The sequence below is a fragment of the Pseudomonas ekonensis genome, assembly GCF_019145435.1.
Classification (GTDB): domain Bacteria; phylum Pseudomonadota; class Gammaproteobacteria; order Pseudomonadales; family Pseudomonadaceae; genus Aquipseudomonas; species Aquipseudomonas ekonensis.
In genome coordinates, this window is the sequence record NZ_JAHSTS010000002.1 from 2,000,687 (window position 1) to 2,058,357 (window position 57,671).

Annotated in this window: 36 protein-coding genes and 3 pseudogenes (2 of these 39 running past the window's edge); 14 read left to right on the forward strand and 25 right to left on the reverse strand. The window is 65.4% G+C overall.

What is annotated here, in order from left to right; genetic code table 11:
* The 3 genes from hldE to msbA form a co-directional block, all read right to left on the reverse strand.
* Positions 1-635 carry the 5' end (the start) of a bifunctional D-glycero-beta-D-manno-heptose-7-phosphate kinase/D-glycero-beta-D-manno-heptose 1-phosphate adenylyltransferase HldE gene (gene hldE / locus KVG96_RS22135; protein WP_217893933.1) on the reverse strand. Its footprint begins 790 nt before the window's first position, so only the first 635 of its 1,425 coding nucleotides appear in the window; its start codon is at positions 633-635; its stop codon lies beyond the left edge, outside the window.
* 138 nt (positions 636-773) lie between these two features.
* The gene (locus KVG96_RS22140) at positions 774-1,478 is read right to left on the reverse strand and encodes a sulfotransferase family 2 domain-containing protein (protein WP_217893934.1); all 705 of its coding nucleotides are present in this window, start codon (positions 1,476-1,478) and stop codon (positions 774-776) included.
* A 168-nt stretch (positions 1,479-1,646) separates the two neighbouring features.
* On the reverse strand, positions 1,647-3,449 hold the full coding sequence (gene msbA, locus KVG96_RS22145) for a lipid A export permease/ATP-binding protein MsbA (RefSeq protein ID WP_217893935.1): 1,803 nt from the start codon (positions 3,447-3,449) through the stop codon (positions 1,647-1,649).
* 154 nt (positions 3,450-3,603) lie between these two features.
* Between msbA and KVG96_RS22150 the strand changes: the two genes are divergently transcribed.
* The gene (locus KVG96_RS22150; RefSeq protein ID WP_217893936.1) at positions 3,604-5,466 is read left to right on the forward strand and encodes a bifunctional O-antigen ligase/aminoglycoside phosphotransferase family protein; all 1,863 of its coding nucleotides are present in this window, start codon (positions 3,604-3,606) and stop codon (positions 5,464-5,466) included.
* Positions 5,466-6,683 carry an acyltransferase family protein gene (locus tag KVG96_RS22155; protein WP_217893937.1) on the forward strand — a complete coding sequence of 406 codons (1,218 nt, stop codon included), beginning with the start codon at positions 5,466-5,468 and terminating at the stop codon, positions 6,681-6,683. The genes KVG96_RS22150 and KVG96_RS22155 overlap by 1 nt, the downstream gene beginning before the upstream one ends.
* Before the next feature lie 27 nt (positions 6,684-6,710).
* Here KVG96_RS22155 and KVG96_RS22160 read toward each other — a convergent pair whose 3' ends face one another.
* From KVG96_RS22160 to glnE, 14 genes are all read right to left on the reverse strand, one after another.
* Positions 6,711-7,595 (reverse strand): glycosyltransferase, encoded by an 885-nt coding sequence (locus KVG96_RS22160; protein WP_085585289.1) that lies wholly within the window; start codon positions 7,593-7,595, stop codon positions 6,711-6,713.
* Positions 7,592-8,746, reverse strand: coding sequence for a glycosyltransferase (locus KVG96_RS22165; RefSeq protein WP_217893938.1), 1,155 nt, complete (start codon positions 8,744-8,746; stop codon positions 7,592-7,594). Before KVG96_RS22165 ends, KVG96_RS22160 begins: the two co-directional genes overlap by 4 nt.
* Complete coding sequence (locus tag KVG96_RS22170; protein WP_217893939.1) at positions 8,743-10,179, reverse strand: PIG-L deacetylase family protein; 1,437 nt, start codon at positions 10,177-10,179, stop codon at positions 8,743-8,745. Before KVG96_RS22170 ends, KVG96_RS22165 begins: the two co-directional genes overlap by 4 nt.
* Before the next feature lie 8 nt (positions 10,180-10,187).
* Positions 10,188-11,084, reverse strand: coding sequence for an antimicrobial resistance protein Mig-14 (locus KVG96_RS22175; protein ID WP_217893940.1), 897 nt, complete (start codon positions 11,082-11,084; stop codon positions 10,188-10,190).
* Positions 11,084-12,214, reverse strand: coding sequence for a glycosyltransferase (locus KVG96_RS22180; RefSeq protein WP_217893941.1), 1,131 nt, complete (start codon positions 12,212-12,214; stop codon positions 11,084-11,086). The genes KVG96_RS22175 and KVG96_RS22180 overlap by 1 nt, the downstream gene beginning before the upstream one ends.
* Positions 12,198-13,955 carry a carbamoyltransferase family protein gene (locus KVG96_RS22185; RefSeq protein WP_085585299.1) on the reverse strand — a complete coding sequence of 586 codons (1,758 nt, stop codon included), beginning with the start codon at positions 13,953-13,955 and terminating at the stop codon, positions 12,198-12,200. The genes KVG96_RS22180 and KVG96_RS22185 overlap by 17 nt, the downstream gene beginning before the upstream one ends.
* A gap of 280 nt (positions 13,956-14,235) precedes the next feature.
* The gene (locus KVG96_RS22190; RefSeq protein WP_217893942.1) at positions 14,236-15,687 is read right to left on the reverse strand and encodes a lipopolysaccharide kinase InaA family protein; all 1,452 of its coding nucleotides are present in this window, start codon (positions 15,685-15,687) and stop codon (positions 14,236-14,238) included.
* Entirely contained in the window at positions 15,687-16,439 is a 753-nt protein-coding gene (locus KVG96_RS22195) for a lipopolysaccharide kinase InaA family protein (RefSeq protein ID WP_217893943.1), read from the reverse strand. The genes KVG96_RS22190 and KVG96_RS22195 overlap by 1 nt, the downstream gene beginning before the upstream one ends.
* Complete coding sequence (locus KVG96_RS22200) at positions 16,436-17,170, reverse strand: lipopolysaccharide kinase InaA family protein (RefSeq protein ID WP_085585307.1); 735 nt, start codon at positions 17,168-17,170, stop codon at positions 16,436-16,438. Before KVG96_RS22200 ends, KVG96_RS22195 begins: the two co-directional genes overlap by 4 nt.
* Positions 17,170-17,976, reverse strand: coding sequence for a lipopolysaccharide core heptose(I) kinase RfaP (gene rfaP / locus KVG96_RS22205; RefSeq protein WP_217893944.1), 807 nt, complete (start codon positions 17,974-17,976; stop codon positions 17,170-17,172). Before rfaP ends, KVG96_RS22200 begins: the two co-directional genes overlap by 1 nt.
* Positions 17,977-19,098, reverse strand: a complete 1,122-nt coding sequence (locus KVG96_RS22210) for a glycosyltransferase family 4 protein (protein WP_217893945.1) — start codon at positions 19,096-19,098, stop codon at positions 17,977-17,979.
* Positions 19,098-20,159, reverse strand: a complete 1,062-nt coding sequence (gene waaC / locus KVG96_RS22215; protein ID WP_217893946.1) for a lipopolysaccharide heptosyltransferase I — start codon at positions 20,157-20,159, stop codon at positions 19,098-19,100. Before waaC ends, KVG96_RS22210 begins: the two co-directional genes overlap by 1 nt.
* Before the next feature lies 1 nt (position 20,160).
* Positions 20,161-21,195 carry a lipopolysaccharide heptosyltransferase II gene (gene waaF, locus KVG96_RS22220; RefSeq protein WP_217893947.1) on the reverse strand — a complete coding sequence of 345 codons (1,035 nt, stop codon included), beginning with the start codon at positions 21,193-21,195 and terminating at the stop codon, positions 20,161-20,163.
* 181 nt (positions 21,196-21,376) lie between these two features.
* Positions 21,377-24,316: a bifunctional [glutamate--ammonia ligase]-adenylyl-L-tyrosine phosphorylase/[glutamate--ammonia-ligase] adenylyltransferase gene (glnE, locus tag KVG96_RS22225; RefSeq protein ID WP_217893948.1), complete on the reverse strand. Its 2,940-nt coding sequence runs from the start codon at positions 24,314-24,316 to the stop codon at positions 21,377-21,379.
* 383 nt (positions 24,317-24,699) lie between these two features.
* Here glnE and aceE point away from each other — a divergent pair, with 383 nt between their 5' ends.
* From aceE to msrA, 5 genes are all read left to right on the forward strand, one after another.
* On the forward strand, positions 24,700-27,345 hold the full coding sequence (gene aceE, locus KVG96_RS22230) for a pyruvate dehydrogenase (acetyl-transferring), homodimeric type (RefSeq protein WP_217893949.1): 2,646 nt from the start codon (positions 24,700-24,702) through the stop codon (positions 27,343-27,345).
* Positions 27,346-27,356: 11 nt separating this feature from the next.
* Positions 27,357-29,318 (forward strand): dihydrolipoyllysine-residue acetyltransferase, encoded by a 1,962-nt coding sequence (gene aceF / locus KVG96_RS22235; protein WP_217893950.1) that lies wholly within the window; start codon positions 27,357-27,359, stop codon positions 29,316-29,318.
* A gap of 278 nt (positions 29,319-29,596) precedes the next feature.
* Positions 29,597-30,994 carry an alkaline phosphatase D family protein gene (locus KVG96_RS22240; RefSeq protein WP_217894265.1) on the forward strand — a complete coding sequence of 466 codons (1,398 nt, stop codon included), beginning with the start codon at positions 29,597-29,599 and terminating at the stop codon, positions 30,992-30,994.
* Positions 30,995-31,230: 236 nt separating this feature from the next.
* Positions 31,231-33,927: a putative bifunctional diguanylate cyclase/phosphodiesterase gene (locus KVG96_RS22245; RefSeq protein ID WP_217893951.1), complete on the forward strand. Its 2,697-nt coding sequence runs from the start codon at positions 31,231-31,233 to the stop codon at positions 33,925-33,927.
* A 119-nt stretch (positions 33,928-34,046) separates the two neighbouring features.
* Positions 34,047-34,712: a peptide-methionine (S)-S-oxide reductase MsrA gene (gene msrA, locus KVG96_RS22250; RefSeq protein ID WP_217893952.1), complete on the forward strand. Its 666-nt coding sequence runs from the start codon at positions 34,047-34,049 to the stop codon at positions 34,710-34,712.
* Between the two features lie 75 nt (positions 34,713-34,787).
* Here msrA and KVG96_RS22255 read toward each other — a convergent pair whose 3' ends face one another.
* The 4 genes from KVG96_RS22255 to putP all read right to left on the reverse strand — a co-directional run bounded on the left by KVG96_RS22255 (position 34,788) and on the right by putP (position 40,274).
* Positions 34,788-35,624, reverse strand: a complete 837-nt coding sequence (locus KVG96_RS22255; RefSeq protein ID WP_217893953.1) for a 23S rRNA (adenine(2030)-N(6))-methyltransferase RlmJ — start codon at positions 35,622-35,624, stop codon at positions 34,788-34,790.
* Positions 35,625-35,723: 99 nt separating this feature from the next.
* A complete protein-coding gene (locus KVG96_RS22260; protein ID WP_217893954.1) occupies positions 35,724-36,425 on the reverse strand; it encodes a DUF4123 domain-containing protein in 702 nt (233 codons plus the stop codon).
* A complete protein-coding gene (locus KVG96_RS22265) occupies positions 36,415-38,430 on the reverse strand; it encodes a type VI secretion system Vgr family protein (RefSeq protein ID WP_217893955.1) in 2,016 nt (671 codons plus the stop codon). The genes KVG96_RS22260 and KVG96_RS22265 overlap by 11 nt, the downstream gene beginning before the upstream one ends.
* Before the next feature lie 359 nt (positions 38,431-38,789).
* A complete protein-coding gene (gene putP / locus KVG96_RS22270; RefSeq protein ID WP_217893956.1) occupies positions 38,790-40,274 on the reverse strand; it encodes a sodium/proline symporter PutP in 1,485 nt (494 codons plus the stop codon).
* A gap of 458 nt (positions 40,275-40,732) precedes the next feature.
* Between putP and putA the strand changes: the two genes are divergently transcribed.
* Both putA and KVG96_RS22280 read left to right on the forward strand, forming a co-directional pair.
* On the forward strand, positions 40,733-44,686 hold the full coding sequence (gene putA, locus KVG96_RS22275) for a trifunctional transcriptional regulator/proline dehydrogenase/L-glutamate gamma-semialdehyde dehydrogenase (RefSeq protein ID WP_217893957.1): 3,954 nt from the start codon (positions 40,733-40,735) through the stop codon (positions 44,684-44,686).
* A 178-nt stretch (positions 44,687-44,864) separates the two neighbouring features.
* Complete coding sequence (locus KVG96_RS22280) at positions 44,865-46,667, forward strand: acyl-CoA dehydrogenase (RefSeq protein ID WP_217893958.1); 1,803 nt, start codon at positions 44,865-44,867, stop codon at positions 46,665-46,667.
* Between the two features lie 153 nt (positions 46,668-46,820).
* On the opposite strand, the gene KVG96_RS27870 is transcribed toward KVG96_RS22280, so the two are convergent.
* The 4 genes and pseudogenes from KVG96_RS27870 to KVG96_RS22295 form a co-directional block, all read right to left on the reverse strand.
* A complete protein-coding gene (locus KVG96_RS27870) occupies positions 46,821-47,666 on the reverse strand; it encodes a methyl-accepting chemotaxis protein (RefSeq protein ID WP_437180524.1) in 846 nt (281 codons plus the stop codon).
* A 21-nt stretch (positions 47,667-47,687) separates the two neighbouring features.
* A pseudogene (locus KVG96_RS27875) lies at positions 47,688-48,758 on the reverse strand (HAMP domain-containing protein); the annotation flags it as partial.
* A gap of 99 nt (positions 48,759-48,857) precedes the next feature.
* Positions 48,858-49,154, reverse strand: a complete 297-nt coding sequence (locus tag KVG96_RS22290) for a cell division protein ZapA (protein ID WP_217893960.1) — start codon at positions 49,152-49,154, stop codon at positions 48,858-48,860.
* Entirely contained in the window at positions 49,151-49,381 is a 231-nt protein-coding gene (locus tag KVG96_RS22295) for a hypothetical protein (RefSeq protein ID WP_217893961.1), read from the reverse strand. Before KVG96_RS22295 ends, KVG96_RS22290 begins: the two co-directional genes overlap by 4 nt.
* Positions 49,382-49,721: 340 nt before the next feature.
* Here KVG96_RS22295 and KVG96_RS27880 point away from each other — a divergent pair.
* From KVG96_RS27880 to selO, 5 genes and pseudogenes are all read left to right on the forward strand, one after another.
* A pseudogene (locus tag KVG96_RS27880) lies at positions 49,722-50,378 on the forward strand (MCP four helix bundle domain-containing protein); the annotation flags it as partial.
* A 303-nt stretch (positions 50,379-50,681) separates the two neighbouring features.
* Positions 50,682-51,281, forward strand: a pseudogene (locus KVG96_RS27885) (methyl-accepting chemotaxis protein); the annotation flags it as partial.
* A gap of 178 nt (positions 51,282-51,459) precedes the next feature.
* On the forward strand, positions 51,460-53,202 hold the full coding sequence (locus KVG96_RS22305) for a potassium/proton antiporter (protein WP_085585348.1): 1,743 nt from the start codon (positions 51,460-51,462) through the stop codon (positions 53,200-53,202).
* A 34-nt stretch (positions 53,203-53,236) separates the two neighbouring features.
* Complete coding sequence (gene mscK / locus KVG96_RS22310; RefSeq protein WP_217893963.1) at positions 53,237-56,590, forward strand: mechanosensitive channel MscK; 3,354 nt, start codon at positions 53,237-53,239, stop codon at positions 56,588-56,590.
* Between the two features lie 48 nt (positions 56,591-56,638).
* Positions 56,639-57,671 carry the 5' portion of a protein adenylyltransferase SelO gene (selO, locus tag KVG96_RS22315; RefSeq protein ID WP_217893964.1) on the forward strand. The gene runs 431 nt beyond the window's last position, so only the first 1,033 of its 1,464 coding nucleotides appear in the window; it begins with the start codon at positions 56,639-56,641; its stop codon lies beyond the right edge, outside the window.

A 57,671-nucleotide genomic window follows, 5' to 3' on the forward strand; every position in this document is an offset into this window, starting at 1 on the left:
ACCAGTTCGTGCTCGTCGACGCACTTGCCGACGATGGTCTCGAACTCGCTGAGGTTCGGGGTGATCAGGCTGGCGCCGCGGTAGATCGAAAAGTCCTTGCCCTTCGGGTCCGCCAGCACCGGGATGCCCTTGGCGCGGGCGGCCTGGATCAGCGCCTGGTGGTTCTTCAGCGCGCCCTTGCCGTAGTCGGACAGCACCAGCACCTTGATGCCTTCGAGCAGGTCGTCGACCTGTGCGCCCAAGGCCAGGGCGTCGGTGGCGAACGGTTCTTCGAAATCGATGCGCAGCAACTGCTGGTGCCGGCTCATGACCCGCAGCTTGACGATGGTCGGCTGGTGCGCGATGCGCTGGAACAGGGCCCGCACGCCCGCGCCCTTGAGGCTGTTGCTCAGGCTGTCGGCGGCCTCGTCGTCGCCGGTCACGCCGACCAGCGACGCCGGCGCACCCAGCGCGGCGATGTTGAGGGCAACGTTGGCGGCGCCGCCCGGACGGTCTTCGATTTGCTCGACCTTGACGACCGGAACCGGCGCCTCAGGGGAAATCCGTGAGGTTCCGCCATGCCAGTAACGGTCGAGCATGACATCGCCGACCACCAAGACAGGGGCTTGATCGAATCGCGGCATGGACAACTTCATGGAGCAACCCACATACAAAATGAACAGGGGCGCGATATTAGCACAGGGTTGGCGAAGGCTTGTGCAGCGGCTGCAACAGGATGAAACAGCTGACTTTTTTGCTCGTTTTTTGATCAACCGGCCGGCGCACGCCACCGTTCATTCATAACCGAGCAAGTCGTAGTCGCGCTGGTACACCCGGCGCACCAGCCGACGGGTGCGCACCGAACAGAACTCCCGCGCCGGCATCGGCTGACGCTGGCGGGAGCCGTTGACGTGAGGCAGCCGCCCGTCGATCCCCAAATGTTCGCAGACCAGGTGGAAATCCCGCTCCAGATGTTCCTGGTAGCCGATGAAGTCCAGCGCCAGGTGCCCCAGCGAATCGACGAGAAAGTCGGTTTGCGCGGCGAAATGCAATTGCCGCGGGATCGTTTCGGCGTGCAGCCAGCGGGCGATGAAGTCATCGAAATCGCGGTAGCGCCTGACCAGCCGCTGGGCCCCTTGGTCACGGCTGCCCAGCTCATTGCCCCGCAGAAAGGCATAGGCCGAGTAGGCGCGCTCCAGCGGATCGCGCACAAAGGCGAACTTGTACGCCGCCGCGTAGCGTTCGGGGAATTGCTCTTCATACCAGTACAACGGCAGATGGCCGGGGCGCCAGCCTTCGAACAGCGCCGTGCAGATGCTGCTGCCGGCGCATTTGGGCACATGGATGAACAGGCAGGCACGCTGCTCGAACGCCTTGGGAAAGGCCCGTTGGGCCGACATCGACTTGTTCACCACTTGCCGGTCGACCACCGGCAAGCGCCCCAGCAGAAAGGCGCGCTGGGGTTTGGGCAGCAGTTTCCAGAGATAACGTTGCAGCATGACGGGATCCGCGCGAAGGGGATGGCCCTTCGGTTCAGGTTCTGGGTTCGTTCAGGAACCTTAACAAGCGCGGTGCCGGGATTTATTCCGGTTTGGTCAAGAAGCGTAAAGGAGCGGATACAAACCGCCCCTGTGGCGATGGGATTGCTCCCTCGCCACAGGAAGGGGTCAGGCGATGTCTTCGGCCGGGGCGTCCAGGCCCATGGCGTTGAGGCGGGCGTAGTAGCCGTTCTGCGCCAGCAGCGACTCGTGGGTGCCGCGCTCGACGATCCGGCCCTGGTCCATCACCAGGATCAGGTCGGCTTTCTCGATGGTCGACAGGCGGTGGGCGATCACCAGCGTGGTGCGGCCCTTCATCACCTGATCCAGCGCCGCCTGGATGTGCCGCTCGGATTCGGTGTCGAGCGCCGAGGTGGCCTCATCGAGGATCAGCAGCGGCGCGTTCTTGAGCAAGGCACGGGCGATCGCCAGGCGCTGGCGCTGGCCGCCGGAGAGCAGCACGCCGTTCTCGCCGACCTGGGTGTCCAGGCCCTGGGGCAGTTGCGTGATGAAGTCCATGGCGTAGGCGTCGCGGGCCGCTTTCTCGATGTCCTCGCGCGGCGCGCCGGCCAGGTCGCCGTAGGCGATGTTGTTGACCACGGTGTCGCTGAACAGGGTCACGTGCTGGGTCACCTGGGCGATGTGCCGGCGCAGGTTCAGCAGCTTGTACTGCTCCACTTCCACGCCGTCGATCAGGATTTCGCCCTTGTCGTGGTGGTAGAAGCGCGGAATCAGGTTGGCCAGCGTCGACTTGCCGCTGCCCGAACGGCCCACCAGCGCCACCATCTGCCCCGGCTCCGCCGAGAAGCTGATGTCGTCGAGCACCTGACGTTCGGTGCCCGGGTAGGTGAAGCTCAGGTTGCGCACCTCGAGACGGCCGCTGACCGAATCGCGCGTGACCGTGCCGGTATCGACTTCCGGCTCGACGTCCAGCTGTTCGAAGATGCTTTCGGCGCCCGCCACACCCTTCTGGATGGTCGAGCTGACTTCGGACAGCTGGCGGATCGGCTTGGGCAGCAGGCCGGCCAGGGTGATGTAGGCCACCATGTCGCCGGCCGAGGCGTCGCCGCGCAGGAACAGCACCAGGAACATCAGGATCGCCATGGCGGTGTAGATGACCAGTTGCAGCAGCGGCGTGTAGATCGCGCCGGTGCGGGTCATGCGCAGTTGCTTGTCGGTGTTGCCCTGGCTCGCGTCGAAGAAGCGCTTCTCTTCATAGGCTTCGCCGCCGAAGCTGCGCACCACGCGGTAGCCCTGGATGGTTTCCGAGGCGACGTGGGTCACGTCGCCCATGGCCAGCTGGATCTTCTTGCTCTGCTTGCGGAATTTCTTGCTCGCGGTGCGCACCATCAAGGCGATGAGCGGCAGGATCGCGACCATCACCAGCGTCAGCCTCCAGTTCATGAACAGCAGCGAGGCGAACAGGAAGACGACGGTCATGCCCTCACGGATTACGACCTTGATCGCATCTGTCGCCGCCCCCGTGACCATCGTCACGTTGAAGGTGATGCGCGAAATCAGGTGGCCGGAGTTATGCTTGTCGAAATAGCGGTTGGGCAGCACCAGCAGATTGTTGAACAGCTGCACCCGCAGGTCATGCACCAGGCCTAGGGAGACCTTGGCCAGGAAGTAGTTGCCCAGGTAGGAGCCCAGCCCCTGCCACGCGGCGATCAGGATGATCAGCAGCGGCACCGCCTGCAGCAGCTGCAGGTCGCGCAGGTAAGGCACGCTGGGGAACAGCGCCGCCTCGGGGTTGGACAGGCCGTCGACGAAGTACTTGAGGATGTAGCCGAGCATCGGCTGGGTCGAGGCGAAGATCAGGAAACCGACGATGCTGATCAGGAACAGACTGATGTACGGCCTGACGTAACCGAGCAGGCGGAAGTAGATTTTCAAGCTCGATGGGCTTGCGGCGGGACTGGAGTCGGTCATATCACGCAGAAGTCGATAAAAAGGACGCTGACTTTAGCACAGCTTCTTCAGGTCTCTGGCAATCGGCGAAAGGCTGGTATTGTTAGGCGTCTGGTTCAGCGTCAAATAGCCATCATCCGAATGGCCGTACCTTTTCAGGATTTAAACTCACAGCATGCAACTTCGCGGCTTCAACAGCACCTCTAACCGGGTCTTCGATTTCATTTGCCTGTGGATTCTTCCCCTCGGCTATCTCCTGCTCCTGTGCGCGCTGTTCTTCCTGCCGGGACGCAGCCTGCACCACAAGCTGTTCTACGGCCTGTTCAGCATTCCGACGCTGATCGCCCTCTGCCTGCGCCCCAGGGAAACCCGGGAACTGCTGCGCGAGCCGCTGATCGTCGCCCTGCTGCTGTTCGTCGGATGGGCGCTGCTCAGCCTGTGCTGGGGCCCTGCCGATGAGCCGGTCGGCGGCATGTTCAAGCCGCCGCTGCACACCGTGCTGCTGTTTGCCGGCTGCTACCTGCTGGTGCGTTACCGCAGCGAGTTGCTGCAGCCGCTGCTGTTCACCGCCGCGCTGATCGCGCTGGCGGCCACGGTGGTCTTCCTGTTCCTGTTCGCCCGCGCCTACGAACCCGGCATGCGCCTGGTCGGCGGCGGGGCGTTCGACAACCCGCTGCTGAGCTCGCACCTGTTCGGTTTCTTCAGCGCCTACTGGCTGGGCATGACCATGATCGCCAAGCGCCGGCAGTTCCTGTGGCTCAGCGTGCCGGCCATGGCGGTGATGTTCATGGCGGTGATCGCGACCGGCTCCAGGACCCCGCTGGTGGCCCTCACGCTGGCGGCGCTGTGGCTGTGCTTCATCTGCTGGAACCGGCGCTCGCTGTTCCTGCTCGGCGCCATGGCCGTCGGCGGCCTCGGGGTGTCCTGGCTGTTCGGCCAGATGCTGATCGAGCGCGGCGACTCCTACCGCCTGGAGATCTGGCAGATGGCCCTGCACAAGATCGCCGAACACCCGTGGATCGGCCACGGCTACAACGCCAGCCTGGCCATCGATCCGGGGGTCGGCTACGACTTCGCCGAGCCTCACAGCTTCACCTTGGGCGTGCTTTATTACGTCGGCGTCCTGGGCCTGCTGCCCTGGCTGTTTTTCCAGGCCTGGGGGCTGTACAGCAGCTGGCGCCAGCGTGTGCAGCCGCTGCTGATCCTCGCCTCGGCCCTGCTGGTGTTCGGCATCGGCGCCGGCCTGACGGAAGGCGGCGGCATCATTTCCCGACCGAAGGAGCACTGGTTCCTGCTGTGGATTCCTCTGGCGCTGATCGCCGCCCTGTCCATCAACCAACGGGCCCGGCGCCTGCTGGCGATGCCGGTGGAGCCGCTGTCGGCGACCGGGCTGCAGCAGATGGCCAGCGATGCCCAGGTGATCGAAGAGGACGGCCTGGGCCCGAAGGTCCTGCGCCTTGGCGACGGCAGTTTCCTGAAGCTGTTCCGCCCGCGCCGCTGGTACACCTCCGGCAGCTTCAACCCCTATTCGGAGCGCTTTGCCGTCAACAGCGAACAGTTGCGCGCGATGGGCATCCCGACCCCGCAAGTGCTCGGCCTCTATCGCCTGGACGACGGCAGCAGCGCCGTGCACTACTCGCCGCTGCCGGGCCACACCCTGCGCCAGGTGCTGCAGGGCATCACTGCCCCGGCGGTGCGTCAGGCACTGGTGGAGCGCTTCGGCCGGTTCATGGCGCAGTTGCATGAGCAGGGTGTGTACTTCCGCTCGCTGCACCTGGGCAACGTGCTGGTGCTGGAGGACGGCGAATTCGGCCTGATCGACCTGGCCGACCTGCGCATCTACCCGTCCGCGCTCAGTCTGTCGATGCGCCAGCGCAACCTGCGCCACATGCAACGCTACACCGTCGACAAGCGCTGGCTGTTCGAAGACCACCTCGACGCGCTGCTTCAGGGCTACGCCATGACCGCGTCGCAATCCGCTGTGGATAACCTGCACAGGCAAGTGCTGGCCAGCAATGCGCCGGCCCGGGTTCACTGATGAACGAAACCAATCCCCTCATCGCGTTGGCCGCCTATGCGCTGGCCATCGCCAGCGCCGCCCTGCTGCTGCGGGCGGTCCCGACCATCACCCGGCACCTGCAGCACGCCGGAGAGAGCCGTTTCGCCAGCATCGACGGGCTGCGCGGCTACCTGGCGTTCGGCGTGTTCGTGCACCACTCGATCATCACCTGGATCTTCCTGCGCACCGGGGTGATCGACTTTCCGCCGAACAACCTCTACGCCATGCTCGGCCAGGGCAGCGTCGCCCTGTTCTTCATGATCACCGGGTTCCTGTTCTGGGACCGGCTGCTGACCCACGGCCACCGGCACGACTGGCTGGCGTTCGGGATCTCGCGGGTGTTCCGGCTGTATCCGCTGTACCTGCCCCTGATGCTGCTGGTGTTCGTCACGGTGTTCCACCTGCAGGGCTGGGAACTGAAGGAGCCGGGCAGTCAACTGGCCCGGCAAGTGCTGGCCTGGCTGACGTTCGACCGGCCCGACATCAACCGCTACCCGCAGACCGGCATGCTGATCTCCAACGTGACGTGGACGCTGGCCTATGAAGTGTTCTTCTACCTGGCGCTGCCGCTGGCCGGCATGGTGTTCATCTACCGCGGCAGCTGGCGGCAGGTCTTGCTGTGCCTGGTCGGCATCTACGCGCTGTACCAGGCGGTGGGCTGGGAACACTCGCTGAAGAAGCATTTCCTGGCCAGTTTCCTCGGCGGGATCGCGGCGGCCTACTGGATCCGCCGGCCGCAGCTGGTCGCCTGGAGCCGCACACGCACGGCCGGCATCGTCGCCCTGCTGGCCCTGGCGATCGCCTTCACAGCGTTCAACCGGGCGTTCAAGGCGCCGCCGCTGCTTCTGCTGGGATTGTTCTTCGTGATCGTGGCGTCGGGCAATTCACTGTTCGGCGCGCTCAAGCCGCGCAGCATCCGCTGGATGGGCGAAATCAGCTACAGCACCTACCTGCTGCACGGTTTCGTGCTCTGGGCCATGGTGCAGCGCCTGCCGCTGTGGCTGCAGGTCGATGCACGGGACGCCTGGGTCTACCTGCCGCTGCTGGCGGTGTGCACCTGCCTGCTGATCCTCATCAGCAGCCTGACCTTCCTGTACATCGAGCGGCCGGGGATAGCCCTCGGCAAGACGCTGCTGAACCGGCTGCGCCAGCGCAAGGAAAGCCAGAAACGCCTGGCCCAGAAAGTCGCCCGCTGAAGCCGGGCGCCCTTCCCGGGGGCGGGCTCAGTCCTTTTCCAGCGGCGAAAACAGCAAGCGGCCCAGGCCGCGCCAGGTTTTCTTGTTCCAGGCCTTGAACGGGATCTGCGCCAGCAGTTCCCGCGCCAGCTTGCGGTCGCGGTTGGCGGTCTTGAGGAACATCGAATTGAGCGACTTGAAGCGCACCTCGTCGTACAGCGGATGGTCGCTGAACAGCGCGTAGGTGCGCAGGATGTTGTCGATCATGAACCGGTGGTTCTTGTAGGAGTTGGTGGCGTGCTTGCGGTAGCGCGCCATCACCACGTTCAGGCCGTCGATGAAGTAGCCGGCGCGGGTGACCTTCAGCTCGATCAGCAGGTCCTCCAGGCGGATCGTCGGGTCGAAGCCGCCGACCTTCTCCAGCGCTTCGCGGCGGATCATCAGGGTCGGCGCCGGCGGATACGGCTTGCGCTCCAGGAACATGTCATCGAAGTCCAGGCGACGGAACGGCACGTCGCGGCGCTGGCGCTTCTCCGGGTACAGGTTGCCGTCGGCGTCGATCAGTTCGATGTTGCCGGCGCAGATGCCCACCTCCGGCTTGCCGTCCATGTACGCGACCTGGGTGGCGATCCGGTCCGGATACATGATGTCGTCGGACCCGAACGGCACGATCAGGCTGCCCTTGGCCCGGGCGATGGCGCCGTTGAGCGTGTTGGTCAGCCCCTGGTTCTGCTGCACGCGGAAGTCGAAGCCGTGCTGCGCCTGCAAGGCACCGATGCGCTGGGCGCTGTCGTCCTTGGAACCGTCGTCGACCACCAGCAGCTCGATGTTCGGGTAGGTCTGGTTGATGACGCTGAGGATGCTTTCCTCGATGTACGGGCCGTGGTTGTACGACGCGATGATGACGGTGACGAGAGGTTGCGCGTCGCTCATGGCTGTTCCTTGCGGGCCTGTTCCAGGCCGGAGTCGATCAGGTTCAGGTATTCCTGACGGAACACCTCGATGTCGTGCTGTTCCTGCAGATAGCGGTAAGCCTGCGCGCCCTTGGCCTTGAGTTCCTCATCCGACAGGCCGAGGTAGGCGTCCAGCGCCGCGGTCAGGCCCGACACGTCCTTGGGCGCGACCGCCAGGCCGCCGGCGCCTTCGATCAGCGGCAGCATGGCCGGCACGTTCGAGGCGATCACCGGCAGATGCCCGCTCATGCCTTCCAGCAGGGCCAGGCCCAGGCCTTCGGCCAGCGACGGCATGGTCCAGATGTCGAAGGCGCGGACGTACTGCAGGGCGTTTTCCTTGAAGCCGAGCAGGTGCGCGCGGCCCGTCAGGCCCAGTTGCGCGATCTCCTCGGCCAGCGGCGCCTGCAGGCGGCCGGCGCCGATGATCGCCAGTTGCGTGTTCGGGTACTTGTCCTTCAGCGCGGCAAAGGCCCGCAACAGGTAAGTGTGGCCCTTGACCGACACCAGCCGCCCCAGGGCGCCCACCAGACGCACGCCCGGGTCGATCCCCAGCAGCTCGCGGGCACGCTCGCGGCTGTGCTGCAGGCCTTCGGCCTGCTCGATGTCGATGGCGTTGGTGATGGCCCAGGTGTTGGCGTCGGTGAAGCCGCAGGCGCAGTCCAGCAGGTACTGCTTGACCGCCGGCGACACGCCGACGAAACGCCAGTGCCGGTCGATCAGGCGCTGGGTCTGGCGCCGCCGGTAGAAGCGGTCGTACTCGCCGAAGCCATGGGAGATGCCGATGCACAGCGGCACCTTCAGCCAGCGGTTGAGGGCCAGCATCATGTTCACCGGCTTGAAGCGGTTGCAGATGACCACGTCGAACTTTTCCCGGCGGCAGAACTTGTACAGCTGCCACATCGCCCGCAGGCGCATGCCCTTGAGGGACTTGTCGGAAAACTCGAAATACACCGAGCGGTCGGCGCGGCTCACGGGCTCGCCCGGGCCGGGCTTGCCGCGCAGGAACGCGGCGGTCACCTCGTAGCGGTCCTTGGGCAAGGCCTTGACGATCTGCTCCGCGAGGTCGGCAAAATCATGGGCCTTGACGTTGTAGTCCGGCTGCAGCTGCAGCACTTTTGAACGTTGACTCATACCTCTCCCCGCTGGACGCCTGTCTCACCCGGCCGGACCTGCCAGAACAACTCCTGGCGCCGCACCGCTTTTCTGAAGAATTCGTTTTCGCCGTACACCGATGGCTTGCGGCCCGCGAGCAGCCGCTGGATGCAACGGCGCAGGCGCCGCTTGAACGGGGCCGGCGGCTGCAGGTCGTGCATCATGCCCAGGGCCATGGCCTTGTCGCGCTGCTGCGCGAGCGACAGTGGCAGGCACAGCGGCTGCATCGGCACCGTCGCGTCGAACGCGGGCGGCAGCGCGATGCCCTGCCCGTTGTCGCCCATCGGCCAGCGGTCGTTGTCGTGCAGGTGGTTGGCGTAGCCCAGCAGCGTCGGCTGCCAGTCCAGGCCCTCCAGCACCTGCATCACCGCCTGCTGCGAGCAGAGGTGGTCGGGGTGCGGATCGAGGGTCGGGTGCGGCAGCACGATGACGTCGGGACGCGCCCGCAGCAGCACTTCACGCAGGTCCGCCAGCAGGTTGTTCCAGGTCGGCGCGCCGTCGGCATCGCCGGGCAGCGTGAACGGGTTCAAGCGGCGGAACAGCCGGGTGTCGTCGAGATCGGCTTCCCGCGAGCCCACCGGCCGATCCGGCGCGGCCTGCATCGCCGCCAGTTGCAGGCAGAAGTAGCCGAGCTGCACGCAATGCGCCTGCGGCACGCCGGCCCAGCGCGGCACGGCCAGGCTGTCCCAGGCGCGCAGACGGCCCTTGAGCCGGGCCGCCTCGACCTTGTCCAGGCCCATCTGCCGGTAGTGCTCGGCTTCGATCTCACCGGCGGTCAGCGTCACGATCCAGGCCTCGTCGGCCTGGCTGTACAGCCCGTAGGCCGCCAGTTCGGCGTCGTCGGCGTGCGGCGCAATCACCATCACCCGCTGACGGCGGTAGTCCGGTTGCTCCAGCGCCCACAGCAGCGGCTCGCCGGACACCCGGCAAAACCGTCCGCGCAGGCGCAGCCGGCCTTGGGAAAGCGCCCGGGCCTGGCCGCTCAGGTTGAGGTAGCGCAGGCCGTTGACGCCCCGCTCGAAGGTCTGCGCGTCGGGGTCGTCGCCGCCGAGCAACTCGACCCGCGGATCGAGAAAGCGCCCCAGCCAGGTGCTCTTGACCTTCACGGCGAGGATCAGGGTGGCGTCGTCCACCAGCATCACGCCGTCATCCAGCCGCAGCTGGCCGCCGTTGAGGTGCACCTTGGGCTGCGGGGTGAACGGCGGGAAGCTGTAGCGGTAGTCGTCCTTCGGCGAATAGAACAGATGATCGGCAAACCAGGCCTCGTGGGCGACCCAGCCGAGCACCGCGAGCAACGGCGGCAACCACCACGCCACCGCCACGCCCAGCGCGGCCAGGACGATCAAGGCGATCAACAGGCCGATGCGCTTGTTGCGCCGGTGACGCTTGAGCAGTTGCTGTTTGCGGTTCATGGGCGCCCTCATACGGTGAACACCGGCACAGGATTGCACCAGCGGTCCTTGTATTCACGGTCGGCGCGACCGAAGGAGAAGCGCAGCGGCTTGCCCAGCGCCCGGGCGTCTTCCCAGGCGCTCTGGGTGTTGAGGAAGCTCAGCACGCTGCCGGGGCTGAATTCGCGGGTTTCGGGATCGACGCCGCCGTTGATGTATTCGACGCTGATCCACTCCGGCGCCTCCACGCGGTACACCAGCTGAATCGCGATCGGCGCACCGTTGAGGAAGATCACCGAGCCGATCAGCAGCTCGCGCAACAGCTCGATGACCTCGGCCATCCGCGCCGCGCCGGTGGCCGGGAAGCCCCAGCGGCGCTGGAACAGGTCGCAGTAGATCGCCGCCAGCTCGCTGCCGGAGAACTCGCCCACCGGTCGTACCACGCCGCCCGCCTCTTCCAGCAGGCGCAGTTCGCGGCGCTGGTTGTAGCGGAACTTCTTCGACAGTTCTTCCGGGGTGCGGGCCATGGCCAGTTGCTCGGCCTGCGGCTTGAGGCCGCTGAAGCGGCTTTCGTTGAGCGCCGACAGGTAGCGGCCGCGATGGCGCAACGGCGCCTGGGCGTCGGGCGCCGCCGGCAGGATCAGCTCGGCGTTGCCGAGGTCGAACAGGCCCTTCTTGCCGCTGCGCTTGAGCACGTCCTTGGACAGCGCCAGATCGCGGCCCCAGGTCGGGATCGCGGCCTTGATCTCGCCGTGCTGCTCCCAGGCCAGGTAGCGCACCGGGATCCCGGCCAGGGCCGCCAGACGCTCGACCACCATCGGGTGAGTCGCGACGCTGCCGCCGAAACGCTGCCAGGCCTGTGCATAAGTGGAGGCGTCGACGGGCGACCAGCCACGTTCGCGCCAGCCTTGAAAACGATTGAGCATCAGCCCCTCGGTGCCAGATCGGTGACTTGCGGCAGACGCCAGAACGTGTCGCGCACCGCACGGTCGCTGAACCGCTCGCGCAGCCGGTCGAACATCAGCTCGGCGCATTGGCGCCGCTGCTGTTCGTCCATGCCGGCCAGGTGCTGCAGGCCCTGGGCCAGGTGTTCGGCATCGGCGAGCGGGAACAGGATCCCCACGCCCTCGACCACTTCCTTCGCCCCGCCGCAGGCGGTCGCCAGCAACGGCACGCCGGCGGCCATGGCCTCCAGCAGCACCATGCCGAACGGCTCATGGTCGGAGCTCAAGGCAAACACATCGAAGGCGCGGAAGTAATTGCGCGCCTCCGGCACCTGGCCGAGAAACAGCACCCGGTCGCCGATGCCCAGCTCCCGGGCGAGGGCCTTGAGGCTGTCCTCAAGGCGCCCCTTGCCGAGGATCACCAGCTGACTGTTGGCCGGCAGCCCCGGCAACGCTGCGGCGAAACCGTGCAGCAGGGTGGCCTGGTCCTTGTCCGGATGCAGGCGGCCGACGTTGCCGACGATCCAGGCGTCCGCCGCCAGCCCCAGGGTTTCCCGGGCCTCACGGGCGGAGACCTGACGGGTCTGCAACGCCCCCACGTCGATGCGGTTGTAGAGGGTCTGGATCCGGGTCGCCGGCCATTTCGGCAGGCAGCGGCGCATGTCGTCGCGCACCGCGTCCGACACGCCGAGCAGGCTCAGGCGCTTGCGGAAAATGTGGGCGAACAGTTTGCGCGAACCGCGCTTGTAGTCGCCGAACGCGTGGTGCACGCCGATCACCGGCAGCGACGTGCCGAGCAAGGCGATGTAGATCGGCTTGAAACGGTGGGCGATGCAGAAACTGAAGTTGCGCGAAGCGGCGATCTTGCGCAGATCGCCGATGGCGCCCAGCTTCAGGCCACGGATGGCCTTGGAGCTGTATTCCATGAACAGCACTTCGTCGGAAGCGCAGGCCGCGGCCACCTCGCTGTCGGCAGCCCCGGTCAGGAAGACCGTGGTCACCCGATAGCCGGTGCCCGCGAACAGGCTGGCGTACTGCCGCGCGCAGTCCAGGAACGGCCCGTCATAGCCGTGGCAGAACTGCAGCACATGGCGTTCAGCCGAGCGTGTCATAAGCGTTTGCGCCTTCTTTGACCACCAGAATGTCTTCCATGATCAGGTACTGCAGATCGGAACCGAAGAACATGTTCAGCGCGTCGGTAGGCGAGCAGATCATCGGCTCGCCGCGGCGGTTGAGCGAGGTGTTCAGCGACACGCCATTGCCGGTCAGGTTCTCCAGCGCCTTCATCATGTCGTAGTAGCGCGGGTTGTATTCGCGCTTGAGCACCTGGGCACGGGAGGTGCCGTCTTCGTGGACGACTTCCGGCACGCGGGTCTTCCACTCCTCCGCCACTTCGAAGGTGAAGGTCATGAACGGCGCCGGATGGTCGATCTTGATCATCTGCGGCGCGACGGTGTCGAGCATCGACGGGCAGAAAGGCCTCCAGCGCTCGCGGAACTTGATCTGGTGGTTGATCCGGTCGGCCACGCCTTCGACGCTCGGGCAACCGATGATCGAACGCCCGCCCAATGCGCGCGGACCGAACTCCATGCGGCCCTGGAACCAGGCCACCGGGTTGCCGTCGACCATGATCTTGGCGATCTGCTCGGGCATGTTGTCCAGCTTGCGCCAGACCGGCTTGTTCTCGTGGCGGGCGCACGCGGCGATCACGTCTTCGTTGCTGTACGACGGGCCGAGGTAGACGTGCTCCATCTTCTCGACCGGCACGCCGCGGGCGTGGGACACATAGGCCGCCGCGCCGACCGCGGTGCCGGCGTCGCCGGAGGCCGGCTGCACGAACAGTTCCTTGATGTCGTCGCGGGCGATGATCTTCTGGTTGAGCTTGACGTTCAGGGCGCAGCCGCCGGCGAAGGCCAGCTTGCCGGTTTCCTTGAGCACGTCGCCCAGGTAGTGGTCGATCATCTGCAGGGCCAGTTTCTCGAACAGCGCCTGCATGCTCGCCGCGTAGTGGATGTACGGCTCGTCGGCGATGTCGCCTTCGCGTTTCGGGCCGAGCCATTCGATCAGCTTCGGCGAGAAGTAGAAGCCCTTGCCCTTCTCTTTGTAGCGGCGCAGGCCGATGACGTTGGCGTAGTCGGTGTTGATCACCAGCTCGCCGTTCTCGAACGAGGCCAGGCGCGAGAAATCGTATTTGCTGGCGTCGCCGTACGGCGCCATGCCCATGACCTTGAACTCGCCGTCGAGCATTTCGAAGCCGAGGAACTCGGTGATCGCGCCGTACAGGCCGCCGAGGGAGTCCGGATCGAAGAATTCCTTGATCTTGTGGATCTTGCCGTTTTCGCCGTAGCCGAAGAAGGTCGTGGCGTATTCGCCCTTGCCGTCGATGCCCAGGATCGCGGTCTTCTCCTTGAAGCCCGAGCAGTGGTAGGCGCTGGAGGCGTGGGCCAGGTGGTGCTCGACCGGCTCGATCTTGATCTTCTTCGGATCGAAGCCCAGTTGCTCCAGGCACCAGACGATCTTCTTGCGGTAGCGCTTGTAGCGGCGGTTGCCCATCAGGATCGCGTCGAGGGCGCGATCCGGGGCGTACCAGTAACGCTTGGCGTAGTGCCAGCGGGCCTTGCCGAACAGGCTGATCGGGGCGAACGGGATCGCCACCACGTCAACGTCGGACGGCTTGATGCCGGCCTGTTCCAGGCAGAACTTCGCCGATTCGTAGGGCATGCGGTTCTTTGCATGTTTATCGCGCACGAAGCGCTCTTCTTCAGCCGCCGCCACCAGCTTGCCGTCGATGTACAAGGCTGCGGAAGGATCATGGCTAAGGGCGCCGGACAGGCCAAGAATCGTCAATGCCACAGGGGTCTAGCCTCTTTAGTCTGCATGCAGGCGCGGTGCGCCTTGAAAAGATGATGTGCCCTCGCACCGGGCGAGAGACAGCTAAAGGGCGGGATTATAGCGTAAACGTGGCGGGAATGACCCTGTGCGAATTGCCCCATGTCGTTCACCCCGCAGAACTTGCGGCGCCGCAAGAAAATTTTCGGAGCATGAGCTGGCCCCATCGCTGGCAAGCCAGCTCCCACATTTGAACGGCAACACTTACAGACCCTGTGGGAACCGGCTTGCCGGCGATGGCGATTCAGACAGCGCGGGAGATGTCTTTGGGCAAACGCTGATCAATCGCTTGATACAGCGCACTGCTCTCGGGCCAGTTGCGCATGAAGCGCGCGCGATCCCGGGCATAAGCCGGAGCGAAGCTGCCCGCCGAGCCGTGCTGGCACATCGAGTCCAGGTCGATCAGCGCCCAGCGGTCGCCCTGCCAGAACAGGTTGTGGCCCTTGAAGTCGCCATGGCTGATGCGTTCGGCGATCAGCTGCGCAAACAGCAGGTCCAGCGCCTTCAGCTCCCGTTCCGGGGCCTCGCCGCTTTCGACGTACGGCGCGAAGCGCTCGATGATGTCCGGCCCAGCCAGGTGCTCGGTGATCAGGTAGGCCTTGCGGCGCAGCCAGAGAAATCGCGTTTCCAGCACCGCCAGCGGCTTGGGCGTGGCGATGCCGAGGAATGCCAGGCGATTGCCTTCGCGCCACGAATGCCAGGCCCGGCTCGGCCGCCAGAACCGCTTGAGCCAATGGGCAAAGCCCTTGATGTTGTAGCGCTTGATCACCAGCGTGCGCCCGGCGACTTCGACCTTGCCGACGCTGGCCGCGCCGCCGGTCTTGTACAGGTGACCACGGTCGAGCAAGGCATCGGCCTGCTCCAGCACCGGCAGCATCGCCGGCTCTTCCTCGCGGCGGACCGCGCGCAGACCGAACGCGCCGCGCACCACGCTGAACAGCGTGCAGTCGCGGCCGACCTTGGTCAGGTAATCCTTCAGGCGCCAGGCGCGCACCTTGTCGATCTGCTTCTGCAAGGCCTCCAGCGGCAGCGCGTGCTCGCTGTTGCCCAGCAAGTAATACACCAGCAGTTCTTCGGTGAACGGCGCCAGCGACGGGGGCAACTGGGCAAAGAACACACCGAGGTTCTCCAGTACTTTCTGGCGCGACAGCGGCTGGCCGACGTTTTCGGCACGGATGCCGGCGCCGTCGATCAGGTACAGCTGCCCGCCATGGCGCAGCAGGTTGTCCAGGTGCAGGTCTTCCTGCCACAGGCCTTTGCCGTGCAACTGCGCGATGGCGCCGAGCGCCTCGGCCAGCACCGCCGACTGTTCGTCCGCCAGCACCGGCAGCGACTCGACCTGATGCCACGCATCGCCCAGGCTTTCGGCACCTTCGAGGAACTCGAACAGCAGCCAGCCGCCCTCGCCGTCCTTCAGGCCGTCGGCCAGCAGCAACGGCGTGGTCATGCCTTGGGCCGCGAGCATTTTCACGCCGTCCAGCTCACGCTGAAAATGCCGCGCCGCCTTGCCGCCCACCAGCAGCTTGGCCAGCACCGGCCGGCCGCGCCACACGCCGGCACCGACATAGCGCTGCCCCGGCAGCACCCGCAGCAGGCTGAGCAACTGCAGGTCCGCCGGCCCCGCCGCATCGGCCAGCGACACCGTCAACGGCAGTGGCGGGGTACGTCCGGCGTCCTTGAGTTCAGACAACTGCATCAGCGGGTCTCCTTGCGGCTGCGCCGTGCGGTCAGGCGCGTGACCCAGCTGTCGACCAGCGATGCGTCGGCCGGCTGGTCGAGATAGGCCGCCAGCAATTCGCGCAACTGCGCCTCGCTCCATTCCGGCGCGCGGCGCAGCAAGGGCTCCAGATCCTTGACCCGGTCACGCAGGCCGAACAGCAAGGGGCGGGTCTTCTCCAGGTCGATCAGTTGCGCCTGATACGCTGCGCCGTCGGCCTTGAGGAAAATGTGCTTGGGATAGAAGCAGCCGTGCACCTGGCGCATGCCGTGCAGGTGACGGGCCAGCTGGCCGCAGGCCTTGAGGATGGCCGACTGCTGCGCCGCGCCCAGGTCCGACCAGCGCTGCAGCAGCGAATCGAGGTCATCCCAGCCGTCGAGGGCGCGGGTCAGCAGGATCGCGCGGACTTCGCCATCGACCTTGCGCGCGCCGAAGAACGCCGCCTGCAACGCCGGGATGCCGAGCTGGCGGTATCGGCTGATGTTGCGGAATTCCCGGGCGAACGTCGGCTCGCCGAACGGCGCGTGCAGCGTGCGGGTCAGGTAGTTACTCTGACGCTTGAGGTAGTAGCCGCAGCCTTCGAGCTCCAGCCTGAACACGCTGCTCCAGCCGCCGCCGTCGGTGTTCGGCTCGTCCACCGCGTCGAGCTGCTTGGCCCACAGCGCCTCGAAGGTGCCCAAGCCGTGGCGCTCCAGCAGCGCACGGTCTTCAGCGGCCAGGAAATCGGTCATTCGCGTCCCTCGAAAAATCTCACCACGTGACGGATCCGTTTCTTGTCGGCGGCGTTGAGCCGGTCACGCTGACGGTATTGCAGGTAGAAGCGCAGGCGCTGGGTGTTCGACAGGTGATACTTGGCCACCTTGTCGAGGCAGGCCAGGTCCTTGGTGATCCGGTACTTGAGCCAGAAGCCGCGCCAGAAGTCGCCGTTGGGGCAGTCGATCAGGAACAGCTGCGCCTGGTCGTCGATCAGCAGGTTGCGCCACTTCAAGTCGTTGTGGGTGAAGCGGTGGTCGTGCATCGTGCGGGTGTACACCGCCAGCTGACGGCTGATGCCGTCGACCCAGGCGCGGTCCTTGAGCTTGGGGTCGTTGCGCTCGGCCAGCGCCGAAAGGTCTTCGGTGCGCGGCAGCTCGCGGGTGATCATCGCCCCGCGGGCGTAGGCCGCGCCGCGGCGCTCCAGGCCCCAGGCCACCACTTCGGCGGTGGGGATGCCCCACTTGGCGAAGCGCTTGAGGTTCTGCCACTCCATCTTCACCCGCGGCTTGCCGATGTAGCGGCGCAGGCCCTTGCCGGCGCCGGAGTAGCGCTTGACGTAATAGTTGACCCCGTCCCGCTGCACGCGGATGACCTCGGACAGCGGATCCCGGGTCAGGCGCTCGCCCTGAAGAGCGAACACCGCTTCGAGGGAACCGAAGTCTGCGCTGAGGTCGCGGTAAGTCGGCTCAAGGTTCCAACCCGCCATCAGAGCGCATCCCCGTAACGTTGCTTGCGTGCGTAGAGTTTGTTGGCCTTGCCCTCCAGCCAGCTCAGCAGCGGCGCCTCTTCGGCGAGGATCCGGCGCAGCGGCTGCTGGAAGTAGCCCTTGAGGAAACGCAGCTTGTCGCGGCGGGTCAGGCCGATGTCCAGCGCGGAGAAGTACAGCGCCGCCAGGTCCTTGTTGCGCCAGCGCAGGGTGATGGCCGGGCGGGTCTGGGCGCGGTGCAGGTCGATCACCGACAGCTTGAGGTCACCGGCGGTGACCGGTCGGTCGGTGTGCAGCAAGAAGTGGCAGATGTAGCAGTCGCGGTGGTTGACGCCGGCGCGGTGCATCATGCCGGTCATGCGCGCGACCTCGGCGATCAGCGCGCGCTTGAGCGCAGGCTGCGGCGGCTGCCGGACCCAGTCGATGCTGAAGTCTTCGAGACTGACGGTCGGCGCCAGCTCTTCGGTGACGATAAACGAATGCTGGTCCGCCGGGTTGCTGCCCTTCTCGCCGTAGGCGACGGCGGTCATGGTCGGCACGCCGGCCTGCTGCAGGCGCTGGATGGCTTGCCATTCCTGGCCCGCGCCGAGCACCGGCAGCTTGGCGGTCAGCAGGTTCTTGAAGATCTCGCCCCAGCCGATGCCCCGGTGGATCTTGACGAAATAACCGTTGCCGTCGACTTCCGTGCGCAATGTCCGGCGGGCTTCCAGCTCGCGGTAGACCTCGCCCTTGAGCCCTTCGACCTCCGCGAACGCATCGCGGCCGGCCCACAGGCTCTTGAACGGTTCAGACAGCATCAACTTCATTTAAGCGTGCTCCGCCAGAATCACATCGGCCGCGTGCTGCGGCATGCTGTACAGATCGGCCGTCCCGGCGAACGCCACGCCGTTGCGGCTCCAGGCCGCCCGCGCCGAGGCGTCGCCGAGCATGTCGGCCAGGTAGCGGGTCAGTTGCGCCTGGTCGAACGGCTCGTCCAGCACCCGCCCGGCGTCGGCCTCGGCGATGTAGTGGGCATAGCCGCAGACCGCGCTGACCAGCACCGGCAACCCGGCCACCAGGGCTTCAAGCAGCACCGTCCCGGTGTTCTCGTTGTACGCCGGGTGGATCAACAGGTCGGCGCCCAGCAGGAAACGCGGGATGTCGCTGCGCCCCTTGAGGAACGTCACGTTGTCGCCCAGGCCCAGGGTTGCGCTCTGCATCTGGAACAATTTGGGGTCGTCCTGGCCGATCACAAACAGCCGGGTGCGTTTTTTCAGTTCGGCAGGCAGCGCGGCCAGGGCCTTCAGGCTGCGGTCCACGCCCTTGGTCTTGAAGCCGGAGCCGATCTGCACCAGCAGCAGCTCGTCATCCTTGAGGTTGAATTCGGCGCGGAAACCGGCGCGGATCTCGTCCGCATCCGCCGGGCGCCGACGGTCCTGGGCGATGCCCGGCGGCAGCAGGTGGAAGCGCTCCACGGGCGTGCCGTAATGCTTGATGAACAGCGGCTGCTGCACTTCGGAAATCATCAGCACTTCGGTTTTCGCATCTTTGGCGAACACCGCCCGCTCGTACTCGGCGAAGTGGCGGTAGCGGCCCCAGCGGCGGTACAGCGAATGGCGCAGGTTCTGCGCCTTGTCTTCGAAGCAGCCGTCGGCGGCGTAGTAGACGTCCAGCCCCGGCATCTTGTTGAAGCCGATCAGACGGTCCACCGGGCGCTTGGCCAGGTCGGCCTCCATCCAGGCGCTGAGCTTTTCGTTGCGTCGATGGTTGAACAGCGCCTTGACCGGCGCCACCAGCACCTCGAAACCGGGCGGCACGTCGCCTTCCCAGATCAAGGTGTAGACGCGGATCGAGTGGCCGCGCTTCTGGCATTCGAGGGCGATGCGCATGAAATCGCGCTGCAGGCCGCCGAACGGGAAATACTTGTACAGGACAAATGCCAATTGCATCAGCGCAGCTCCTCAGCCATCAACAACGTGCTCAGTCGGCTGGCGACACGCTCGGGGTTCACACGCGTGAAGCACAGGGGCGACTCGCGTTTCAGGTCGAATTGACGGGCGTCTTCGGCCGTCGGTTGGTAGGTGCATTTCTTTTGCAGGCACGGCGCGCAGGGGAAATCGCTGCCCAGGTGGATCTGCACCTTGCCGTAGGCGCCGGTCAGGCCGGGGTTGGTCGGGCCGAACAGCGACAGGGTCGGCACATCCAGCGCGGCGGCCAGGTGGCCGAGGCCGGTGTCCACCGCCACGCAGGCCTGGGCGCCGGCCAGCACCTTGCCGACACCGGCCAGGTTGAGCTTGGGCAGCACCTCGGCGTGCCTGAAGCCGGCGGCGATGCGCTCGGCCCGGGCCTTCTCCACCGGGTTGCCCCACGGCAGCTTCACCCCGACGCCGAGGTAGCCGACCCGCTCGGTCAGCTCGCGCCAGTAGGCTTCCGGCCAGTGCTTGGTGTCCCAGGTGGTGCCGTGCAGGAACACCACGTAGGCGCTCTTGCGCGGCAGCTCGACCAGGCGCTCGACGTTGAGGCCGTAGTCGCCCAGGCCCTGGGGCAGGTCATAGCCCAGGGCGATGGCGAACAACTGGCGTACCCGCTCGACCGCGTGCTGACCACGGGCCACCGCCAGCTTGCGGTCGTAGAACCGCGCCGCGATCGGCTCCCGCGCCGAGCCCTTGTCCAGGCCCGCCACCGGGGCCTTCACGTAACGGGTCAGCCAGGCGCTCTTGAGCAGGCCCTGGGCGTCGATCACCAGATCGTACTTGGCCGCCCGCACGCTTTGCTTGAAGCGTTTCCACTCCCCGCTCTTGACGGTTTGCCAGAGGTTCTTGCGCCAGCGGCGGATCGCCACCGGAATCACTTTGCCCACGGCCGGATGCCAGCTCGGGATTTCGGCGAAGCCTTCCTCCACGACCCAGTCGAACTTGATGCCGGGGATCGCCCGGGCCGCGTCGGTCAGCGCCGGCAACGCATGGATCACGTCGCCCAGCGATGAAGTCTTGATCAGCAGTACCCGCAACTTAATGAACCTCGACCACATTGCCCTGCAAACGCAGCAAGGCGTCGTTCACCGCATCCGGCATCAGTTGGCGCAGGCAGTTGTAATGGCCGAACCGGCAGGTGCGGTCGAAGCACGGGCTGCAGTCGAGGCCCAGCCGCACGATTTCCACCTGATCGGCCAACGGCGGGGTGAAGCCCGGCGACGTCGAGCCGTAGACCGCCACCAACGGACGGTTCAGGGCGGCGGCCACGTGCATCAGGCCCGAATCGTTGGACACCACCGCGTCGGCGCAGGACATCAGGTCGATGGCCTCGGCCAGCGACGTGCCGCCGCTGAGGTTGACCGACTCCTCGCGCAGGCCCGGAATCAGCCGTGCGCGGATGTCTTCGCCGACCGCGTGATCGTTCTTGGAGCCGAACAGCCAGACCTGCCAGCCCTCGCGGATCCGAGCCTCGGCGACCTTGGCGTAGTGCTCGGACGGCCAGCGCTTGGCTTCGCCGAACTCGGCGCCGGGGCACAGCACCAGCACCGGACGGTCGAGGGTCAGGCCGAACTTGGCCAGCGCCGCTTCGCGGGTCACCGGGTCGATCTGCAGGCTCGGGCGCGGATAGGGCTTGGGCAGTTCGGCGTTCGCGTCATGGGCCAGCGCCATGAAGCGCTCGATCATCAGCGGATAGCGTTCCTTGTCCAAGGTGCGCACGTCGTTGAGCAGGCCGTAGCGGAACTCGCCGCGCCAGCCGGTGCGTTTCGGGATGCCGGCGAAGAACGGCACCAGCGCCGACTTCAGCGAATTCGGCAGCAGGATCGCCTGGTCGTACCGGCCGGCCAGGGACTTGCCGATCCGCCGACGGGTCGCCAGCTCCAGCACGCCATGGCCGAGCGGGAAGCTCAAGGCCTGGCGCACCTCTGGCATGCGCTCGAGGATCGGCCGGCTCCACTCGGGGGCCAGCACGTCGATCTCGCACTGAGGGTGACGCTGCTTCAGACACTGGAAGAGTGTCTGGGCCATCACCATGTCACCGACCCAACTGGGCCCAACGATCAGAATATTCATGTGGTTTCCAAAAACGAACCGGGGAGGCATCACGCCTCCCCGCCTCGAGAGTTCTACAAACACTGTAGAGCCACTGTGGGAGCCGGCCTGCCGGCGATGGGGCCGTCGCATCCGGCATCGGTGCGGGCCTGCCATCCGCTTTCGCGCCCACAGGGGTAATCAATGTGGCGACAGGGCGGTGTCAGCTCAACCCCAGCCCGCGCCAGATCCGCATCACCTGCCGCCGTTCGTCCGCGAACTGGTCGCCCGGTATCACCCCGGCCTCCTTCTGCAAGGCCTGCCGGTGGGCGGCGGAGCGGTAGGCCTTGTAGGCCTCGCGCAGCAGCGCGGCGTCTTCGACGGGCATCAGCCCTTCGTGCTCCAGCTCTTCCAGGATGCGGATGTTGTCCGTCCAGCGCAGCAGCGGCGGGTGCTTCTGCGACCACGCCAGGGCCGCGTATTGCACCATAAATTCAATATCGACGATACCTCCGGCGTCCTGCTTGAGGTCGAACGGCGCCGTGGCCTCGAAGGCATTCGCCCCGGTGCCGGCGGCGGTGGCCTTGCTGCCGAGGTTGTCGCGCATCTTGGCGCGCATCTCGCTGACTTCCTGGCGCAGCGTCGCCGGATCCCGCGCCTTGCCCAGCACCTGGGCGCGCACGCCCTCGAAGGCCTGGCCGACATCCTGGCTGCCCACCAGCACCCGCGCACGCACCAGGGCCTGATGCTCCCAGGTCCAGGCTTCGTTTTCCTGATAGCGGGCAAACGCCCCCAGCGAACTCACCAACAGGCCAGACGCCCCGGACGGCCGCAGGCGCATGTCCACCTCATAGAGCTGGCCGGAGTTGGTCTGCGCGGTCAGCAGATGGATGATCCGCTGACCCAGCCGGGTGAAGAACTGCGCGCCGTCGATCGGCTTCGGCCCGTCGGTCTCCGCCTGCGGGTCGCCGTCATGGATGAACACCAGGTCCAGATCCGAACCATGCCCCAACTCGATGCCGCCGACTTTCCCGTAACCGACAATGATGAAGCCGGGATCGCACAACGTGCCGTCGGTGCGCAGCGGCGTGCCGTACTTGGCCACCGTCTGGCGCCAGGCCAGGGCGAGCACCTGCTCCAGAATCGCCTCGGCCAGCCAGGTCAGGTAATCGCTGACCTTCATCAACGGCAGGCTGCCGGCGATTTCGGACGCCGCGACACGCAGGCGGTGCGCCAGCTTGAAGTGGCGCAGCGCTTCCATCTGCTGTTCGAGGTCGTCTTCCGGGATCCGGGTCAGGCGCTCGCGCAGTTCGGCCGCCAGTTCCGGGGCCAGCGGCGGCTTGAACAGCCGGCCTTCGTTGAGCAGCTCGTCGAGCAGCAGCGGGAACCGGGTGATCTGCTCGGCGATCCACGGGCTGGCGGCGCACAGGGTCAGCAGGCGGCGCAAGGCGCCGGGGTTTTCCGTCAGCAGCACCAGGTACGCCGAACGCCGGGCCACCGCCTCGACCAGCGGCAGCACCCGTTCCAGCACCAGGTCCGGGTTGTCGTGCTCCACCGCCTGGGCCAGCAGACGCGGAATGAAGGCATCGAGGCGCTCACGGCCCAGGCGCTGCATCGCCCGCAACTGGGCGCTGCCGCGCAGGTTCGCCAGCGCCTTCAGCGCCTTGGTCGCGTCCGCGAACCCGGCCTCTTCCAGCTGACGGCAGGCGGCCTCTTCATCCTGGGCCTCCTCCCACAGCGGCAGCCATTCGCCGCCGACCACCACTTCACTCTGCGTGCCCTCTTCCTCGTCCGGATCGGCGATCACCTGGGCGAAATGCCACGCCACCCGGTCGCGCCAAAACATGAGCCTTTCGTGAAAGGCGTCCCAATCGGCGAAGCCGAGCATGAAGGCGATGCGCGCCTGATCCTGGGCGCCGTCCGGCAGCATCTGGGTCTGGCGGTCGGCGATCGCCTGGATGGCGTGCTCGGTGTAACGCAGGAACAGATAGCCTTCGCGCAACTCGCTGACCACCGCCGGCGGCAGGTAGCCCTGCCCCTCCAGCGTGGCCAGCACCTTTAATAGAGGGCGCTGCTGCAGGCTGAGGTCGCGGCCGCCGTGGATCAGCTGGAACGCCTGGGCGATGAACTCGACTTCGCGGATGCCGCCGGAGCCCAGCTTGATGTTGTCGGCCATGCCCTTGCGCCGCACTTCCTGCTGGATCAGTTGCTTCATGGTGCGCAGGGCTTCGATGGCGGAAAAGTCCAGGTAGCGCCGGTACACGAACGGACGCAGCATCTCCAGCAGCTGCGCGCCGGCCGCCTGGTCGCCGGCCACCACCCGCGCCTTGATCATCGCGTAGCGTTCCCAGTCGCGGCCCTGGTCCTGGTAGTACTGCTCCAGCGCATTGAAGCTCAGCACCAGCGCCCCGGACGAGCCGTACGGGCGCAGGCGCATGTCGACGCGGAACACGAAGCCGTCGACGGTCATCGGGTCGAGCGCCTTGATCAGCCGCTGACCGAGGCGGATGAAGAATTCCTGGTTGTCCAGCGGCCGTTTCACGCCGACGGTTTCGCCCCCTTCGGGGTAGGCGAAGATCAGGTCGATGTCGGACGACAGGTTCAGCTCGACCGCGCCGAGCTTGCCCATGCCGAGGATCACCATCGGCTGCGGCAGGCCGCTGCGCCGGCCGGTGGGCGTGCCGAACTGGGTGCAGTGGCGCTCGTACAGCCATCGGTAGGCCTGGTCGATGCAGGCGTCGGCCATGTCCGAGAGGTCGCGGCAGGTCTGCGCCAGGTCGGCCTGGCGGGTCAGGTCGCGCCAGATGATCCGCACCTGGTGCCGGGCGCGCTGGCGGCGCAGGACGCGCCCCAGCTCATCGTCGGTCTGCGCGGCGCTCACGGCGTCGGCGATCTGCCCGCACAGCTCGCCGGGGGCGAACGGCCGGTCCAGTTCGCCGCCGCGCACCAGCGACAGCAACATCAAAGGGTCACGCAGGCTCTGTTCAATGACGAAGTCGCTGGCCGCCGTGACGCGGGCGAATTGTGACCAGCGCTCGGGCGTCCAAGTCGAAAGGCCATGGTCGTCGTCAAGGAGGCCGACGGCGGCACGGAACGACTGCCCGGATCGGCTGACCAACGGCAGGAGAATGGCGGGCAGTTCGGCAAGCGCAGGCAGGGTCATGGTCTATCCTTGATCGGCGTGTGAACGGCCGTTTGTAGTGACGAGTGAAAAACCGCTACGCGAAGGACTGTCGAACAAAAGTGAGAAATAGCTGAAATTTCTTTCTCTTTGGCAGCCAGCATCAAACTTTCACCTTCTTCAGATGGAAAACGACCAAGCTTAACGATTATTCTCACAACGCAGTCCGAGGCCACAAGCCTTTCATCTGTAGTTTTACTACTCGTCTATACATCCGGGAGGCTGAAATGCCGGATCATTTGTAGTAAAACTACACGCCGCCGGAACAACCTGTCGGCAATCCAAGAATTTTAAATCGTCTGCCCACAAGGCCAGTCGCAACTCAGGCAACCGATTCTGGAAGCCTTTCCGCCCTGGAGCAAGCCATGCAAGACCTCGATCCCGTCGAAACCCAGGAATGGCTGGACGCCCTGGAATCGGTTCTCGACAAAGAAGGCGAAGACCGTGCTCACTATCTGATGACCCGTATGGGCGAACTGGCGACCCGCAGCGGCTCGCAGCTCCCTTACGCCATCACCACGCCTTACCGCAACACGATCCCCGTCACCCACGAAGCACGCATGCCAGGCGACCTGTTCATGGAACGCCGCATTCGCTCGCTGGTGCGCTGGAACGCGATGGCCATGGTAATGCGCACGAACCTGAAAGATTCTGACCTGGGTGGTCACATCTCCAGCTTCGCCTCCAGTGCGACCCTGTACGACATCGGCTTCAACTACTTCTTCCAGGCCCCGACCGACGAACACGGCGGCGACCTGATCTACTTCCAGGGCCACACCTCTCCGGGCGTCTACGCCCGTGCGTTCATGGAAGGCCGCATCACCGAAGACCAGATGAACAACTTCCGTCAGGAAGTCGACGGCAACGGCCTGTCGTCCTACCCGCACCCATGGCTGATGCCTGACTTCTGGCAGTTCCCGACCGTGTCCATGGGTCTGGGCCCGATCCAGGCGATCTACCAGGCGCGCTTCATGAAGTACCTGGAGCACCGCGGCTTCATCCAGCCGGGCAAGCAGAAGGTCTGGTGCTTCCTGGGCGACGGCGAGTGCGACGAGCCGGAATCCCTGGGCGCGATCTCCCTGGCCGGCCGCGAGAAGCTGGACAACCTGATCTTCGTCATCAACTGCAACCTGCAGCGCCTCGACGGCCCCGTCCGCGGCAACGGCAAGATCATCCAGGAACTCGAAGGCGTGTTCCGCGGCGCCCAGTGGAACGTGACCAAAGTCATCTGGGGCCGTTTCTGGGATCCGCTGCTGGCCAAGGACGTCGACGGCATCCTGCAACGCCGCATGGACGAAGTCATCGACGGCGAATACCAGAACTACAAGGCCAAGGACGGTGCGTTCGTCCGCGAGCACTTCTTCAACACGCCTGAACTCAAGGCCATGGTCGCCGACCTGTCCGACGACGAGATCTGGAAACTCAACCGTGGCGGCCACGACCCGTACAAGGTCTACGCGGCGTACCACGAAGCGGTCAACCACAAAGACCAGCCGACCGTTGTCCTGGCCAAGACCATCAAGGGTTATGGCACCGGCGCCGGCGAAGCGAAGAACACCGCGCACAACACCAAGAAGGTCGACGTCGACAGCCTGAAGCTGTTCCGTGACCGCTTCGACATCCCGGTCAAGGACGAAGACCTGGAAAACCTGCCGTTCTTCAAACCGGAAGAAGGCAGCGCCGAAGCCCGTTACCTGGCCGAGCGCCGCGCCGCGCTGGGCGGTTTCGTGCCGCAGCGCCGCGCGCAGAGCTTCAGCGTGCCGACCCCGGACCTGGACACCCTCAAGGCCATCCTCGATGGTTCGGGCGACCGTGAGATTTCCACCACCATGGCCTTCGTGCGGATCCTCGCGCAACTGGTCAAGGACAAGGAAATCGGCCCGCGCATCGTGCCGATCATCCCGGACGAAGCCCGTACCTTCGGCATGGAAGGCATGTTCCGTCAGCTGGGCATCTACTCGTCCGTCGGTCAGCTCTACGAGCCGGTCGATAAGGACCAGGTGATGTTCTACAAGGAAGACCAGAAAGGTCAGATCCTTGAAGAAGGCATCAACGAAGCGGGCGCCATGAGCTCCTTCATCGCGGCCGGTACTTCGTACTCCAGCCACAACCAGCCGATGCTGCCGTTCTACATCTTCTACTCGATGTTCGGCTTCCAGCGTATCGGCGACCTGGCCTGGGCCGCCGGCGACAGCCGCACCCGCGGGTTCCTGATCGGCGGCACCGCCGGCCGTACCACCCTCAACGGTGAGGGCCTGCAGCACGAAGACGGTCACAGCCACATGCTGGCCGCCACCATCCCGAACTGCCGCACCTACGATCCGACCTACGGCTACGAGCTGGCGGTGATCATTCAGGACGGCATGAAGAAGATGACCGAAGAGCAACAGGACGTCTTCTACTACATCACCGTGATGAACGAGTCCTACCAGCAGCCAGCCATGCCGGCCGGTGCCGAAGAAGGCATCAAGAAAGGCATGTACCTGCTCGAGGAAGACACCCGCGAAGCGGCGCACCACGTCCAACTGATGGGCTCCGGCACCATCCTGCGCGAAGTGCGCGAAGCGGCGAAGATCCTGCGTGAAGAGTTCAACATCGGCGCCGACGTGTGGAGCGTCACCAGCTTCAACGAACTGCGTCGCGACGGCCTGGCCGTAGAGCGCAGCAACCGTCTGCACCCGGGCCAGAAGCCGAAGAAGAGCTACGTCGAAGAGTGCCTGAACGGCCGCAAAGGCCCGGTCATCGCCTCCACCGACTACATGAAGCTGTTCGCCGAGCAGATCCGTCAGTGGGTACCGTCCAAGGAGTTCAAAGTCCTGGGCACCGACGGCTACGGCCGCAGCGACAGCCGCAAGAAACTGCGTCATTTCTTCGAAGTCGACCGTCATTTCGTGGTGTTGGCAGCCCTGGAAGCCCTGGCTGACCGCGGCGATATCGAACCTAAGGTGGTGGCCGAGGCCATCGTCAAGTTCGGCATCGACCCGGAAAAACGCAACCCACTGGACTGCTGAGGAGAAACTCTGTGAGCGAACTCATTCGCGTACCTGACATCGGCAGCGGTGAAGGTGAAGTAATCGAACTGTTTGTGAAGGTCGGCGACCGCATCGAAGCCGACCAGAGCATCCTGACCCTGGAATCGGACAAGGCCAGCATGGAAGTGCCGGCCCCGAAGGCCGGCGTCATCAAAAGCCTGAAAGTGAAGCTGGGCGACCGCCTGAAGGAAGGCGACGAGCTGCTGGAGCTGGAAGTCGAGGGCGCCGCCGCTGCGGCCCCTGCGCCTGCCGCCGCCCCTGCCGCTCCGGCCGCCGCGCCCGCCGCTGCCCCGGTTGCCGCCCCTGCGGCAGCGGCTGCCCCTGTTGCCGCTTCGGTGCAGCAAGTGCACGTGCCGGACATCGGCTCGTCGGGCAAGGCCCAGATCATCGAGATCCAGGTCAAGGTCGGCGACACCGTCGAGGCTGATCAGTCGCTGATCACCCTGGAGTCCGACAAGGCGAGCATGGAGATCCCGTCGCCCGCCGCTGGCGTGGTCAAGGCCATCAGCGTCAAGCTCAACGACGAAGTCGGCACCGGCGACCTGATCCTGGACCTGGAAGTGGCAGGCGCCGCACCCCCTGCCGCCGCTGCGGCCCAGGCACCTGCCCCGGCGCCTGCCGCTGCCGCGCCCGCACCGGCTGCCGCCCCTGCGGCGCCGGTGGCCGACAGCGTCCAGGACATCCACGTTCCGGACATCGGTTCGGCCGGCAAGGCCAAGATCATCGAAGTGCTGGTCAAGGCCGGCGACAGCGTCGAAGCCGACCAGTCGCTGATCACCCTGGAATCCGACAAGGCGAGCATGGAGATCCCGTCGCCTGCCGCCGGCGTGGTGGAAAGCATCTCCATCAAGCTGGACGACGAAGTCGGCACCGGCGACCTGATCCTGAAGCTGAAGGTCAAGGGCGCTGCGCCGGCCGCCGCGCAGGCTCCGGCAGCTGCTCCGGCTCCGGCCGCCGCTGCCCCGGTTGCCGCCGCACCGGCCGCTGCCGCGCCTGTGGCTGCACCTGCCGCTGCACCGGCCAAGCCGGGCGCCAAGGTTCACGCCGGCCCGGCCGTGCGTCAGCTGGCCCGCGAGTTCGGCGTCGAGCTGAGCGCCGTGAGCCCGAGCGGTCCGCACGGTCGCATCCTGAAGGAAGACGTGCAGGTCTACGTCAAGGCCATGATGCAAAAGGCCAAGGAAGCACCGGCCGCCGCTGCCGGCGCGACCGGCGGCGCCGGCATCCCTCCGGTTCCGGCCGTGGACTTCAGCCGCTTCGGCGAGATCGAAGAAGTGCCGATGACCCGCCTGATGCAGGTCGGCGCCGCCAACCTGCACCGCAGCTGGCTGAACGTGCCGCACGTGACGCAATTCGACTCGGCGGACATCACCGAGCTGGAAGCCTTCCGCGTCGCCCAGAAAGCCGTTGCGGAAAAGGCCGGCGTCAAGCTGACCATCCTGCCGCTGCTGCTCAAGACCTGCGCGCACCTGCTCAAGGAACTGCCGGACTTCAACAGTTCGCTGGCCCCGAGCGGCAAGGCGATCATCCGCAAGAAGTACGTGAACATCGGCTTCGCCGTCGACACCCCGGATGGCCTGCTCGTGCCGGTCATCAAGAACGTCGACCAGAAGAGCCTGCTGCAACTGGCTGCCGAAGCCGCTTCCCTGGCTGAAAAGGCCCGGACCAAGAAGCTGTCGTCGGACGAGATGCAAGGCGCCTGCTTCACCATCTCCAGCCTCGGCCACATTGGCGGCACCGGCTTCACGCCGATCGTCAACGCGCCGGAAGTGGCGATCCTCGGTGTCTCCAAGGCGACCATCCAGCCGGTCTGGGACGGCAAAGCCTTCCAGCCGAAACTGATGCTGCCGCTGTCGCTGTCCTACGATCACCGTGTGATCAACGGCGCCGCCGCCGCACGCTTCACCCAGCGCCTGGGCAGCCTGCTGGCGGACATCCGCACCATCCTGCTGTAAAACGCTCGGCCCTCCCGCCACGGAGGGCCGAACGCCGCACGATTTCGGGCGCCACACGCCCGTACCTCAACCCCGCCTCTGGCGGGGCTTTTTTTGCCCTGAATACCCTCTTTCACAGCGCCTATTCCCACAAGCCACGCTGACTTCTGCCACAGCCCTGGTCGACTTCCCGTCGATATTTTTGTGAGCCCCGCAACTAACCTTGGCGCGCAAAAGTTCATTCAAGAACTTCATTGCCTGTTTCTTTTTATTCCACCTGCATTCGAATGGATTCGAACATGTTCAAACCGACCGTCGGGCCGATCCTCGGCCACGTGACAACTAACCACGCCCGGATATTCATTCGTGGCGAACACAATGGAAACACGCCGGCCTTTGCCGGCGTCCGCTATCGCATGTCCGGCGAAGAACGTTGGTCTAGCGCAACTTTCGTCAAGCTCGATGCCTTCAGTGACATGTCAGCCGTCGTGACGCTCAACAACTTGAGCGAAGACACCGAACACGAATACCAGGCGGGCTGGTTCAGCCCGATGAGTCCGGCGCACACCGTGGAGAGCGTCGCTGAGTTGCCGCTGCAATGGCCTCGGACGACCTATCGCCTGCGTACGCGCTCCGGCAAGCGGGCGCAGCCCAGGGCCTACGTCGTGGGCTCGTGCCGCTACTTGCGGATGACCGCCGGCATCGCCTCGATGCCCGCACTGGGTGACCGGATCTTTGCGTCGATCCATCGGCTGACCCTGGATGCGCACCCGCCGGTGAGCGCCATGCTGATGACCGGGGACCAAGTCTATGTCGATGACCTGAACCGGATTGCGCCGGATCGGGAACACCAGGAAATTCTGGAAAAGTATCGAGCGGCATTCTCTCAGCCAAACATACGGCAATTGATGTCAGGCACTTCCACTTACATGATTCTTGATGACCATGAAATTGAAGACAATTGGCCGGCCAACGCCGGAAAGAATGATCATGAGTTATTTCGCAATGCCATGGCCGCCTATGAAAGTTATCAAGTCAGCCACAGCCCGGCCCATGCGCTGACAGATGATTTGAAGATCAATCGCGCAAAACTCGAACACTATTGGTATCAGTTCAGCGACGGCGACATCGAATGGTTCGTGACCGACAGCCGCACGCGGCGCAACCTGTCCGCCGACGACCGGCGCATCCTGGATGAGGAACAGGAACAGGCCCTGCTGAAGTGGCTGATCCACAGTCCGGCGCGGGTGAAGTTTGTGGTCACCAGCGTGATGTTCTACCCGGACCGCAAACTCTACGGCGACGATGCCTGGAGGGGCTTTCCCGAGCAGCGCCTGCGCCTGCTTGAGACTATCCGCCGGCACAGGATCCGCAACGTCGTATTCGTCAGCGGCGACGTGCACGGTTCGCTGACCGCCCGCCTGAGCCACAGCGAAGACCCGGACTTCGAGGTGCACACCGTGGTGTCCTCGCCGCTGCACAACAGCAAGCTGCTGCCCTACGCCAAGGCCTCCACCTTCATCCTCGACAAACCGCTGGCCCGCACCGCGACCGGCGATTACCGGCATGAACTGACCGGTCAGGTGATCAGCCAGGACAATTTCGCCCATCTGGTGGTGGAGGCCGAGCGCCTGCAGGTTCACTATCACGACCGCGACGGCAAGCGTCTGCAATCGGTCAGCCTCCCGCTGCGCTGAATCGACAGCACTGCCGTTCCATGGGCCAAAGGCTCTGGAACGGCACTCTTGCGCCACCCCCGGATTGTTTTTCGCGGTTCGCTGGAGAAATGCGCCGGTCAGCCGACACATTCTTATAGCACTTGGCCTTCATCTCTCTTGTCAGTCGGTGCCGCAATGATGCAACCTTGCCGCAGGCAACAGTAAAGAGGGCGAGAGCCCGGCGCGTTCAGCATATTCCCAAGCGAGTTCCCTTCATGAAGAGCCAACCCGATGCCGCCAGCCGTATGGTGGCCGAGGTAGTGACGCAGTTGCCTGTGCCCTCACGGCTCGGCATGCTGCGTTTCGAGCGCCTGAATGAAGCCAGTTGGGCGATGCTGTTCCTCGACCCCAACTGCGAACGCCAGTTCGGCCAGCCGGCCGTCGAGCTCTGCGCCCTGGTCGGCTCGCCCTACGCCAGCCTGATGGAGCCGGAAGCGCGCTATCAGTTGCACGACACGATCCAGCAGCAACTGAGCGCAAGCCCCCATTACCTGGTGCGCTACACCCTGCACACCGCCGCCGGCGTACTGAGCGTGCTGGAACTGGGCGAGGCCTACAAACAGCACAACCGCCACCTGCTGCGCGGTTACCTGCTGGTGGTCGACGATGTGTTCGACGACGTGCCGGCGCTGCCCTCCGTCGACCTGGAAACCCAGAACTCACGCCTGCAGATCGCCCTGGAGCTCAACCAGCGCGCCCAGCAAGAACAACTGCAGCACCTGGAGCGGGTGCGCGCCCAGCAGGACCTGATCCTGCTGCTGGCCCGCCAGCGCTACAGCAGCCACAACTCGCTGCAGGAAGCGGCCGAACTGATCACCCGCTGCGCCTGCGACATCTATGAGATCGACTGCGCCAGCCTGTGGAACCTCGAAGGCCAGCACCTGGTGCCGATCTCGGCCTACCACCGCGCCAGCCAGGAATACCTGCTGCCGGACGTGATCGACGTCAGCGGCTTCCCCGACTACATGGAAGCGCTGCACAGCAGCCGCGCCATCGACGCCCACAACGCGATGAACGACCCGCGCACCCGCGACATGGCCGAAGCCCTGCGCCCGCGCGACGTCAATGCGATGCTCGACGCCAGCATCCGGGTCGACGGCCAGGTGGTCGGCGTGCTCTGCCTGGAGCAGACCGGCGTGACCCGTGCCTGGCAATCCGACGAGATCGCCTTCGCCGGCGAACTGGCCGATCAGTTCGCCCAGGTCATCAACAACCACAACCGACGCACCGCCACCAGCGCCTTGCACCTGTTCCAGCGTGCGGTCGAGCAGAGCGCCAACGCCTTCTTGCTGGTCAACTGCGAAGGCGTGGTCGAGTACGTCAACCCCAGCTTCACCGCCATCACCCAGTACACCACCGAGGAAGTCCACGGCCAGCGCCTGTCGGAGCTGCCGGCCCTGGAGAACCTCAGCGAGCTGCTGTTCGACGCGCCCTCGGCGCTGGCCAAGAGCAACAGCTGGCAGGGCGAGTTCAAGAGCCGGCGCAAGAACCTCGAACCGTACTGGGGTCAACTGTCGATCTCCAAGGTCTACGGCGACAACCGCGAGCTGACCCACTACATCGGCATCTACGAAGACATCACCCAGACCAAGCTGGCGCAGCAGCGCATCGAACGCCTGGCCTACACCGACAACCTGACCAACCTGGGCAACCGCCCCGCGTTCATCCGCAACCTGGACGAGCGCTTCGCCCGAGACAGCGATACCCCGATCAGCCTGCTGCTGGTGGACATCGACAACTTCAAGCGGATCAACGACAGCCTCGGCCACCAGACCGGCGACAAGCTGCTGATCAGCCTGGCCCGGCGCCTGCGCAACAGCCTGAGCCCGAGCGGCAGCCTGGCGCGGTTCGCCAGCAACGAATTCGCGGTGCTGCTGGACAACACCGACCTCGAGGCCGGCCAACAGATCGCCAGCCAGCTGCTGATGACCCTCGACAAACCGATGTTCGTCGACAACCAGCTGATCAGCGTCACCGGCTCCGTGGGCCTGGCCAGCGCGCCGCTGCACGGCCGCGACCCGCAGACCCTGATGCGCAACGCGGGTTTGGCGCTGCACAAGGCCAAAGCCAACGGCAAGCATCAGGTGCAGGTGTTCACCGAGGCGCTGAACGCCGAGGCCAGCTACAAACTGTTCGTCGAGAACAACCTGCGCCGGGCCCTGACCCAAAACGAACTGGACGTGTTCTACCAGCCCAAGCTGTGCCTGCGCAGCGGCCGGCTGCTGGGCATGGAAGCGCTGCTGCGCTGGAACCACCCGGAACGCGGCATGATCCGCCCGGACCAGTTCATCAGCGTCGCCGAGGAAACCGGGCTGATCATCCCGATCGGCAAATGGATCGCCCGCCAGGCCTGCCGCATGAGCAAGGCCCTGACCGCCGCCGGCCTGGGCAACCTGCAGGTGGCGATCAACCTGTCGCCCAAGCAGTTCTCCGACCCAGACCTGGTGGCGTCCATCGCCAACATCCTCAAGGAAGAAGCGCTGCCGGCCAACCTGCTGGAGCTGGAACTGACCGAAGGCCTGCTGCTGGAGGCCACCGAAGACACTCACCTGCAGCTCGACCAGCTCAAGCGCCTGGGCCTGACCCTGGCCATGGACGACTTCGGCACCGGCTACTCGTCGCTCAGCTACCTGAAGAAATTCCCGATCGACATCATCAAGATCGACCGCAGCTTCATCCATGAGATCCCGGACAACCAGGACGACATGGAAATCACCTCCGCGGTGATCGCCATGGCCCACAACCTGAAGCTGAAGGTGGTGGCCGAAGGCATCGAGACCGCCGAGCAACTGGCGTTCCTGCGCCGCCACCGCTGCGATGTCGGCCAGGGCTACCTGTTCGACCGGCCGATCCCCGGCGCCGAACTGATCGGCACGCTCAAGCGCTACCCGCGCGGCCCGCTGTCCCTGTAATCCCTTCCCCGGCCCGGATGGGCCAATCCCACATCGTTTGGCTAGTGATTAACTCGGCATCATTGGGCACACTGGCGGTCTGCTGATTGAACATCCCATCCTGACTGAGAGGAACGATCATGGTTCTGCGCTCGGAAATTCTGGTGAACAAAAACGTGCTACCGACTAAAGAACAAGCCCTGCCCGGCCGCGAAACCCCGATGGCCCTGCCTGAAAACCACTTCGTCTTCAAAGACACCCCGCTGCTCGGCCCGTTCTTCGACGACGTCGAGTTCGCCATTTTCGGCCTGGGTTGCTTCTGGGGCGCCGAGCGCCGCTTCTGGCAGCGCGAGGGCGTGGTCAGCACCGTGGTCGGCTACGCCGGCGGCTTCACGCCCAACCCGACCTACGAAGAAGTCTGCTCGGGCCTGACCGGCCACGCGGAAGTGGTGCTGGTGGTGTTCGACAAGGCGAAAGTCAGCTACCAGGACCTGCTGAACATGTTCTGGGAACTGCACAACCCGACCCAGGGCATGCGCCAGGGCAACGACATCGGCACCCAGTACCGTTCGGTGGTCTACGCCACCACCCCGGAGCAGCTGGACGCGGCGAACAAGAGCAAGGCCGTGTACCAGGCCGAGCTGAACAAGGCCGGCCTGGGCGAGATCAGCACCGAGATCGAGCAGGCCCCGACCGTGTACTTCGCCGAGGCCTATCACCAGCAGTACCTGGCCAAGAACCCGGAAGGCTACTGCGGAATCGGCGGCACCGGCGTATGCATGCCGCCGAGCCTGGCCGGTAACTAGGGGCGTAAGCGGCAAGCCACAAGCCACAAGCCACAAGCTTGCCGCTTGCCGCTTGCCGCTTGCCGCTTGCAGCTACTACTCAGCTATTAGCCAATCCATCTGCCAACCGCCCTGGGTCTGTCCAAGTTTCTTGGACAGCCACGGCAGCAGCTCGCGCAATTCCTCTTCCAGCCCCCACGGCGGATTGGCGATGGCCAGTCCCGAGCCGTTCAGGCTGTTGGGCGTGTCCAGCGGATGCACCAGCAGTTCGACCCGCAGCAGTTTCGGTGCGCCGGTGCCGGCCAGGTCCTGGTAGAAACGGCGCAGCGCGCGCTGGTCCTTCACCGGGTACCAGATCGCCGCCACGGTCTGACGCATCCGCGAGATCGCCTCTTTGAGGGAAGCGGCGCAGCGCTGCATCTCGTCGAGCTTCTCGAATGGCGGATCGATCAGCATCACCGCCCGTTTCTCGGCCACCGGCAGCAGCGCCCGCGCCACGTGCCAGCCTTCGCCCAGGTGCACCGCCACGCGGCGGTCGCCCTTCATGTTGTCCTTGAGCAGCACGCCGTCTTGCGGGTGCTTCTCGTTGAGCAACACCCGATCCTGCGGCCGGGTCAGGCGCCGCGCCAGTTCCGGCGAGCCGGGGTAGTAGCGCAGCTGGCCGTCCGGGTTCATCTCGTGCAGCACCTGCATGTAGTCGGCGGTCAGCACCGGCAGGTCAGGCTGGCCCCACAACCGTGCGATGCCTTCCAGGTACTCGCCGGTGCGGTTGGCCTGATCGCCCTGCAAGTCATACAGGCCGATGCCGGCGTGGCTGTCGAGATAGGCAAACGGCTGCTCCTTGCGCGACATCAGGGCGATGAGGCGGGTCAAGGTCAGGTGTTTGAACACATCGGCGTGGTTGCCGGCATGGAAGGCGTGACGATAATTCATGGTGGCTCCTGCGAGGGCCGCAAAGTTTACCTTTTACCGGGCGGCAAGTCAGGGGGCCGCAGCCGAACGGGCCGCGAAGCGGCCCCTCGCCCGTCAACCTCACTGCATTTCCTCCAGCAGGTAATCCAGCAGTGCCGCTTCCGACGCCTCTTGCGACAGCGAAACCTGATAAAACCTCTCGATCTTGCGACGCAGGACATCGGCCGGAAATGCCTGGGCCAGCGCCGGATGCGCCTCGTTCAGCCACTGCAAGGCATTGCGCATCCGGACATCGCCGCCGAACCGCGCCAGCAGCCCTTGGGGCACCCGCCACCAAGGGAATGCCCGGTCCGAGGCTTGCGCCCGACCACCGGGCGCCACCGCCCGGCCATTGATCAGGGCACGCCCGAAGACCGCCAGCAGTTCCCCCGCATCGACCTCGGGCGACGTCAGGATCGGCAGCAGGAAGCGCCCGTCCCAAAACCGGAAGAACGCCGGGCGTCCGTCCGGCATCAGCACTTGCGTCAGGCTGCGAAGATGCGCGGCCACTTCTTCAAGGCCTGCCGAAGACACCCCCAGCCACCCCCAATCGTCAGATTCAGTGCTCGCCGCCCATTCCAGGAACTCACTGTCAGCGGCAACGATTCCCACGTACGGCATTACCGCTTCCCACTCGGAAAATGCCGTTTTCGCCCAGACCGGCGTCGGCGCCTGCGAGGGCCAAGCCTTGAGCGGTTCTCCCGCGCTGGCACCGCTCAACACCGCAAACAACTGTTCCGAAGGCTTCAGTGGCTCAGCCGCCAGCCATTGATCAGGTCGCACAGATACCCTCCTTGCACCGTTCGCACTCTTCGCAGAACGGCGCGTCGCTTTTCAGGCTCATGATTTGCGCGGCGGTCAGGATTGCCGCCGGCGCTGCCGCCAACTCCGCAGCCTGCCCCGCCACCGCCGGGGCCGCCGCCATCGCCGCCACCGGCCCGCCGCCCACCTGGATCGGCACGCTGCTGAAGATCCCGCCGGGGCCGATGTTGATCCACTGCCCGCCCGCCTGGATCGTCGCGCTGGCGCCACCGTCGATCACCACCTGCTGGCCGGCGCTGACGTGGAACTGCGCACTGGCGCTGAATGCCTGACTGCCCACGCGGACATGCCGGTCGCCGGCCACCGTGAGGTGGTCGTCCTGCTTCACTTCGGCCTGACGCCGGCCGTGGGTGATGCGCTGTTCGTCGGCCTTCAATTCGTGCTTCGCCAGGCCGGTGACGACGACGCTGCGCTGGTTGTCCACCTGCACCTGTTGGTCGTGCAGCACATGCTGCGTCCAGTTGCGCTGGGCGCGCAGGTAGATTTCCTCGGCGCCCTTGCGATCCTCGATGCGCAGTTCGTTGTAGCCCCCGCCGCCGGGGCTGCTCTGGCTACGGAACACGCTGCGGGTCTTGTCCGCCGGCAACTCCAGCGGCACCGGGGTGGCGGCGTTCGGCAGGCAACCCATGACCAGCGGCTTGTCCGCGTCAGCATCGACGAACCCCACCAACACTTCCATGCCGACCCGCGGGATCAGCATGCTGCCGTAGCGGTCGTGGGCCCAACCGGTGGCGACCCGCAGCCAGCAACTGGAATGCTCGTTGAGTTCGCCGTCCCGATCCCAGGCCAGTTGCACCTTGACCCGGCCGTATTCGTCGCAATGGATCTCGCTGTCCTTCGGCCCGGTGACGACCGCCGGCTGGTAACCGGACATCCGCGGTTTTTCCGGAACCGCTGACGGGCGAAAGAAGACGTCCCACGGCGTGGCGATAAAGGTGTTGCGGTAACCCTGGAACGCCTCCCCGTCGCTGGTGACCGACTCCTCCAGCACCTGCGGCTGCCGGCCCCGGTGCTCGACGGCGGTCAGAAGCCACAGGTCGTTCCAGTCCTGACGTGGATGCTCTATCAGTTGCAGGAAATGTCCGCTGAGCAGCGCGGATTCGTCGCTGTGTCCCTCCGCCAGGCAGTGGTCGGCCAGGTGCCGCTCCAGGGTTCGCCGGGCCAGTCGCTTGCCGGTCTCGCGCTCGGTGAATGGGCCGGGAAAGTGATAGTCCTCCAGCACCGGCCGCTGCTCGCTGTCGACCCGGGCCTCCAGGGACAGCTGCGGCTTTTCGAAGTCGTAGTCGCGGCGGGTGACCACGCTGGTGCGGGTCTCGACCCGTACGCTCAGGCGCGTGACCGCCGGCGCCGCGGCGGCCATGCCGCTGCCCGGCAGGTAGGGCGTCGCCCCGGCCAGGCGGGGAAACACGGTCTGGTCATCGCCGAACACCAGCAGATGCCCTTCCGGGCTGTGCTGAAAGTGGAAGTGAATGCCGACTTCGCCGCACAGCCGCTGAATGAACGTCAGGTCGCTTTCGGCGTACTGCACGCAGTATTCCCGGGGCGGGTAGTCGCTGCCCAGACGGAATTCGAAGGCATCGCGCAAAATCCCGTGATCCTTGAGCACCTGCGCCACGATCTGCGGCACGCTCTGCCGCTGGAAGATCCGTTGGTTGATCCGGTGCCCGAGGTACGCCAGGCGCGGAACGAGGCTGACGTGATAGCGGGTCAGACGCTTGCCCGAATCCCCCTGGCCGACGCGATGGATCTGACCGTGAATGCCGGATCCTTGCACACCGAAACTCAGAAACGCCTGACGGTGCAGCAGGCTTTCAAGGTCCAGGTCCGGTCGCTCGCTGACCAGCTCTAGGTCGAAGCGAAAGGGTTGGCTGATGGCTTCCTTGCCCGTGAACTCAAGCACTTTGAGGTCATAGTGGGCGCCTTCGAGGGTCAACGTGAAACGCGGTTGATGGGCAGGCGCGAACATCCGATGTGTCTCTGCAGAATGAAGGCGGGCGATTCTGCATGAGGGGCCAAGGCTGGAGAGCCAATGACAGGAAAATCAGATTTGCCCTACGTACATCGCCGAAGCCCCCTCCAAAACCTGACGGATTCGACTACAGACACATCCTCAATACTGATCCCCAAACCCTGTAGGAGCGAGCCTGCTCGCGATGGCGGCATGTCAGACGACACATCATCCAATGACCGGCCGGTTTCGCGAGCAGGCTCGCTCCTACAGGGGCGGCAGATTCAAGAATTGCAGGCCATAAAAAACGGCCCGCCTCCTGTGGGAGACGGGCCGTTTTGATGTCGGCGAAAGCGCTGAGGCTCAGCCCACCGCTATCACTTGTTCAGGTGGTAATCCTGCTCGGCCGCTTCAAAGCGCTGGATCATGCCGGCGCTCGGCTGGCCCATCAGGCTGACCAGGTAGATCGCCAGGCTGGCGAAGATGAAGCCCGGAATGATTTCGTACAGGCCCAGCAGTTCGAAATGCTTCCACACGATCACGGTGACCGCGCCGACCAGGATGCCGGCCAGTGCGCCGTTGCGGGTCATGCCTTTCCAGATCACCGAGATCAGCACCACAGGGCCGAACGCCGCGCCGAAACCGGCCCAGGCGTAGGACACCAGGCCCAGTACGCGGTTTTCCGGATTGGCCGCCATGGCGATGGCGATCAGCGCCACCAGCAGCACCATGGCGCGGCCGACCCATACCAGTTCCACCTGCGAGGCGGATTTGCGCAGGAAGGTCTTGTAGAAGTCTTCGGTCAGGGCGCTCGAGCACACCAGCAGTTGGCAGCTCAGGGTGCTCATCACCGCCGCCAGGATGGCCGACAGCAGCACACCGGCGATCCACGGGTTGAACAGCAGCTTGGCCAGTTCGATGAACACGCGCTCGTGGTTCTCGCTGACCGGGGTGGCCACGGCCGGGTTGGCCGAGAAGTATGCGATGCCGAAGAAGCCCACGGCCACGGTGCCGCCCAGGCACAGGATCATCCAGGTCATGGAGATGCGGCGGGCGTTGGCGATGGACTTCACCGAATCGGCGGCCATGAAGCGCGCCAGGATGTGCGGCTGGCCGAAGTAGCCCAGGCCCCAGCCCATCAGCGAGATGATGCCGATGAAGGTGGTGCCCTTGAGCATGTCGAAGTTGCCCGGGTCGTTGGCCTCGATGGCCAGGAACGTAGTGTCCACGCCGCCGGTGGCCAGCAGCACGATGATCGGCGTGAGGATCAGGGCGAAGATCATCAGGGTGGCCTGGACGGTGTCGGTCCAGCTCACCGCCAGGAAGCCGCCGACGAAGGTGTAGGCGATGGTGGCGGCGGCGCCGGCCCACAGCGCGGTCTCATAGGACATGCCGAAGGTGCTTTCGAACAGGCGGGCGCCGGCCACGATGCCGGACGCGCAGTAGATGGTGAAGAACACCAGGATCACCACCGCCGAGATGATCCGCAGCAGGCCGCTCTTGTCTTCGAAACGGCTGGCGAAGTAGTCCGGCAGGGTCAGCGCATCGCCGTTGTGCTCGGTCTGCACCCGCAGGCGGCCGGCGACGAACAGCCAGTTCAGGTAGGCGCCGACGATCAGGCCGATGGCGATCCAGCTTTCGGACAGGCCGGACATGTAGATGGCGCCCGGCAGGCCCATCAGCAGCCAGCCGCTCATGTCGGAGGCACCGGCGGACAGGGCCGTCACGACGCTGCCGAGGCTGCGGCCGCCAAGAATGTAGTCGGAGAGGTTGTTGGTGGAGCGATAGGCCATGAAGCCGATCAGCACCATTGCTGCGATGTAGATCACGAACGTGATCAGTGTTGGATTGCTTGCGCTCATTACGTTTCGGCCCTGGCTTTGTTTTTATGTAGCGGCGGCGGTTGCACCGTCTGCAGACTGACGCCTGAAGGACGAAATGCACGGCCGCGCATTTATGACCGATGTTTCCCCAGGAAAGCCATCGGCCGGCGCACCGGGTTGTCCCGGTTGCACCTAGGGCGCGAATCCTATGCAACAAAACTAAACAGGTGCAACCTGTTTCTTGGGAATTAGTTGCACCTGAGTGGCTTTTTCGGACGAAACACCGGATTTCGCCCGTGCCCGCGGCAGGGAGCCGCCGGGTACGCCCGGCAAAGCACCGGGTTAGAGCCATCATTTCAACGCAGAAAAAATTTCCTGACGAGCTGCCGATAATTCCGACAAAAAATGGGTTGCACCCGGTTGCACCTCTTTCGGGCCGCAGCTAATCTTGCCGCCAGCTGTTGCCGCGCAATTGCGGCACCTATGAGGATAAGAATATGGCTACCACCACCCTTGGGGTCAAACTCGACGACCCGACCCGCGAGCGCCTGAAAGCCGCCGCGACCTCGATTGACCGCACGCCGCACTGGCTGATCAAACAGGCGATTTTCAATTACCTGGAAAAACTCGAGGGTGGTGCAACCCTGAACGAGCTCAACGGCCTGGCCGTCAAGGACGCCGATGATGCGGGCGAAGTCCACGTGGACCACGCCCACCAATGTTTCCTCGAATTCGCCGAAAGCATCCTGCCGCAATCGGTGCTGCGCGCCGCGATCACCGCCGCCTACCGTCGCCCCGAGCCGGAAGTGGTGCCGATGCTGATCGAACAGGCCCGCCTGCCGGCGCCGATGGCCGAGGCCACCAACAAGCTCGCCGCGACCATCGCGGAAAAGCTGCGCAACCAGAAGAGCGCCGGCGGCCGTGCCGGCATCGTCCAGGGCCTGCTGCAGGAATTCTCCCTGTCGTCCCAGGAAGGCGTGGCGCTGATGTGCCTGGCCGAAGCGCTGCTGCGCATCCCGGACAAGGGCACCCGCGACGCCCTGATCCGCGACAAGATCAGCACCGGCAACTGGCAGCCGCACCTGGGCAACAGCCCGTCGCTGTTCGTCAACGCCGCCACCTGGGGCCTGCTGCTGACCGGCAAGCTGGTCTCCACCCACAACGAAGCGGGCCTGACCTCGTCCCTGAGCCGCATCATCGGCAAGAGCGGCGAGCCGATGATCCGCAAGGGCGTGGACATGGCCATGCGCCTGATGGGCGAGCAGTTCGTCACCGGCGAAACCATCGCCGAAGCGCTGGCCAACGCGAGCAAGTTCGAAGCCAAGGGCTTCCGCTACTCCTACGACATGCTCGGCGAAGCCGCGCTGACCGAACACGACGCCCAGAAGTACCTGGCCTCGTACGAACAAGCCATCCACTCGATCGGCAAAGCGTCCCACGGCCGTGGGATCTATGAAGGCCCGGGCATCTCGATCAAGCTGTCCGCCCTGCACCCGCGCTACAGCCGCGCCCAGTACGAGCGCGTGATGGACGAGCTGTACCCGCGCCTGCTGTCGCTGACCCTGCTGGCCAAGCAGTACGACATCGGCCTGAACATCGACGCCGAAGAGGCCGACCGCCTCGAACTGTCGCTGGACCTGCTGGAGCGCCTGTGCTTCGAGCCGCAGCTGACCGGCTGGAACGGCATCGGCTTCGTGATCCAGGCCTACCAGAAGCGCTGCCCGTACGTGATCGACTACGTGATCGACCTGGCGCGCCGCAGCCGCCACCGTCTGATGATCCGCCTGGTGAAAGGCGCGTACTGGGACAGCGAGATCAAACGCGCCCAGCTCGAAGGCCTGGAAGGCTACCCGGTCTACACCCGCAAGGTGTACACCGACGTTTCCTACATCGCCTGCGCGCGCAAACTGCTGTCGGTGCCGGAAGTCATCTACCCGCAGTTCGCCACCCACAACGCCCACACGCTGTCGGCCATCTACCACATCGCCGGTCAGAACTATTACCCGGGCCAGTACGAGTTCCAGTGCCTGCACGGCATGGGCGAACCGCTGTACGAACAAGTCGTAGGCAAAGTCGCCGAAGGCAAGCTGAACCGTCCGTGCCGCGTGTACGCCCCGGTCGGCACCCACGAGACACTGCTCGCCTACCTGGTGCGCCGCCTGCTGGAAAACGGCGCGAACACCTCGTTCGTCAACCGCATCGCCGACCAGTCGATCTCGATCCAGGAACTGGTGGCCGATCCGGTCGCCAGCATCGAGCAGATGGCCACCGTGGAAGGCGGCTTCGGCCTGCCGCACCCGCGCATTCCGCTGCCGCGTGACCTGTACGGCTCCGAGCGCGCCAACTCCAGCGGCATCGACATGGCCAACGAACACCGTCTGGCGTCGTTGTCCTGCGCCCTGCTGGCCACCGCGCACAACAACTGGAAAGCCGCGCCGATGCTCGGCTGTGCCTCCAGCAACGAAGCGCCGGCGCCGGTGCTGAACCCGTCGGACCACCGCGACGTGGTCGGCCACGTGCAGGAAGCCACCGTCGACGACGTCAACAATGCGATCCAGTGCGCCCTGAGCGCCGCGCCGATCTGGCAGGCCACCCCGCCGGCCGAACGCGCCGCGATCCTCGAGCGCGCCGCCGACCTGATGGAAGGCGAGATCCAGCCGCTGATGGGCCTGCTGGCCCGCGAAGCCGGCAAGACCTTCGCCAACGCCATCGCCGAAGTCCGCGAAGCCGTGGATTTCCTGCGCTACTACGCGGTGCAGGCCCGCAACGATTTCAGCAACGACGCCCACCGACCGCTGGGCCCTGTGGTGTGCATCAGCCCGTGGAACTTCCCGCTGGCGATCTTCAGCGGCCAGGTCGCCGCCGCGCTGGCCGCCGGTAACCCGGTGCTGGCCAAGCCGGCCGAACAGACCCCGCTGGTGGCCGCCCAGGCCGTGCGCCTGCTGCTCGAAGCCGGGATTCCGGAAGGCGTGCTGCAATTGCTGCCGGGCCGCGGCGAGACCGTCGGCGCTGGCCTCGTGGGCGACGAGCGCGTCAAAGGCGTGATGTTCACCGGCTCCACCGAAGTGGCGCGCCTGCTGCAGCGCAACATCGCCGGCCGTCTGGACAACCAGGGCCGTCCGATCCCGCTGATCGCCGAGACCGGCGGCCAGAACGCGATGATCGTCGACTCTTCGGCGCTGACCGAACAGGTGGTGATCGACGTGGTGTCCTCGGCGTTCGACAGCGCCGGCCAGCGTTGCTCGGCCCTGCGCGTGCTGTGCCTGCAGGAAGATTCCGCCGACCGCGTCATCGAAATGCTCAAGGGCGCGATGGCCGAATCCCGCCTCGGCAACCCTGAGCGCCTGGCCGTGGACATCGGTCCTGTGATCGACGCCGAAGCCAAGGCCGGCATCGAGAAGCACATCCAGGGCATGCGCGACAAAGGCCGCAGCGTGTACCAGGTGGCCATCGCCGACGCCGAGGAAGTCAAGCGCGGCACCTTCGTCATGCCGACCCTGATCGAGCTGGAAAGCTTCGATGAGCTGCAGCGCGAAATCTTCGGTCCGGTGCTGCACGTGGTGCGCTACAAGCGCAAGGACATCGACCAGCTGATCGGCCAGATCAACGCTTCGGGCTACGGCCTGACCCTGGGCGTGCACACCCGCATCGACGAGACCATCGCCAAGGTGATCGACAACGTCAACGCCGGCAACGTCTACGTCAACCGCAACATCGTCGGCGCCGTGGTCGGCGTCCAGCCGTTCGGCGGCGAAGGCCTGTCGGGCACCGGCCCGAAAGCCGGCGGCCCGCTGTACCTGTACCGCCTGCTGTCCACCCGCCCGACCGACGCCATCGAGCAGTCGTTCGCCCGCGGCGACGCAGCCAACGCGCCGGACGTGCGCCTGCGCGACGCCATGGCCAAGCCGCTGGCCGCCCTGAAAGCCTGGGCCGACAGCAACCAGTACGCCGACCTCAGCACCCTGTGCGTGCAGTACGGCGCCCAGTCGCAGAGCGGCATCACCCGCCTGCTGGCCGGTCCGACCGGCGAGCGCAACAGCTACACGATCCTGCCGCGCGAGCACGTGCTGTGCCTGGCGGACATCGAAGGCGACCTGCTGACGCAACTGGCGGCGGTACTGGCGGTGGGCGGCTCGGCGGTCTGGCCGGAGTCCGACACCAGCAAGGCACTCTTCGCACGCCTGCCGAAAGACATTCAGGCGCGGATCAAGCGCGTGGCCGACTGGAACAAGGACGAGACGGTGTTCGACGCCGTGTTGCACCACGGTCACTCCGACCAGTTGCGCGCAGTGTGCGAGCAGGTGGCCAAGCGCAGCGGCGCGATCGTCGGCGTCCAGGGACTGTCCCAGGGCGAGACCAACATTGCGCTGGAGCGTCTGGTGATCGAGCGGGCGTTGAGCGTCAACACCGCCGCGGCGGGCGGCAACGCCAGCCTGATGACCATCGGCTAAAAGCAGCTGCAAGCTTCGAGCTTCAAGCGGCAAGTAAAAGCAAACTGCTCTTACTTGCGGCTTGCGGCTTGCGGCTTGCGGCTTGCGGCTTGTGCCCCCCCATCACCCTCGTCTATCTTCCTTCCCCCTTTCTATAAGCCTTCCTACACTGCGGCATACTTTCTCAAGGTAGGCCGCCATGTCCGAGACGCTGCTCAGTTCCCGCAATCTGGCTTTCGAGCTGTACGAAGTCCTCGACGCCGAAGGTCTGACCCGGCGCGAGCGGTTTGCCGAACACAACCGCGAAACCTTCGACGCCGCCATCGACACCGCCCGCAGCATCGCCGAACAGCGCTTCGCGCCGCACAACCGCAAGGGCGACGAGAACGAACCGCGCTACGAGAATGGCCAGGCGATCCTGATTCCCGAAGTGAAACCGGCGGTGGACGCGTTCCTCGAAGCGGGCTTCCTCAATGCGGCGCGCAGTTTCGAGGCCGGCGGCATGCAGTTGCCGACGCTGCTGTCCCAGGCCTGCTTCGCGCACTTCCAGTCGGCCAACGCGGCGACCACCTCGTACCCGTTCCTGACCATGGGCGCGGCCAACCTGATCGAGAGCTTCGGCACCGAGGAGCAGAAGCGGCGCTTCCTGGAGCCGATGATCGACGGCCGCTTCTTCGGCACCATGGCCCTGACCGAGCCCCACGCCGGCTCGTCGCTGTCGGACATCCGCACCCGCGCCGAACCGGCGGCCGACGGCACCTACCGCCTGAAGGGCAACAAGATCTTCATTTCCGGCGGCGACCACCCGTTGTCGGAAAACATCGTGCACATGGTGCTGGCCAAGCTGCCGGACGCGCCGCCCGGCGTGAAAGGCATTTCGCTGTTCATCGTGCCCAAGTTCCTGGTCAACGACGACGGCAGTCTCGGCCAGCGCAACGACGTGCTGCTGGCCGGGCTGTTCCACAAGATGGGCTGGCGCGGCACCACCTCCACGGCGCTGAACTTCGGCGACAACGGCGAGTGCGTCGGCTATCTGGTGGGCAAGCCGCACCACGGCCTGAGCTACATGTTCCAGATGATGAACGAGGCGCGGATCGGCGTCGGCATGGGCGCGGTGATGCTCGGCTATGCCGGTTACCTCTATTCGCTGGAATACGCCCGCGAACGGCCGCAAGGGCGGCTGCCGGACAGCAAGGATCCGACCACGGCACCGGTGGCGATCATCCGCCACGCGGACGTCCGGCGCATGCTGCTGACCCAGAAAGCCTACGTGGAAGGCGCCTTCGACCTCGGCCTGTACGCCGCCCGCCTGTTCGACGACACCACCACGCTGGAGACCGAGGACGGACGCAAGCAGGCCCATGAATTGCTGGACCTGCTGACGCCGATCGTCAAATCCTGGCCGTCGGAGTTCTGCCTGAAGGCCAACGAACTGGCGATCCAGATCCTCGGCGGCCACGGCTACACCCGCGAATACCCGGTGGAGCAGTACTACCGCGACAACCGCCTGAACCCGATCCACGAGGGCACCCACGGCATCCAGTCGCTGGACTTGCTCGGCCGCAAACTGGCGCAGAACGGCGGCGCGGGACTCAAGCAACTGATTCGGCTGATCGCCGACACCGCCGAGCGCGCGCAAGCGTTCGATGCGCTCGCGCCGCTGCGTGAACCGTTGGAGAAACTGGTGGCCCGCCTGCAAGGCGTGACCCTGGGCCTGCTGACCGACCTGGCCCAGGGCAAGGTCAACGGCAGCCTGGCGAATTCTGCGCTGTACCTGAAAGTGTTCGGCCACGCGGTGATCGGCTGGCGCTGGCTGGAGCAGGCGATCCGTGCCGAGGAAGGGCTGGTCAAAGGCAATGCGGCAGACGTCGACTTCTATAAGGGCAAGCTGCAGGCGGCGCGGTACTTCCTGACCTGGGAAGTACCGGGGTGCCACCATGAGCTGACCGTGCTGGAGGCCCGGGACGATACCTGCCTGGCGATGCAGGACGCCTGGTTCTGATCCGGACCGTGTGTGGTTCTTGAGGGCCGTTCGCGGGCAAGCCCGCTCCCACAGTGATTGATGTCGCACACAAAAATGTATCCGCACAAAAGTCCCTGGGAGCGGGCTTGCTCCGGGCGCTGATCCGAGGAATCGGCCGGAGTCGCCAACCCGTCAACCCAGCTTGAACCCACCCATCTGCCGCGCCAGGTCATCGGCCAGGCGCCGCAGCATCTGGCAGTCCTCGCGGCACGCCCTGACTTCTCCCGCCGTGGCCCGGGCCAGATCGGAAATGCCCTGCACGTTGCGGTTGATCTCTTCGGTCACCGCCGACTGCTCTTCGGTCGCCGTCGCCACCTGATGGTTCATGTCGCTGATGCGCTCGACCTGGCCGGTGATCGCGGTCAGCGACGCGCCGGTGCGCTGGCTCGACTCGACCCCGGTGCCGGTGGCGGCCTGGCCGGAGCGCATCGACGAGACGGCGTTTTCCGCGCCCTGCTTGAGGCTGCCGATCATCTGCCGGATCTCGTCGGTGGAGGCCTGGGTGCGCCGCGCCAGTGTGCGCACCTCATCGGCCACCACCGCAAAGCCCCGGCCCATGTCCCCGGCCCGCGCCGCTTCGATGGCGGCGTTGAGCGCCAGCAGGTTGGTCTGCTCGGACACGCCGCGGATCACCGCCAGCACCTGATCGATGGACGCCACCTGCTGGGCCAGTTCACCGACCGCGCCGGCTGCGACGCCGATTTCGTCGGACATGCTTTCGATATGGCGGATAGAGCCGCCGACCACTTCCTGCGCCTGCTGGGCTTCGTCGCGGGCGGTCTGCGAGGCGAGCGCGGCATTGCCGGCGTTCTGCGCGATCTCCTGCACGGTCAGGCCCATTTCGTGGACGGCGGTGGCGACCATGTCGGTCATTTCCTGCTGCCGGCCGGAGCGCTCGGCGGTGTTGTCCACCACCCTGGCGACCTGGCCGACGGCGACGCGCAGGCTTTCGCTGGTGGTCAGCACTTCGCCGATCATGGCGCGCTGGCTGTCCAGGAAACGGTTGAAGCCGCGGGCGAGGTCGCCCAGCTCATCGGCCCGGCTGGAATCTAACCGATGGGTCAAATCTCCACCACCGCTACCGATCGCTACCAATGCCGCTGTTACCTGACGGATCGGCCGCACCAATCCCTGGGCCAGCCACACCACCAGCGCCAGGCACAGCAGCGCCACCGCAACGCCGATGCCGCTGCTCATCCACATCGCCCGGCGGGCCTCGGCGTAGATCTGCGACTGCGGCACTTCGGCCACCAGCGTCCAGCCCAGATCGCGCAGGGGCAGGCTGAAGGCGAGGAAGTCTTCGCCGTCGCGGCTGAAGGTGGCGTTCACAGCGCTTTTCTGGCCCAGCACAGCCTGCGCGGCACCTGCGCCGATCTGCTCGCTCAGCGTGCGCTTGCCGCTGAACTGCGCCTCGGGATGCACCTGGATCAGGCCGTCGGAACGCACGAGATAGACCTTGCCGCGCTCACCGAAGCTGAAGTCGTGGATCAGCTGCGACAGCTCTTTCATGCTCAGCCCGAGCCCCGCCACGCCCACCGTCTTGCCGGCCTGCTCGACCTTGAGGTCGATGAACAGCGCCAGCTCGCCGGTGGCGCCGTCCTTGTCGATGTTGAGGGTGCGCGGCTGGCCGCTGTCCAGAAAGGCATAGAACCAGGCATCGGCCGGATTGGAGCGGCTGAGGGTGCGGTCCAGACCTTTTTCGGTGAGGTAATGGTTGGAGGCGGTGCCGACGATCAGTGCCGTGAACGCTTTGTGTTCGGCGCGGATGCCTTCCAGATATTGCACGAAGGCCGCCGTTCGGCTGCTGTCTTCGCCGTTGGCGAGCCAGTCGCGGACCATCTGGTTGCTGGCGATGTCCTTGGCGGCCGTCAGCGGCTGGACGAGGATGCGTTCGATGTCGTTGCGCGTCGCCTCGATGCTCGACGGCAGCGCCTGCTCCACCAGATAGCTCTGGGCGAGGCGGTTGACCACCAGGGTATAAATGCCGACCACGATCAGAATGCTGACCAGCAGGGCGGTGCCCATGCCGAGGATCAACTGCCACTGAATACTGCGCCGCCAGAACTGCATGGATCACCCCCAAGGAATAAGAGGCTGAAACACTGCAACAGCCGTGCCGATTGTATACAACGCAATCGACAATCTTATTCCCAGGTTGTGCTCAGGCCATCAACCCTGGATGGTCTTGGCAATGGTCTCGACCGTGGCGCTGACTTGCTCTTGGTAACGCTCGAGTTCCTGCTGGTGCTGCTTCTTCATTTCGATCTGCTGCGAGCACAGGTTCATCGCCGCCAGCACCAGCAGGCGGTCGCCGATCAGGGTCGGGTACTTGCGCTTGGTGTCGGCCAGCGCGGCCTTGAGCATCATGGCCGCGTCCATCAGGGTCTGTTCTTCCCCGGCCGGCGCCTTGATCGAATAGTCTTCCCCGAGAATGGAGATGACCTTTACCCCGGCTCCGTGGCTCATACGCTGACCGGACCTGCGTTGACCCGGTCGACCAGGGCCTGGATGCGGGCGGCGGTGGCGCCGTGCTTCTCTTCCTGCTCCATCAGGCTCAGTTGCAGGCTTTCGTTTTCATCCTTGGCCTGGGCCAGTTCCGCGGTCAGGGTCTGGTTGGTGTGCGAAAGGGTCTGGTTCTGCTGCACCAGGTCGCTGACGAGCTGTTCCAATTGGCTGAGGGAGGCTTCCAACATTTTGATTTCCAGGCATTTTTCAAAGGGCGCGTACGATAAAGAAAAGTCACCGGGGATGCCAGGGCTAAACCGGCGCAAGGCCTTGATTTTCCTGGCGGGCGACCGTTCTCGCGAGCTTTAGAGACTGCCGTCGGCCGATTGGGTTCCTGCACTTCGTCGCTTGGGGCCCGATGCGGCAAATGCGCACAGGGGCTCAAGACTTCCATCCCATGACCGATAAGTCAGCCAACAGCAGTCTCAGCCCGCAAGGACGCGGCCCTTCCTGGTATCCCCAATGTCCCTTCGCAACATGAACATCGCCCCCCGGGCCTTCACCGGATTCTCCCTGATCGGCGCCCTGATGCTGATCCTCGGGGTCTTCGCCCTGAACCAGATGAGCAACATCCGCGGCGCCGCCGAGAACATCACCTCCAGCAGCGTGCCGAGCATCAAGAACCTCGACGAGTTCACGCAGCTGTCCCTGCGTCTGCGGGTGCTGTCGTACCGCCTGCTGGTGAACCGCGAACCGGACGTCCAGCAGAAGACCATCGAGCTGCTGGAGATGCGCAACCAGCAGATCCGCAAGGCCCAGACCGACTACGAGCCGCTGATCAGCAGCCCGCAGGAACGTGCCGCCTATGACCAGTACGTGCAGTTGCTGGGTCAGTACCGCCAGATCGAAGACCGGATGAAGACCCTGTCGCGCAACAATCAGGTGGACGCACTGCGCAATCTGGTGAACACCGAGCTTCTGGACAACTCCGAAGCGATCAACACCGTGCTCAACCAGCTGATGCAGATCAACGGCGAGCAGATCAGCAAGACCAACCAGAACGCCGCCGACCAGTACGCCACCGCGTTCACCCTGGTGGTGAGCCTGCTGGTGATCGCCACCGGCCTGACCTTCCTGTTCGCCTGGCTGCTGACGGTCAGCATCACCAAGCCGATCGCCAAGGCCCTGGACGCGGCGGAGACCATCGCCGAAGGCAACCTGACCCGTTCGATCCACGTCGACGGCAGCGACGAAGCCGGTCGCCTGCTGGCGGCCATGGCCAAGATGCAGTCCAAGCTGCGCGACACCCTGCAGCGGATCTCCGGTTCGGCCACCCAACTGGCCTCCGCCGCCGAAGAGCTCAACAGCGTCACTGACGAAAGCGCCCGTGGCCTGACCCAGCAGAACAACGAGATCGAGCAGGCCGCCACCGCCGTCAACGAAATGACCAGCGCCGTGGAAGAAGTCGCCCGCAACGCGGTCAGCACCTCCGAAGCCTCCCGGCACGCCACCACCTCCGCCGGCGACGGCCGCGACCTGGTGATGGAGACCGTCAGCGCCATCGAACGCATGAGCGCCGACGTGCAGAGCACCGCCACCCTGATCGGCGACCTGGCCAACGAGTCCCGCGACATCGGCAAGGTGCTGGACGTGATCCGCGGCCTGGCCGACCAGACCAACCTGCTGGCCCTCAACGCCGCCATCGAGGCCGCCCGTGCAGGCGAAGCCGGTCGCGGCTTCGCCGTGGTGGCCGACGAAGTGCGGGCCCTGGCCCACCGCACCCAGCAGTCGACCAGCGAGATCGAGCGGATGATCGGCAGCATCCAGAGCGGCACCGAACACGCCGTGGACTCGATGCGCAACAGCACCGAGCGCGCCGAATCGACCCTGAACATCGCCCGCGGCGCCGGCCTGTCGCTGGACACCATCAACAGCGCCATCGTCGAGATCAACGAGCGCAACCTGGTGATCGCCAGCGCCGCCGAAGAACAGGCACAGGTGGCGCGGGAAGTGGACCGCAACCTGGTGAACATCCGCGACCTGTCGGTGCAGTCGGCCACCGGCGCGAATCAGACCAGTGCGGCGAGCAACGAACTGTCGCGCCTGGCGCTGGATCTGAACAACATGGTCGGCCGCTTCAGCCTCTAAGCCCTCCAGTGGTGAGGGAGCCTGCTCCCTCACCACAAAATCCAAGTCTGTCCGCGGTATCGCAAGGGGCGCGCAAAAAGCTCTTTGACAGCCGCGCATTTGCGCAGGTTATTATCGCTGGCACACAGACTGCATGGTCAGTCCGTGCCCGCCTTTACGCTTTTCTGGAGTGATGCCTTTGAATGCGACGACCATCAACAGCCTGTTCTTGATCGGCGCGTTGCTGGTAGGTGCAAGCATTCTGGTGAGCTCACTGTCCTCCCGCCTGGGCATCCCGATCCTGGTCATCATCCTCGCCGTGGGCATGACCGCCGGGGTCGACGGCGGCGGGATCATCTTCGACAACTACCCGACGGCCTACCTGGTCGGCAACCTGGCGCTCGCGGTGATCCTGCTCGACGGCGGCCTGCGCACGCGGGTGTCGAGTTTTCGCGTGGCGCTGTGGCCGGCGCTGTCGCTAGCCACGGTCGGGGTGCTGATCACCACGGGGCTGACCGGCATGGCCGCGGCCTGGCTGTTCGACCTGAACCTGATCCAGGGCCTGCTGATCGGCGCCATCGTCGGTTCCACCGACGCCGCGGCGGTGTTCTCGCTGCTCGGCGGCAAGGGCCTGAACGAACGGGTGACCGCCAGCCTGGAAATCGAATCCGGCAGCAACGACCCGATGGCGGTGTTCCTCACCGTCACCCTGATCGACATGCTCGCCAGCGGCCAGACCGGCCTGCACTGGAGCCTGCTCACCCACCTGGTCCGCGAGTTCGGCATCGGCGGGGTGATCGGCCTGGGCGGCGGCTGGCTGATGCTGCAACTGGTCAACCGGATCAACCTCGCCACCGGCCTGTACCCGATCCTGGTGATCGCCGGCGGCCTGGTGGTGTTCGCCCTGACCAACGCCTTGCACGGCAGCGGCTTCCTGGCGGTGTACCTGTGCGGCCTGGTGATCGGCAACCGCCCGGTGCGCAGCCGCCACGGCATCCTGCACATGCTCGACGGCATGGCCTGGCTGGCGCAGATCGGCATGTTCCTGGTGCTGGGGCTGTTGGTCACCCCGCACGATTTGCTGCCCATCGCCCTGCCCGCCCTGGGCCTGGCGCTGTGGATGATCCTGTTCGCCCGGCCGCTGTCGGTGGTGGTCGGCCTGCTGCCGTTCAAGGCGTTCCACGGCCGCGAGAAAGCCTTCATTTCCTGGGTCGGCCTGCGCGGCGCGGTGCCGATCATCCTGGCGGTGTTCCCGCTGATGGCCGGGCTGCCCAATGCGCAGCTGTACTTCAACCTCGCCTTCTTCATCGTGCTGGTGTCGCTGCTGGTGCAGGGCACCAGCCTGCCGTGGGTCGCCCGCCTGCTGAAGGTCACGGTGCCTCCGGAGCCGGCGCCGATATCGCGCTCGGCGCTGGAGGTGCACGTCACCAGCGAGTGGGAGCTGTTCGTCTACCGCCTCGGCGCCGAGAAATGGTGCATCGGCTCGCCCCTGCGCGAGCTGAAAATGCCCGAGGGCACCCGCATCGCGGCCCTGTTCCGTGGCCAGCAACTGCTCCATCCGTCGGGTAGCACGGTGCTGGAAGTCGATGATCTGCTGTGCGTCATCGGCCACGAACACAACCTGCCGGCCCTCGGAAAACTGTTCAGCCAGGCACCGCAGCGGGGCCTGGACCTGCGCTTCTTCGGCGACTTCGTGCTCGAAGGAGACGCCCAGCTTAAAGCCGTCGCCGCCCTTTACGGCCTGTCCGCCGAGGGCATCGATCCGGACATGACCCTGGGCCGCTTCATCGCCCAGAAAGTCGGGGGTGCCCCGGTGGTCGGCGACCAGGTGGAGTGGAACAACACCCACTGGACGGTCGCGGTCATGGACGGGAACAAGATCGGCAAAGTGGGCGTCAGATTCCCCGAAGGAAGTCGCCCGGGCCCCGGGCTCTTCCTCTAAACTGCGTCCACCATCACTTGCTTGACCGGTCTCTATGCCTACCCTGCGTTCCTTTTTCGCCGCGGCCCTGCTGGGCCTGAGTCTTTCCGTCGGCCCGCTTCAAGCCGCCGAGCCGCCGTCCAGCGAAGCCGTCCAGGCCAGCCTGGACAAGATCGCCGACCGCAAACTGCCGGAGGCCGACCAGAAGGCCCTGCAGACGGTGCTGCAGAACACGCTGACCCAGCTCAACAACCGGCGCGACTACGAACGCAAGCTGAGCGACCTCAAGCAACTGCTGGCCACCGCCCCCAAGCAGACCCTGGACAACACCCGCGAGCTGACGCGCCTCAAGGCCAGCAGCGTGGTGCCGGTGGCGCAGCGCTTCCCCAAGGAATCGATCGCGCAACTGGAGCAGATGCTGGCCGAGCGCTCGACCCAGCAGAGCGACATGCAGAAGGCCCTGGCCGACGCCAACAGCCTGATCATCACCGCCCAGACCCGCCCCGAGCGTGCCCAGGCCGAGATCGCCGGCAGCCAGACGCGCATCCAGCAGATCAACACCGTGCTCAAGACCGGCAAGGACAGCGGCAAGCCGCTGACCGCCGAACAGCGCGACCTGCTCAATGCCGAACTCGTGGCCCTGAACGCCCTGATCCCGCTGCGCCGCCAGGAACTGGCCGGCAACAGCCAGCTGCAGGATCTGGGCAACAGCCAGCATGACCTGCTCTCGGAGAAGTCCGACCGCCTGGACCGCGAGCTCCAGGAACTGCAGACCCTGATCAACCAGAAGCGCCTGGCCCAGTCCCAGGAGACCGTCACCCAGCAGTCCATCGAGGCCCAGAAGGCCGGCGGCAGCAGCCTGCTGGCCACCGAAAGCGCGGCCAACCTGAAACTCTCGGACTACTTGCTCAAGAGCACCGACCGCCTCAACGAAGTCACCCAGCAGAACCTGCAGACCAAACAGCAGCTGGACAGCCTGACCCAGAGCGACTCGGCCCTCGACGAGCAGATCAACGTGCTCAAGGGCAGCCTGCTGCTGTCCAAGATCCTCTACAAGCAGAAGCAGGCGCTGCCAAGGCTGCGGGTCGACCGTGACCTGGCGGACCAGATCGCCGACATCCGCCTGTACCAGTTCGAAGTCAGCCAGCAACGCGAACTGCTGAGCAACCCGGCCGCCTACGTCGACAATCTGCTGTCCACCCAGCCGCCGGAGCAAAACACCCCGCAGCTGCGCAAAAGCCTGCTGGAGCTGGCCAACACCCGCGCCGACCTGCTGGAGCGACTGAACCGCGAACTGAGCGCGGTGCTCAACGAATCGATCACCCTGCAGCTGAACCAGAAGCAACTGCTGAGCACCGCCCAAAGCCTGCGCGCGACCCTCGACGAGCAGATGTTCTGGATCCCCAGCAACAAGCCGCTGGACCTGGAATGGATGCGTGGCATTGCGGAGCGCCTCAAACGGCAGATCGACACCTTGCCCCTGGCCTCCAGCCTCAGCGAACTGACCGACGGCCTGACCCAGCGTCCGCTGCTGTTCCTGCCGCTGGCCCTGCTGATCGGCGCGCTGCTGTGGCGGCGCAAGCACCTGTATGCGCGATTGAACAAGGTCCACCAGGACATCGGCCACTTCAAGCGCGACAGCCAGTGGCACACCCCCCAGGCGATCCTGATCAACATCCTGCTGGCGATGCCGGTGACCCTGGGCCTGGCCCTCTGCGGCCTGGCCCTGCAGATCGACGCCCGGGGGCAGAACGCCAACATGGGCGCGGCCTTGCTGCAGATGGCCCAGGCCTGGCTGGTGTTCTACACCGCCTACCGGATCCTGGCGCCGGGCGGCGTGGCCGAGCTGCACTTCCGCTGGGAGAAGCCGCAGGTCGAGTTCCTCCAAGGCTGGATCCGCCGGCTCGGGCTGGTGGTGATGGCGCTGGTGGCCGTGGTGGCGGTCGCCGAACTGCAACCGGCGGCGCTGGCCGACGATGTGATCGGCATGCCGGTGGTGCTGACCTGCTACGCCCTGATGGCCTGGCTGCTCAGCCGCCTGCTGATCAGCAGCCCGACCCACGAGAACGCCTCGCTGTTCCGCAAGGCCGTGGGGATCATGTTCACCCTGCTGCCGATCGCGCTGTTCGTCGCGGTGTGCTTCGGCTACTACTACACCGCGCTGAAGCTCAGCGACCGCCTGATCAACACCCTGTACCTGCTGATGCTCTGGCTGGTCATCGAGGCCACCTTCGTGCGCGGCCTGGCCGTGGCGGCACGGCGCCTGGCCTACCAGCGGGCGCTGGCCAAGCGGCAGGCGGCCAAGGAAGCCGGCGACGGCGAAGCCGTCATCGAAGAGCCGACCCTGGACATCGAGAAGGTCAACGAACAGTCCCTGCGCCTGATCCGCCTGGCCCTGCTCGGCGGCTTCATCGCGGCGCTGTACTGGGCGTGGGCGGACCTGATCACGGTGTTCTCGTACCTGGACAACGTCACCCTCTACGAATACACCAGCGGCACCGGCGCCAACATGAGCATGGTGCCGATCAGCATCGGCGACATGCTCGGCGCGCTGATCATCATCGGCATCACCTTCGCCCTGGCGCGCAACCTGCCGGGCCTGCTCGAAGTGTTCGTGCTGTCCAAGCTCAACCTGGCCCAGGGCAGCGCCTACGCCACCACGACGCTGCTGTCCTACGTGATCGCCGGGGTCGGTTTCGTCTCCACCCTCTCCACCCTCGGGGTGAGCTGGGACAAGCTGCAATGGCTGGTGGCGGCGCTGTCGGTGGGCCTGGGTTTCGGCATGCAGGAAATCTTCGCCAACTTCATCTCCGGCATCATGATCCTGTTCGAGCGCCCGGTGCGGATCGGCGACACCATCACCATCGGCAACCTGTCGGGCACGGTAAGCAAGATCCGCATCCGCGCCACCACCATCACCGACTTCGACCGCAAGGACATCATCGTCCCGAACAAGACGTTCATCACCGGGCAACTGATCAACTGGTCGCTGACCGACACCATCACCCGGGTCACGCTCAAGCTGGGCGTGGACTACGGCTCCGACCTGGACCTGGTCAAGGAGCTGCTGCTCAAGGCCGCCCGGGAAAACCCGCGGGTGCTCAAGGAGCCGGAGCCGCACGTGTACTTCCTCAACTTCGGCGAAAGCACCCTGGACCACGAACTGCGCATGCACGTGCGCGACCTCGGCGACCGCAACCCGGTGATCGACGAGGTCAACCGCTTCATCAACCGCGAGTTCAAGAAGCAGCACATCAACATCTCGTTCCGCCAGATGGAGGTCTACCTGAAAAACCTCCACGGCCAGGAATACAAGATGGTGCCCATCGAGCCCGAAGCCAAAACCATCGTGCCGGTCGCCGACAACCAAAAGCCGCTGCAGGAACCGCCGCCGGCCAAGCTCGACTAACCGGCCTATTCCCAGCAGAATGCTCGGACATTCTGCTGGAGCCGGCCCTTGAAAGCCCTCGACGAACTGACCTTCGACAACCGCTTCGCCCGCCTGGGCGATGCGTTCTCGGCCCATGTGCTGCCCGATCCCATCGACAACCCGCGGCTGGTAGTCGCCAGCCCCGCGGCCATGGCGCTGCTGGATCTCGACCCGGCGACGGCCGACACGCAGGCGTTCGCCGAGCTGTTCGGCGGCCACACACTCTGGGCCGATGCCGAACCGCGGGCGATGGTCTATTCCGGGCATCAGTTCGGCGGCTACACGCCGCAGCTGGGCGACGGTCGCGGCCTGCTGCTGGGTGAAGCGGTCAACGATGCCGGCGAACACTGGGACCTGCACCTCAAGGGCGCCGGGCAGACGCCGTTCTCGCGCATGGGCGACGGCCGTGCGGTGCTGCGCTCGTCGATCCGCGAGTTCCTCGCCTCCGAGGCGCTGCATGCCCTGAACATCCCCACCAGCCGCGCCTTGTGCGTGATCGGCTCAGACACCCCGGTATGGCGCGAGAAGCAGGAACGGGCGGCGATGGTGCTGCGCCTGGCGCCGAGCCACATCCGCTTCGGCCATTTCGAATACTTCTACTACACCCAGCGCACCGAGCAGCAGAAGCAACTGGGCGAACACGTGCTGGCCGAGCATTTCCCCCATTGCCTGGAACAGCCGGAACCCTACCTGGCGATGTTCCGCGAAATCGTCGAGCGCAACGCCGCACTGATCGCCCAATGGCAGGCCTACGGCTTCTGCCACGGGGTGATGAACACCGACAACATGTCGATCCTCGGCATCACCTTCGACTACGGCCCGTATGCCTTCCTCGACGACTTCGACGCCCACTTCATCTGCAACCATTCCGACGACCAGGGCCGCTACTCCTTCAGCAACCAGGTGCCGGTCGGCCAATGGAACCTCAGCGCCCTGGCCCAGGCCCTGACGCCGTTCATCAGCGTCGAGGCCCTGCGCGAAACCCTCGGCCTGTACCTGCCGCTGTTCCAGGCGCATTACCTGGACCTGATGCGCCGCCGCTTCGGCTTCACCACCGCCG

Excerpts from the sequence above, each read along its gene's own strand:
- KVG96_RS22200 (WP_085585307.1), bottom strand. The coding sequence starts at position 17,170 with ATGGCGGGTTGGAACCTTGAGCCGACTTACCGCGACCTCAGCGCAGAC.
- KVG96_RS22280 (WP_217893958.1), top strand. The coding sequence starts at position 44,865 with ATGTCCGAGACGCTGCTCAGTTCCCGCAATCTGGCTTTCGAGCTGTAC.
- KVG96_RS22140 (WP_217893934.1), bottom strand. The coding sequence starts at position 1,478 with ATGCTGCAACGTTATCTCTGGAAACTGCTGCCCAAACCCCAGCGCGCC.
- KVG96_RS22245 (WP_217893951.1), top strand. The coding sequence starts at position 31,231 with ATGAAGAGCCAACCCGATGCCGCCAGCCGTATGGTGGCCGAGGTAGTG.
- KVG96_RS22155 (WP_217893937.1), top strand. The coding sequence starts at position 5,466 with ATGAACGAAACCAATCCCCTCATCGCGTTGGCCGCCTATGCGCTGGCC.
- KVG96_RS22240 (WP_217894265.1), top strand. The coding sequence starts at position 29,597 with ATGTTCAAACCGACCGTCGGGCCGATCCTCGGCCACGTGACAACTAAC.
- KVG96_RS22290 (WP_217893960.1), bottom strand. The coding sequence starts at position 49,154 with ATGAGCCACGGAGCCGGGGTAAAGGTCATCTCCATTCTCGGGGAAGAC.
- putP (WP_217893956.1), bottom strand. The coding sequence starts at position 40,274 with ATGAGCGCAAGCAATCCAACACTGATCACGTTCGTGATCTACATCGCA.
- rfaP (WP_217893944.1), bottom strand. The coding sequence starts at position 17,976 with ATGAAGTTGATGCTGTCTGAACCGTTCAAGAGCCTGTGGGCCGGCCGC.
- KVG96_RS22210 (WP_217893945.1), bottom strand. The coding sequence starts at position 19,098 with ATGCAATTGGCATTTGTCCTGTACAAGTATTTCCCGTTCGGCGGCCTG.
- aceE (WP_217893949.1), top strand. The coding sequence starts at position 24,700 with ATGCAAGACCTCGATCCCGTCGAAACCCAGGAATGGCTGGACGCCCTG.
- glnE (WP_217893948.1), bottom strand. The coding sequence starts at position 24,316 with ATGACCCTGCCTGCGCTTGCCGAACTGCCCGCCATTCTCCTGCCGTTG.
- KVG96_RS22295 (WP_217893961.1), bottom strand. The coding sequence starts at position 49,381 with ATGTTGGAAGCCTCCCTCAGCCAATTGGAACAGCTCGTCAGCGACCTG.
- mscK (WP_217893963.1), top strand. The coding sequence starts at position 53,237 with ATGCCTACCCTGCGTTCCTTTTTCGCCGCGGCCCTGCTGGGCCTGAGT.
- KVG96_RS22160 (WP_085585289.1), bottom strand. The coding sequence starts at position 7,595 with ATGAGCGACGCGCAACCTCTCGTCACCGTCATCATCGCGTCGTACAAC.
- KVG96_RS22255 (WP_217893953.1), bottom strand. The coding sequence starts at position 35,624 with ATGAATTATCGTCACGCCTTCCATGCCGGCAACCACGCCGATGTGTTC.
- msrA (WP_217893952.1), top strand. The coding sequence starts at position 34,047 with ATGGTTCTGCGCTCGGAAATTCTGGTGAACAAAAACGTGCTACCGACT.
- KVG96_RS27870 (WP_437180524.1), bottom strand. The coding sequence starts at position 47,666 with ATGATCGGCGAAGTGCTGACCACCAGCGAAAGCCTGCGCGTCGCCGTC.
- KVG96_RS22180 (WP_217893941.1), bottom strand. The coding sequence starts at position 12,214 with ATGACACGCTCGGCTGAACGCCATGTGCTGCAGTTCTGCCACGGCTAT.
- putA (WP_217893957.1), top strand. The coding sequence starts at position 40,733 with ATGGCTACCACCACCCTTGGGGTCAAACTCGACGACCCGACCCGCGAG.
- KVG96_RS22195 (WP_217893943.1), bottom strand. The coding sequence starts at position 16,439 with ATGACCGATTTCCTGGCCGCTGAAGACCGTGCGCTGCTGGAGCGCCAC.
- KVG96_RS22170 (WP_217893939.1), bottom strand. The coding sequence starts at position 10,179 with ATGAACCGCAAACAGCAACTGCTCAAGCGTCACCGGCGCAACAAGCGC.
- msbA (WP_217893935.1), bottom strand. The coding sequence starts at position 3,449 with ATGACCGACTCCAGTCCCGCCGCAAGCCCATCGAGCTTGAAAATCTAC.
- waaF (WP_217893947.1), bottom strand. The coding sequence starts at position 21,195 with ATGAATATTCTGATCGTTGGGCCCAGTTGGGTCGGTGACATGGTGATG.
- KVG96_RS22190 (WP_217893942.1), bottom strand. The coding sequence starts at position 15,687 with ATGCAGTTGTCTGAACTCAAGGACGCCGGACGTACCCCGCCACTGCCG.
- KVG96_RS22150 (WP_217893936.1), top strand. The coding sequence starts at position 3,604 with ATGCAACTTCGCGGCTTCAACAGCACCTCTAACCGGGTCTTCGATTTC.
- KVG96_RS22175 (WP_217893940.1), bottom strand. The coding sequence starts at position 11,084 with ATGCTCAATCGTTTTCAAGGCTGGCGCGAACGTGGCTGGTCGCCCGTC.
- KVG96_RS22265 (WP_217893955.1), bottom strand. The coding sequence starts at position 38,430 with ATGTTCGCGCCTGCCCATCAACCGCGTTTCACGTTGACCCTCGAAGGC.
- KVG96_RS22165 (WP_217893938.1), bottom strand. The coding sequence starts at position 8,746 with ATGAGTCAACGTTCAAAAGTGCTGCAGCTGCAGCCGGACTACAACGTC.